Raw genomic sequence first — 57,286 nt, forward strand, 5'->3', positions numbered from 1 at the left:
TCAAGGCATTTACGGGAGAAAAAATCGGCTCAAACATGAAGAAATGAAATGACTGAGTCAGCCGAGAAGAATTTCCCCGCTTATTCGCACCTTCCTTAGCTCTTCGTGAGAAACGAGGTAGATCTGAAATACTTTCTATTGGTGGCTTGCAAGATATGGCTGTTAGGCAGGCAGTATGCGATATCATGGAGGGTGGTAGAGCTGCGCTGCAACAAAGATATCGCAGGATTATGAACTCTTAACTCTGATTAATAGTAATTTAATTGCTTTGTAAGTCTCTGACTCGAAAACCACTAACGTCACTTTTGAGTAGCGTTAGTGTTACCAGAAAATACAAAGGCTCTAAGATATGTTCCTTACTAAGTTTTTCATCAATTCAAAAATGGGTACAATAACGGGTACAAATAAACAGATTTAAATTAAAACACTATAAAAACAATATCATATAGATAGACTCTATTCCTGTAGGGGACACCATAACGTTGCTACCTCCTTATAAATTCCTCCGCTGTCTCAGCGAATAAATCGACTCCCTGTTGATCCTCTCCGTATGTCATTAATTCTCTTATTCCTCACGTCGGAATCGCATATCCGGACACTGGTTAAATATCAGTATTGTCTGTGTGGTTATTAGGCGTACTCTCGTCGCCAACTCAACTGGACAAAAGTACTCATCACAAGGATGCAGTAAGATCATGCGTTTGCCTGGACTTATCTTTTTCGCAGTAACCCTTTTATTCAACACGGCCATTGCCAGTCAGCACTCTCCGTCAGCCTCTCAGGATAATGAGCTCATTGAGCAAGGGGATTACATAAACTCGGACGGGCAGGATGTCCACAGCCCGGCGCATACCCGGTCGGGAAATGCCCCTGACGGCGCATCCGCTAAGTGCAGGGACGGCACGTACAGTTTCAGCCAGCACCGCCGGGGAACCTGTTCAAGACACGGTGGCGTAGCGGAATGGCTTAATTAAACGCTATCTCCACAAATTCCGAATTATGAGACCTCACGCAAACTTTTCTGCAAAAAATTTGTTTTACTTGCACATGTTAAGAAATGTTACGGAAATGAGTTCGTAATGACATCTATGACGTAAGTAAGGAAACTTTTAATGAAGACTTTGACCACTTTTTGCCTCGCCAGCCTTTTCTCTGTCAATGCATTTGCCCTCGCCGGCAACGATGCGACCACCAAACCAGACCTTTATTATCTGAAAAATGATCAGGCGATCAACAGCCTGACGCTGCTCCCGCCGCCGCCGGCGGTTGGCAGTATTGCATTTCTGAACGACCAGGCGATGTATGAGCAGGGCCGCTTGCTGCGCTCGACCGAACGCGGCAAGCAGGCGGCTGAAGATGCGAACCTGAGTGGTGGTGGCGTGGCAAATGCCTTCTCCGGTGCGTTCGGTTCACCGATTACGGCGAAAGATACGCCGGAGCTGCATAAACTTCTGACCAATATGATTGAAGACGCGGGCGATCTGGCGACGCGCTCGGCCAAAGAGAAGTACATGCGCATTCGTCCGTTTGCGTTCTACGGCGTCCCGACCTGCAACACCACCGAGCAAGATAAGCTGTCGAAGAATGGATCTTATCCTTCAGGCCACACCTCTATCGGCTGGGCGACCGCGCTGGTGCTCACCGAAATCAATCCGCAGCGCCAGGATCAGATCCTCCAGCGCGGTTACGATTTAGGGCAGAGCCGCGTGATTTGCGGATACCACTGGCAGAGCGATGTGGATGCCGCTCGTATCGTCGGCTCCGCCGTGGTGGCCACGCTGCATACCAACGATGCTTTCCAGCAGCAATTGAAGAAAGCGAAAGAAGAATTTGCGAAACAGCATAAATAAACCGGCGTTAATGATTTAACGCGGTGGCCTGACAGGCGGCGCAAAGCCCCTGTCAGGCACCTTCATCACCAGCCTGGCACGGCACCGCCGTTGAAGATTTTCTCCGCAGCTTTCGCCACTTCTGGCGACTGATAAGACTTCAAAAAGTCTTTCACATTCTCTGCATCTTTATTGTCTTCCCGCGCGACCAAAATATTCACGTAAGGCGAGTTTTTATCTTCGATAAATACGCTGTCATGCACCGGCGATAATCCGGTTTGCTGAATGTAAGTGGTGCTGATGATCGCCACATCGACTTTCGGATCATCCAGCACACGTGGCAGCTGCGCGCCTTCCAGCTCCATAATGTTCAGATGGTGAGGATTCTCAGTAATATCCAGCGCCGTCGGCAGCAGGCCTTTGCCCTCTTTGAGGGTGATCAGTTTTTCTTTTTGCAGCAGCAAAAGCGCGCGGCCCAGATTGGTCGGGTCATTAGGGATCGCGATGGTTGCGCCATCTTTCAGCTCATCGATGGTTTTGATTTTTTTCGAATATCCGCCCATCGGGAAAACAAACGTATTGCCGACGGCCACCAGATGATAGCCATGCGCTTTATTATCCTGCTCGAGGAACGGGCGATGCTGGAAGACGTTCGCGTCCAGTTCGCCGTGATCGGTCGCGTCATTAGGCAGCAGAGAACCGCTGAACCCGACCAGTTCCACGTCGAGACCGTATTTCTCTTTGGCGACTTTTTTCGCCACTTCCGCAACATCCTGCTCGGCACCGTTAATCACACCCACCTTGATATGCTTCGTATCACTGCTTTTTTGATCACAGCCCGCCAGCAGTAAACCCGCCAGTAAGACCGCAGCGCCGGTCCGGAAATAAGAGGTCGTCAGTTTCACTTTTTATCCTTAAAAAATAAGCGTTAATGAGCAAAGAACTGACTATAGCAGGAAGACTTTGGCGGATTAAAAAACGAAAAAGCATCGGTAAGAAGAAAAAAGTCTATACAAGGAATAATGCGGATTGCCGGGAGCATCCCGCTCTTTGTTTACCCTCAGGAAACGTTATCCATATGTTTTACTTATAACAGCAAGAAACAATTTGCCTTTATGCCCTGTTATCGCAAAAAGTAGTTGTCTCGCGTCGTCCCCCTCCACGGAGCACTAGGAATGGAAATTATTGAAGCGGATGAACAACATGTTCCCGCAATGCAGAAAATTTATGCCTGGCACGTTATTCATGGAACCGCGTCATTCGAGACGCAGCCTCCGGGCGAAGAAGAAATGTCCGCGCGCCTGAAGAAGATTAAAGACGCCGGGCTGCTCTGGCTGGTGGTGCTGGAGGACGGGGAAGTAAAAGGTTACTGCTATCTCGGGCATTACCGCGAGCGCTTTGCTTACCGGCATACGCTGGAGGATTCGATTTATATCGATCCCAATTTTCAGAAACGCGGTGCGGGGAAAGCGTTGATTCGCCGCGCGATAGACTGGGCGGATACCCACGGCTACCGGCAGCTGATCGCCAATGTCGGTGATAGCGAAAATAACGCGTCAATTGGCCTGCATCTGGCCGCCGGATTTCGCGTCACGGGCACACTGCACTCGGTGGGGTTCAAACACGGACGCTGGCTGGATACGGTCTTTATGCAGCGTGCGCTAGGTGAGGGAAATCAGACGCTTCCGGCTAAGGCAGAGGGATAAGCGCTGATTGCTCTTATCCTTCTTTCCCTAAGCCGCTTTGCTGAATCAGCATCAGCATGGCGCTGTTGAGCCAGCGATGGGCCAGACTTTGCCGGGCGCTTTGTACTACTGAGCTGACCGGCGTTTCGCGGGCAATGGACGCCGTTTGCGTTTCACCGTAAAGGGTTACGCGATACCAGACATCTTCCGGCTTCAGCTCTTTCGCCGGCGTACGCGGATTCAGTGGCAGGTCACCACCGTGATTTTTCGCCATGGCGAGAGACGGCAACCGGGTGACCGCACTGTATTCAATCGAGACGACCTTGCCTTCCAGCGGTTGCCAGTTTCCCGGAAGGAATACTTTTGCCTGAGCGCCGGTTTCAAGGCGCTGGAGATCGTCTTCCCCCACCAGTGCGTCAACGCGCCAACCATGTGGATTTATCACCGTCGCGATCCGCGAATTAGGCGAAATCCAACTGCCTGGCTGAAGTGTCATGTCCAGATCCTGCACCACGCCGTTGCTGGTTGCCACCAACCGCAAACGCCGCATCTCAAGGCTGCCAGCCGACTGTTGCAGAGCAAACTGCTGCACCATCCTTTCCGCGATGACCTGCTTCGCCGCACTCTCCTTCTCCAACCCCAGAGCACCCCGTGCACTCACTTCCCACGCATTACGCATGGCAACGGCCCGATGCTCATCGGTTTCTGGCAAAGGTGCATCCAGTTCAAACAGAACCTGCCCGGCTTTCACCTTTTCCCCCTCGTGCACCAGCACGCGTGTCATTTGCGCCCCGAATGGCGTATAGACAGGCTGCGTCACCGCCGCGTCAATCACGCCATTCATCGTCACCGAACGCGACCATGGCACCAGCAAGATAGCGAGTGTTACCAACAGCAGCAAGGTGATGCGCAGTCCCTGCAAGCGACGTATTTCTCGGCGTCGCTGCCACCAGACTTTGACTTCTTTGATCATAGGAAGTACCACAAATGTCATTATCTCGACTAAAAACAGAAGCACGCCCAGTGCCTTGAAAAAAGCGTGATAAACCACCACAGCGATCCCCACAAACAGCAACAGACGATAAATCCACGCAGCGAAAGCGAACAGAGTCAGAAAGCGTGCAAAACCAGGCGAAACGTTATCCGGGGCAGGATCCTCTATGCCCAGCAAATGCCAGCGCATAGCGCGTTTTGCCCAGTTTCCGGCACGCTCATGCATTCCAGGAAAATCCAGCCAGTCGCAAAGAATGTAATAACCGTCAAAACGCATAAACGGACTGGCATTCACCACCACCGTCATTACCCATGCCGACGTGGCAAGGAAGAATAAGGCGTTTTTGGCCGCCCCTTCGGGAGCAAATGACCAAAACAGCGTCGCCCAGGCAGCGAGCACAAGTTCCGCAGCAATCCCGGCACAGGCAATTTTGAAGCGCTGTCGCGAACGGCTCAGCTTCCAGCTTTCCCCCGTGTCGGTGTAGGCCATCGGCAACATGACCAGCAATGCCACGCCCATGTGCCCCACCCTCACACCATAGCGCGTGGCGGTTAGCGCATGTCCCATCTCATGCCAGCATTTTGAAAAAATGAGCGCGATAACAAAACCCACCGCACCGTGCCAGCTGACAAGATTCTGCACCCTGGCTTCCACATCATCCCACTGGCGCGCAGCAAGTATCATTCCTAGAACGCCGATCACAGCAGTAAGTTTTAGAAATGTTCGAGTGAATAAAAAGCTCACCCATGGCAGTAAGCGTTGCAGTAGTTTACCTGGATGAATCAGCGGAATACGGATGAATAAATAGCTGTGCAGCAGCGTTTTCCAGGGACTTTTGACCGGACGATAACGGGCAGTGCGCAACAACTGTTGCTGCTGTAAAAAGGCAGCAAATGCCTCCACGTCACTGCCCTCGACCTGCAGGGTCGTCTGCTGACCGATCTGCTGGGCAATAGCCTGCGGATCACCGAGTGGCCAGTACTTCAGCATTTCGATTTCCAGCCATCCCAGACGAAACCACAAATTGCGCACCGGGTCATTCAGGTGCCAGGCCGGTGAACCGTCCCGGTTATTCCCCGCTGCACACAATTGCAGTTCATCGCGCAGCAACGGCCAGGCAGCCTGAACTTCTCCCACCATTACCAGCCACTCCAGGCACGAACGGTGGCAATAGGGCGACGCAGCAACAGATAACCCAACGCCTTCCAGTCACCGGAGATGCGCGCCGTTCCCTGTAAGCCAATACGTGCCTCAGCCTGATCACCGGTCAGGGTCCCCCGTAAAATATAGCTCGCCACACCATTGGGTGCTTCGACGGTCTGATAACCGGCGTAATCAAGCGTTGCGGTGAGAGGGCTAAGGGGGGCGACTTTCAGGAACACCGTCATCGGCGCACCTGAGTTCAGATTGGTCGATTCGCTGACCGGTGCCCACGCACGCACGCCGGGCTTGGTCGGATCGGCCAGCAGGCCAATGCGTTCGCCGGTTTGCACAGGTCGCCCGGCCCATTCATCAGGGTCGGAATAGACAAAGACGCCGTCACGCGGCGCGCGGATAGTCAGTTTATCCAGTTCACGCCGCAGGGAAGCTACCTCGACCTGCTTTTCACGCCAACGCCCTTCCGCCATCGCCAGATCGCTTTTGGCAAGTTGATCCTCAATGGCTTTTTGCGTGGTCTGGTGCAGCGTTGTGTCAGCTGTTGCGAGCTCAGCGAGAGCGACGGCCAGCCGGCTCTGCAATGTCGTGGCGTCCATCTGCGCCAATACGTCTCCCTTTTTCACCGCTGAATTAGGCAGCGCCACAATACGGTTGATCACGCCCTGTTCAGGGGCGGCGATGACTTCACTTTCAAGCGATACAATTTCCGCTGGCACCAGAGTGTATTCACGCACCGGAATGCAGAAAATTACCAGCAGCAATAACACTGCCCAAAGCAGACGTTTACCCCCGCTGCGCTGCCAGAGGCGAGTCAGGCGGGATGGCCGCGCAGCCAGTGCCCACCAGGCATAGCCGTACAACCCGCACAGCTGCAGTAACGCAAATTCGGCAGAGTCAGGCGTCAGCGTACCGGGCCAGGGCTCATCCCGGCCAATCAACAATATGCTCAGCAGTTCACCTTGCGGTCCGGTCAGCGGAAATATCCACACATGTTCCGGTAACCACTCCTGCCAGGCAGCCCGAAGCGGTTCACTGAGCATCTCGGGGGAAAGCGGGAGCAGCCGCGCCCCTTGCTTCAATTCGCGACATTGTGGCGCAATTTCGGCACTGACTTCCGCCAGCCACAGTGCGTAAGGGGTATTAGGATCGGTATCACTCAGGCCTGAATGGGCGAAAAGGCGCGCCTGTTTCACGCCGGTGATGCGCATCAGCGCCGCCTGACGGTAATTCACCAGCTGAAGGGTATCGTTGCAGATAACGAACCCGAGTTCGTTAATCCCCTGAACCTGTCCGATCCGTGCAGACAGGCGGTAAAAAGCGGTGCTGACACTCATGGCCCGCTAGCCGTTTTCGGGCAGGTGACTTCTTTAGCGTCACATAAGGGCACCGCCTGCCCGCTCATTCCCGGCAATACATCGCTTGTCCCGTCAGGGAAGCGGGCTTCGATTTCAATGGTCTGGCTGACGGCGTCCACACGCGCGCTGATGTGGGTAATAGTCAGAGGATACTGCTTATGTGTCTCACCGACCGTAGCATTAAGTTTAACCCCGGTTTTCAACCAGCCGATCCAGCCCGATGGCACGTTAAGCCGCGCTTTCGGTGTGCCGCTGCCGACCAAATCAATCACCGGCGCACCGGCTGCGACACCCTGTCCCTCTTTCACATAAATGCGCGCCACGCGGCCATTGAAGGGGGCAACAAAGCGACACTGTGCCAGCTGGGCGTCAAAAATAGCCATCTGCCCTTTGGTGCGGTCAACTTCCGCCGCCGCCAGCCCAACCTCCAGTTGCGCTGCCGATTTTAGCCCCTGCAGCTTGGCCTTAGCTTCATAGCGCAGCTGTGCGGCATGATATTCTGCCTGCGCCGCATTTTTACGTGCGGTCAGATCGCTGCAGTCAAGGCTGGCCAGCGCTTTACCGCTGGTCACCAGATCACCAAGCTGGACGTTGACTTTCGCCACCCGCCCGGCCACGACGCTCGACAGCGGGCTCTCCTGGTTTGCCTGCACCAGAAAACGCACCGGACTGGATTGCGTATCAGACTCCTGCGCATGCGCCGGAAAAAACACAGCGCTGGCGATAACGCTCAGCACCAAGATAAAACACTTCATAAAAATCCTTAGCCTGAAATTACGGTAACGTCATCCGTTGTGCACGGCTGCCGCTGATGCGCTGAATATCGTCCGTTGCCGACAGCGCCGCCGCCTGGGCAAGCGCGCTGAGAGCTCGGGTGTCCGGAATCTCAGGTAAATAACTCTGATATTCCCGCGTCATGCGCACATTATCGTCATGGTCAATCAACGTCATCGTCCACTGCCCTTTTCGGGCCGTATTGCTGGCCAGCATGCTGAAACGCATTTCGAGACGTAAACTTTTCGGATCGTCGCTGAGCGTCATCTGGTTGGCGGCAATCACTTGTTTGACCGCGCTCAGTACGGCATTGCGATCAACGCCTTTCGGTACGCGAAGTATCGATACCTGCACGCTTTGCGATTGCGCCACTCCCGCACTATCGCGGGTGTAGACGTTATTTTCCTCACGGGCCAGACTGGATGATATTTCCCGCGAAAGACTGGCAACATCGGTTTGCATGATGTGTTCTGGCAGGAGGTCAATCCCCACCGAGTTCAGTACTCTGCCATACGCGGCTTGCGCTTCGGCGTAAGACCCGGCCGCCTGGAAGCGGGACACTATCGAACGCGCCTGCGTGCGCAGCGTTTCCAGATCGCTGGTCAGCGAGTTATCGGAACCCACCTGAGAAATACTGGCCAGACGCTGATCCACCTGCGCGGACTGATCGGCAATCTGGAAGTCGTACACTGCCAGTTTGTAACGTTCGACCGAGACCCGAACCTGAGTCAATACCGCCATACTCAGTGCCATACGCCGCGCATCATCGGTCTGTTTGCGCGCATCGTTGTTGTTATTGATGGCCGGAATGCTCAGCAGCTTGAACAGGTTCATCGACACGCCGACGCCTCCCTGCACCCAGCTGTCGTTGTACAAATAATCGTTAGAATCATAGTTAACACCGGCGAACAAATTCAGGTTCGGCAGCAGTGAGGCAATCTGACGTTTTGTTTCGTAGCTGTCGATACGCGCTTTGTAATCTTCCTCACGCAGCTCAGGTCGACGCTCCAGGGCCATCTGTTCCAGTTTATTGACGTCCTGCGGCACCGCAATCAACGGTCGCGGTTGATCTTCGAGGACGATCTGGCTGCCCGGCGGGGCATTGATCAGTGCGCGCAACTCACTTTTGGCCATCTCCATCTGCTGACGCTTCTGATTAAGCGTCGTCATGGCGTCCAGCAGAGCACGCTGGTATTCCAGCCCCTCGACCGGTGGCAATATTCCCCCTTGTTCTGCTTCGCGGGTTTTCGTCAGCGCCGAGGCTATCTGGTCAGCCAACGGTTCGGTTTCACCCAGCAAACGCTGTGCCCCCAGCGCACGCCAGTAGGCGTCACGGACTTCCTGCACGATGTTTTGCAAAACTTTGCGGCGGCGTTCTTCGGCAATATTCACTTCGTCCGCCTGCTGGCGGGCGCGGAAATAACTCAGACCGAAGTCCAGCACATCCCAGGAGAAAGTGGCTTCGGCAAGCGAGTGCCGGCGCTCTTCTGAAGTGGAAGGTCGTAAACTGACCACGCGATCGTCGATGCCGACGCTGGTACCGCCGGAATCGTTATTACGCCAGCGATAACCGGCGTCCGTCATCAGTTTTGGCAACATATCCTGCGAGGTAAGATCCAGCTGACTGCGGGCCAGCGTGGTTTCCATCAGCTTCAGACGGTAATCGAGGTTGTATTTAAGGGCCCGGGCCATCGCGTCCGACAACGTCAGAGGCTGACTGATCGATTCCTGACCACGGTACATCGCTGCGCGATCTTCACGGACTCGCGCACTGATTTCATCCTGCGTCATAGGCGTGGGTTTGATGGTGCCACAACCACTTAATACCAGAGCGGCAACCAGCATACTCAGAGGGGCAAAAAGCCCTTTATCCGCAACAACAGCAGTGTTCCGAACAGGGGTTATTCTCATTTATTAATCCCTTTACAATTACTTATCCTGCTTCGCCACAGCGGCAGGTATCAGCACAATAGAGTGGTCAGACGCAGGTCGGTGTAGTGCCGCAAGCTGCGCTGACAATGACCGGGCGCCGTGAACCGATGTCGTTAATCGTTGTAAGTTGATACTGCCTGGCTCATGTCCTGCCGCCAGAGGTTGTAGGTCGTGCGCCTGATTTTCAGGCTGTTGCACCGGTTCCCGAACGGGTGCGGCCTTCTCACCCTCCGGCCCCCGTAATACTTCCCGTTTTTCGACCTGCCGCAGACTGAACGGACTGAACGCATCCCATAGCAGATTCTGCCCCAGACCATTGCCTTGCAGGGTAGCGGCGTCGCGCGTTTGCCGCGTACTGTCAATCCAGCGCGGGGACAAGATCCCCTGCTCCAGTATGGGTGCCTGAAGATACTCCGGACCATATCCCAGCATGCTTAATCTGAAAGTAGTCCGTAGAACGTCTTTCTGCTCAAGATCTTCTATTTCATGGATCATCGGCAAAATGAACAGCCCCGGCGTGAAGCCTGGTCGCGGGGTCTGCAATGTCTCATTTCTGCTCAATAAGGCGTCGTGCCAGGTATCGTCCTTCGCAACATTCGGCATGGCCGTGACACCGTGGATAACGATGGTCAGGGTCGAGCGGCTGGTATTGCCGTCGCCGTCCTCAAGGGTATAAACGAACACATCGCGCAGGCTGGCATTGAAATCAAGTGCCGCCACGCGCGGATCCCCACGGTTGATGTCATAACGCCAGTTGCCTTGCGCATCGAGCTGCAACGTGCCATAGGCACCGGCGCTGACGCCGTTGATACTCCCGATACGACCGGTATTTTGCGACATCACGCCGACGACCGGCCCCTGTGCTGCCGGCCCGTCTGCCCCCATCACATCATCAGCAAACACATTGCCGCTGACGGATGTTTGCCCGCGATCCTGTAAGATCTCCGCCTCATTCGGCTGTGCCTGTGGTACATCGTCGACAATATTCACCGTCAGCCGACCGGCCAGTTCTCCGTTTACCGACACGTTAAAGCTGACCGTTACCACGCTGGCACCGTGATGATCTACCGCAGAATGTTGTATGTAGCGATACGCCAGTGTGCCGGAAGCCCCATCACGAGCGCTGAACCCCAGCAACTGCAGCGCACCTCCCCCGATATCCAGCGTCAGCGGATGCTGGTTATTAAGCTGCTGTAACTGAGCAAGGGTGAATGACTGTCCATTGATGGTCAGTGAGCGGGTCGCATCCAATGAAGAAACGTCGAACGTACCCTCAACGCTGGCATTTCCGCTGGCAGGGTTACGTAATCCTGATTCGTAGACCGTGACCTCCTGCACCGGTTTTACTACCACCAGTACGCTGGCGGTTTCGGTCACGCCGTGGCTGGTGACGGTGTAGGTATAGCGATCCGTTCCGATAAAACCGGCGTCCGGCACGTAACGAATCTGGCCATTGGCCAGGAGCGTCACCTGCCCGTGTTGTCCCTGTGTGACTGACGTTATCTGACGGTCAGGGTTTTCAAAACTGTCATTCTCCAGCACATTACTGGTGAGGCTCCCGCCCGCCAGCAAGGTGCCGCGATCGTCAGCAATATCGACCACCGGATTGATGACGATCGCCAGCTGCCCGGCGGTATTTCCGTTTTCATTACCATCCGTTACCTGCCAAGTAATGACCGGCAGAGTGCCATTCCAGTCAGCCAAGGGACGGAAAATAAACTGACGATCGCTGGTCAGTGTCAGCTCGCCCGCCCCCGGCACGTTAATCGTCCTGCTGCCGAACTGCGGCACCTGATACTGTGTGGCGTCCCCCGCCAGACTGAAGGATGTCAGCCATACCGCGTCGTTGTCACCGTCGCTGACGGTCAGACGCCCGCTTAAGGTGCCACCATCTTCATTCATCGCCGCATGAATATCGCTGGCGACCGGCTGCTGGTTCGTTACCCAGACCACTACCGTGGCGCTTTCCTCAATACCGCCGCTGGTCACCGTATATTCAAAACTGTCGTAGCCGACAAAGCCTGCACGCGGCGTATACACCACCAGACCATTGACGATGGCAACCGTTCCACTGGCCGGTGAGGTGACGCCTGTAAGCGTAGCATCCGGGTTACTGAAGCTGTCATTTGCCAGCACGTCGACGTTCACCGGCTGGCCCGAATGGGTATACACCTGATCCTGATGCGCATCGGTGACCGCACTTACGCCGATGTTAAGCGTCTGAGTGCGCACACCGTTATCATTGCCGTCAGTCAGCGTATAGGTAATTTCCGGTACGTCACCGTTCCAGTCGGGCACAGGGACAAACAACCAGTCACCGTTGGCGTTAATTTGCACAGCACCAATGCCCAAAATTTGTAGCGGTACGCCTGCCAGCGCAGTTTGTCCGCCCACGCTGTAGCCGGTTACGCTCAAAGTATCGCCATCCGGGTCGCTGTCGTTAAGCAACAGGTTGCCGAAGGCGGCCCCATCCTCGGTAATATTACTGATATCCGGCGAGGCGACAGGCGCGATGTTTAATACCTGAATCCGGACAGTGGCCGTCTCAGTGATCCCGCCACTGGTAACGCTGTAGGTATACTGGTCATCCCCCACATATCCTGCTGACGGGGTGTAACGCAGCTGGCCATTGACCAGTAATACGGTGCCATGCGCGGGCTGACTAAAGGCGCTCACCGTTTTATCGCTGTTACTGAAGCTATCGTTGGCCAGGACGTCGGTATCTACCGGCACGTTTGAATGAGTGCTTACCCGATCGTCGCGGGCATCCTGCACCGGCCGCAGCGAGATACGCAGAATATTGCTGCTTTCACCATTGGTGTTGCCGTCAGTGGCAGTGTAGCGAATATCCGGCAGGCTGCCGTTCCAGTCAGCTACCGGACGGAATGTGTAGGTTCCGTTGGTTTGTAAGACAAAGGTGCCCATCCCCGCCAGCGTGACCGCCCCGCCAGCCTGATAGACAGTCAGATCGCTGCCGACGGTAAAACTCACCACTTTCAGCTGATCGCCGTCCAGATCGCTGTCATTAGCCAGCACGTTGCCTGTCACCACATGGTCCTCGTCAGCGCTGACAAAATCCGGCGCAGACTGAGGCGCGGTGTTCCATACCTCAACCGTCACCAACGCCGTTTCCTGTCGTCCACCGCTGATAACGGTGTAGCTAAACGTATCTGTGCCAACAAATCCGGCTGTCGGCACATAGACGACTTTGCCGTTCACAATGGTGACCTGGCCGTGAGTTCCGTTCGCTACCGAAACAATTTGTTTATCGGCATTACTGAAGGTGTCATTTTTCAACACATCAATGATGACTGACGTACCGGAATGCACGCGCACGCTGTCCGGCGCGATGTCATCGACCGGCGTAATGTTCAGTGTCAGCTGGCTGCTGATACTGCCGCCATCATGGCCGTCGCTTACCGAGAAGCTGATGACCGGCACCGCACCATTCCAGTCGGCCGTCGGAGTAAACAGGTAACTGCCATCGGGATTTATAATGAAAGTGCCCTGGCCGGGAATAGGGATGCTGATCCCGGCAGGACGCGGCGCCGTGTCGCCGGGCAGATTCCAGCTCACTACCTTCAGAGTATCCGTGGTATCGGCATCACTGATATGGTCAAACACATTTCCGCTGAGCGGAGCGTCTTCCGGGCCGGAGTTCACGGGCTGCGGTTGCGCCACCGGTATGCTGTTGGTCACCGTGACGAAGACCGTCGCCGTTTCCTGTTTGCCACCGCTGGTCACGGTATAGGTATAGATATCGCTGCCCACATAGTCGCTGGCAGGGGTATAGGTTACGGTGCCGTCGGTATTGATCAATACAGTGCCGTGCTGGCCTTGCGTGACCGCCGTAACCCGCTGATCGCTGTTTGAGAAACTGTCGTTGACTAACAGATTTCGGGTGTCCGATGTGCCGGCCTGCAGGCTGATACTGTCATTGTGCACATCACTCACCGGCGTCACGACGATATAGAGCGATCCGCTAACTTCGCCGCCAGCATTGCCATCGCTCACCGTATAGGCAATTGGCGGCACGACACCGTTCCAGTCGCTGACAGGCGTAAAGGAATAGGTGAGATCACGGTTCATCACCAGTTGGCCGACGCTGGTGATATTCACGGTTTGCGTATTCCCACTGGAAAAATCGTAATTGACGTTATCGACCGTAAAGGTCACCACCTGCAATACATCGCCATTAGGATCAGTCACGTCCAGTTGGCTGAGGATGCTCGTGTCCTCTGCGGTTGAAATCGCGGTATTACCGGCAGACGGCGCAGCGTTGGTCACCAGAATGGTGACGGTAGCGGTTTCCGTCACTCCCGCATAACTGGTCACTGTGTAGGTGAAAGTATCCGTACCGGTAAAGCCAGCCGGAGGCAGATAGCGCACCGTATTGTCACTTAGCACCTGCACACGGCCGCCCTGGTCACTGAGCGAATAAATCGAGTTCACCACCGGAATTCCGGCGCTGATACTGACAATTTGTTTGTCAGTAAAGCTGTCGTTATCCAGCACCGGAATATCGACAAAATTGTCAGAGTGGACGGTGGTCAGGTCATCCAGCACATCCGCTACCGGTACAACGGTGATCAACAGCTGGCTGGTCACCTGTCCACCCGTATTACCGTCAGACAGGGTAAAGGTGGCCTGTGGCACGCTGCCGTTCCAGTCAGCAGAAGGAGTAAAGCGCCAGCTACCGTCACTGCTCATGGTCAGCGATCCCGCCTCAATAGTGGCAGTCTGGCCGGCATTATACTGCGTGCCATTGAGGGTAAATCCGGTCAGTGTGAGAGGATCATTATCGGCATCAAAAGCCAGCTGCACGACGTTTCCGCTCAGGGCCGTGTCTTCCGGCGTCAGCAGCGTCAAATCTGTGGAAACGGGCACAGCATTGGTCACCGTAATATTGACTGTCGCCTGCTCTGTCACCCCACCGCTGGTGACGGTGTAGGTGAAACTGTCCGTACCGACATAGCCCGCGCTGGCGGTGTAAACCAGCTGGTTATTGACGATTTGCACCGTGCCATGCGCCGACGGGCCGGTGCCGGTAATTAGCCGTGCCGGATCCTCAAAGCTATCGTTATTAAGCGCATCAATAGTGACTGATTTTCCCGCATGTACGGTCGCGAAATCACCGGCGATATCGGCAACCGGAGTGACCGTAATATCAAGCGTTGCGTGATTAGTTCCCCCTGGATAACCGTCACTGATGATAAGCCCTACGGTCGGAGCCTGGCCATTCCAGTCACTGACCGGAATGAACCGGTAACTCCCGTCACGGCCCATCGTCAAGGTTCCGCTGCCCGTCAGAAAGACGGACTGACCGGCCTGATAAGTCTGGCCACCGACGGTAAATTCCTGAATGAAAATCGGATCCCCGTCCGGATCGCTGATGCCGCTAAGCAGATTGCCCTGCACCGCGCTGTCTTCCGGCGTGGTCACAAAGAAGTTATTGGTATTGGGTGGCTGATTAAGCATCTGCACATACACCGTCGCGGTTTCGGTCACTCCGCCGCTGGTCACGGTGTACGTATACTCATCAAGCCCTGCAAAACCCGGCTCCGGGGTATAAATCACCTGGTTGTTCGCGGTGATGGTTACCGTACCGTGCGCGCCGTTAGTGACGCCGGTGATTTGTCGATCCGCATTACTGAAAGTGTCGTTTGCCAGCACATCGCCGGTGATTGGGTTACCCGCATGGGCGAAGTACACGTCATCCTGAATATCGCTGACCGCGCTCACCGTCAGCACAAATTCAGCGCTGGCCGTGCCGCCAAGATTGCCATCAGAAACCGTGTAGGTCAGCGAAATACTGCCATTCCAGTCGCTGACCGGCGTATAGCGGTAGGTGCCGTCGCTGTTGATCAGCAGCGTTCCCCGGTGATTGTCGAGGGTGAGGATCTGGCCTGGCGCGTAGCTTTGCCCATTAATACTGAACGTCGTCAGGGTCAGGCGATCGCCATCGGCATCGCTGTCGTTGCTGAGCAAATTACCCGTGATCTCCGGGCTGTCTTCTGCCAGTGTCCGGCTGTCGCTGACGGCTACCGGTTTAATATTGGTGACATCAATCGTGACCGTCGCCGCTTCGGTCACCCCACCGCTGGTGACGGTATAGGTGAAGGTATCTTGTCCGACGTAGCCTGTGGCCGGACGGTACACCATCGCACCATTGGCAAAAGTCAGTGTCCCGTGTGAAGGCTGGCTGACGCTGGTGACCGTGCGCCCGGCATTCTCAAAACTGTCGTTGGCCAGCAGCTGCTCAGCGGTAATGTTCAGCGGGTTACCTGCATGCACCTGCACCTGATCATTCACCGCATCTTTGACTGCCGTGATCGACACCGACAGCTGCGCGGTATCGGACCAGTGGTTGGTAGAGTTGGAGTAATTCGGTGCGTAACTGGTCAGACTGACCCGCGTGTTGACGCCATTTCCGCCTACCAACGACGGGTCACGGGAATCCGATGCCCGCAATTGCAGGCCACCGCTCACGGCACCGTTGTAATCGCTGGTCTGCACAAAACGCATCTGCGTAGTGCTGTCGAGGATCAGGGCACTGTCCTGCGTCAGATCAGCCGGCAGCCTGTTCCACTGGGTGTTATAGAAATATTCCCAGTGCCCCCTGGCTGCATCTGTGGTGTCGCCGTACACCGCAACATAATTCAGTGGCTGGCTGGCATTGCCACCGCCAGCGATCGCGGACTGGTTATCAAGGTTATCGTTATAGGCATTCTGTAACAGTGAGCCCAGCGTTTGCGGCGTATTGCCATCTTCAGCAAAACTCCACTGCGCATTGTTCAGCGTCGGGCTGTCGTTAACATTGTTGACAGAAGTACTCAGCAAAATCACCTGACTGCCAATCAGCGATGAGCCACCGTTGTTGCTGGCGCTGCTCGTCACACCATTGCCAGGTTGTACCGTGGAAGAGGTTTTATCCGTATAGCTGTTATTTTCCACCAGCCGCACACCGAGCGTATTCGGAGTACCGAAAAAGTTCTGCGCAGGAACAAAACGTAACAGTGCCGCACCGTTGAGGAATAGCGCGTTGCTGTCGCTGCGCGAGCCTACCGCTACCCAGTTATTGCCGTTATCCACAGAGTATTGCCACTCACCCTGCCGGGCGTTCGCCGCAGACTGGCTTATTGCTACTCCCCAGAAGGTATCGCTTTGTGAGCCGCCGCTGCCGCCGTTCGTGCTGTTATCAATGCTGTCTTTGCCATCGGTGTATTTATTGCCGAACAGATGAGCGACTGAATCGCCGACAATGCCGGAATTGAGGGCATCTTCGCTAATGGCGGGCAGCTGTGCGGTGGTATCCGTCGCCACCGGCGCATCGTTCACCGGGTTAACCGTGAAGGTAAATTGCCGGGTAGTCATAATGGCCGCCGAGGTCGCATCGGCAAACTCCGCTTTACCCGGATCGCTTTGGGCATTGTTCATATCTGCGGGTAATGTCGCCGGGCGCTCACCGCTATTGGCGTTGTCGTTGACAGTCACCGTGACCGCAAAGTTGCCGTTCCAGTCTGCGGCCGTCGCGACACCGGCAACATCCGGCAATCTCACCTGTAAGTTCGCCAGCCGGTTGTTGATTTGATCCAGCGTACCGGTGAGGGTCATGACAGAAGGATCGTTCGCCGTGCCACCGGAGACAAAGACAAAACCGGCGGGCAATTTCACCGTCGCCGTCAAATTGCCATCTGCCGCATCGACATCGGAAACCGTTATTTTCGGTAAGGTGATGGTAGCGCTGCCTTCATCCCGGGAAATCGAAGGAGTATTCCCCAGCGTGATTTGCGCCGCATCGTTAGCGTTACTTTGGAAGACCAGACGCGATGCTGATGCCACATTTTGAGCCAGGCCCGCCGGAAGCGCGGCATAAGGGTCAATCTCAGTGGCCGGAGCGCTTGAGATATTATCACCCGCAGCGTTCAGGTTATTTCCGCCATTTGCCAGCCCGGTGAGCGCGCCACTGGCGGTACGGTTACGATCGTCAACAATGACTTCGACGCGGTAATATTCATCCGCATCATCAAAGGCGATACCCCGCATGGTCACCTGCAGCTGATCTAAAAAAGCCTGAACCTGCGCCCTGGTGCCATCAATAACAATTGGTGCATTGACGCCGTTTGAAGGCGGATTCACGCCGTCCTGACTGATCTGCTGAACAGTCACGCCGCTGGCAGTATTGCCAGAGGTGATGGTGATCGCCGAGTTTTGCTGGTCGCGGTATAACCCTACGGGCAACGGCGTGCCATCTGCCTGAGTCACACGGACTGTGACACGTAAATGATCGGTTTCGCCGTTGGCAATGCCGCCATCGAGAGTGATATCCAGATCATCTACCACAAAGCCCGGAACGCTGTTGCCTCCTGCTTTGTCGTTATCCAGATTAATGATACCGGTCGCTGCCGTGACCGTCGGCGCATCGTTGACCGGCTGGATCACCAGCGCGATCGACACATTGGCCGGAGACACACCGCTGGCTGCGCCGACATCAGACGCCTGCGTATCGAGATTCACCGTCAGAGTGACATCCCCGGCGGCGGCGCCGTTTTGATCCTGATTAGCGTTGAGTGCGCTGAGGTACGTCAAACCGTTCACGGGATCATTAAGCAATGCCTGAATCGCGCTGGCCTGACCGGTCAGTATCAGGGTTCCGCTATCGTCTCCCTGAACAGTTACGCCGTTAAACTCAGTTTGTACCCCGTCACCGCCGATGCCCAACGTCCCTTGCGCAACGCTCAGTGTGACGGTGACCGGAAGACCAAATGCGTTGGATTCGGTATCGCTTACCACGAAATCTCCGCCGATAAAGGTCGGCAGATCTTCATTTACCACTTTACCGTTTCCAGCACTCAACGTGCCGGGGTCATTGATGCTGGAGGCGCGCAGCAGCGCAACACTGGCGGCAAGGTTCCCGCTGTTCGCTGGCACGACATCGCTGTACCAGTTGTACTCGCGGTTATCTACCGGCGCTGGCAACGTGCCAAACGCCGGTACGGCAGGCTGATTCACCGGGCCACCGTTTGCGCTGCCGGTCAGAACGCCGCTCGCGTCTCGCAGGCGATCGTCAGTGAGAACCTGCAACTGATAAATCGCATTACGGTCACTGGCAAAAGAAATGCTCAGTCCCGCCAGAGCACTGTTGATCTGCGCCGCTGTGCCGGTCAGCATCAAAAGTTCGCCATTTCCGCCCGTCACGCTCAGCCCCGACACATTCGCCACCTGCAGGACTACGTCGCTGTATTCGCTGCGGGAAAAAGCACTGCCGTCACTGTGTAATAAACGCACCGTGGTTTGCAGGAAATCGCTGACGTTGCCTGCTCCGGCGTCGAGATCCGGATCATCAACCGTGAATCCGCCCACGCCAGTCGCACCGGCTCCGGCATTCACTGCCCCGCCGCTGTAGACCACCGCCGGCGCATCATTTGCCGGGCTGATGTTGATTACGAACTGGTTATTGGTTTGTTCTTTATTGCCGTCTGACAGCGTGAAGCTGAAACCGTCGGTGGCCACCGCACGGTCAACGCCGTTATTCAGATAGTAAATATAGCCCGCCGAAATCTCCGCCTGAGTGAAGGAGGATCCGGTGCTGATGACATTAAAATTGACACCATCGGTTGATCGGGCGAGACGGCCATAAGCAGGTGTGCTGTTCAGCGTGTACTGAACCTGTTCAGCACTGCTGTCAGGATCATAAGCCTGCAACATCGCATCGGTTATTTTCGCGTAACTGCCTTCCGTCACCGTCAGCGGATTATTGGCAGGCAACCCGCCCGCCATGTTCGGGGAATCCACAGGAACGGACGGATCAGTCTGAGTGGGATCTGCGGCAATTTGTGGTGCATCATTAACGTTGGTAATGATCAACCCCACGCTGGCCGCCGTGGCTGATTCGGCTCCCCAGCGATCGACTGCTGACACACTGAACGACGCACTCCTGACTTCGCTGCCATCACTGACAAAACGCAGACGGCTGGTGGCATCATTGGTCAGTAGCGAAGCATCCAGCTGCAGCGTATTAATATCCGCAGCAGTAATATCCTGCCAGTCAGCGCCGTCGAAATATTGCAGCGTCCCGCCTGCCGGTAAAGTTTTGAACACCAGTTTAAGGGCGTCTGCACCGGTAGCATCGTTATTCAGGGCATAGTTAGGATTGCCATTTAAGGCCGGACTGGTTTCCCACGGCGAGCCGCTGTTTGCATCATCAGGATCGCGTGCAGAGAGCATATCGAGGGTTATCACCAGCGTATCTCCCTCGGCTAAAACGTTGCTGGAAGAACCGCTGATTGTGGGCAGGTCGTTAACTGGCGTGACGTAGATGTCGACGCTTGGTTCCCAGACAACCGGCACCGGATCACCGTTGGGATCCAGCGTCACCTTCCCGGCCGTCACCTCAAAGAGGCCGGTAAAGCTGAATGATTCGCCCCCGTCGTGGGCAAACCGGATCAATCCGTTATTGATATCAGCCTGCGTAAAAGTCCCCAGCAGACCGAGGGTTTGCCAGACGCCACCGACGTTTTTCTGCAGGCTCAGGCTGGTACTGAGATCTGCCATTCCCTGCCAGGTGTAAACGACTTCATCCGGCGAAACGTTGGGAACCACGTAGCTCAGCCCCGGATTAGCATCGCTAATTTGTCCGGTTCCGGCCAGCACCAGCGTTCCTCCTTCGGTCAGCGTACCGTGCGAAAGAGCGTTGGGATCGTTAACGTCTGTGCCAAAAACAGGTGAAATGACGGAGGTTACCGGCTGATCAAGCGTCGGTACCTGCCCCGGCGCCGCATTGGCGACGTTATCGGTCAAAGATAAAGTGAAACGATAGCGCGACAATATATCCTGCGGCGTATCACCGCTGTACACGCCACCAGGACGCGAATGGATCACTCCATCCTGTGTCCAGTAGACCGACAGCGTGTGGTCGATCACCTGAAAATCGAAACTGTCCTGCTCACCCACGGCACTCGTGTTGCGGTATTGCACATACGCGATCTGCCCGGCTTTCACTGCGGCCACGGTGAAGGTATCACCATTTTGCAACCTCAGGCCGTTGAGGGTCAGATAACCGTGAGTCATGTTGGCGGTGTTTACCACAAAGCTAACCTGACTGTCGGTGGAATCAACATCAGTAGCGTTCAGCATGTCCGGCGTCAGCACGACACTGCCGGTACCGGTATCGACAATGGCTTGCAGGGTGCTGTTGCTGTCGAACAGCGGATCATCATTGATACTGTTAATGTCGAGCGTCACTACACCATCGCTGCTGGCAGGGATCCCCGTTCCGCCCCCCTGGTCCGTTACCCGAATACCAAAGGTATCCTGAGCCACATTTTCCGCACCATCGTTGGCATAGGTCAGTAAACTGCGGTCAGCATAATCAAACCGGGTCCCGACCTGCACCGGCTGGCCGTTAAAATACAAAATGCCGTGTTCGGGCAGACGTGTAATGGTCAGCGTAAGGTCAAGATCCTGCGGATCGCCGCCGCCGTTGGCCTCAATATAGTTGCCGACAATACTGTCGACGATAGAATTTTGTGGCTGCCCTTCCAGCACCGTACCCCTGCCGGACACTGAAGGCAGCTGGTTTTCAGGCTTTATCACCAGACTGTAGGTGAACGACGCCGACAGATTCACCGGCGTTGCGCCATCATTAACTTGCGCAGAGAAACTGTCAGTCTGGTTTTGATCCAGCCCGGTCGCGGTGTGGAAATAACGCAGATTGCCCTGATTCACATCCTGCTGGGTAAATACGGAGCCCGCCCCCAGCCGCTGACCGTTAAGGGTCAGATAGCCATATACCGGCAATGCGGTAAGGCTGTACACCATTTGCGCAGGTGTCTGGGCACCGGCGGTTAAATCCGGATCAATGACGCTTAGGATATTTTTATCAATCACCGTGCCACCGCTGCCACGCTCAGGCACTGTCTGCGAACCGTTATTAATGGTGGCTGGATCGTTAGCGGGAGTAATAATGATGCCCTGACGAACGTATTGCATACCGCCATTGTCGCCAAACACATAAACAGAAGCGTCAGTGGTACGGGTCTGGTTACCGAGTTCAATGTTGCTGGCGGTGAACGTGATCTGGTTAAGCCAGTTTTGCACCTCAGTTGCCGAGCCACCAAAAGTGAGCAGTGTGCCGCTTTGCGCGCCATTGCTAAGCGTCCCGGTATCATGATCATCGAGATACACGTTAACAACAAACACACGGGAAGGATCGTCAGAGGTCAGCGTCCAGCCACTAAACTGCCCTTTTTCGCCTCCGGGATATAACGTCGTCGGTTCACTGACGATCAGGTCACCGTGCGTATTTTCAAGTTCCGGATTATCAAGAATGCCGTCGTAATCGAACGTCAGGGTGCGTGTTTCAATCTCGCCGGTATGAGATTCCAGCACCCAGTTTCCACCGTGGTCAGTGCTGCCGGTTGCATCATCAGAAGCAGCCACATCGGCCTGCGTGAATGTGGCTATTTTGTTCAGCAGCAAGCTGTCACGGCCAGTGACGGAGCAGCCGTAAAGCAAAATATCACCCTCAGGCGAGAGTTTCTCCCCCAACTCAGCCAGCTGTGACTGCCAGTCGGCCACGTTTTTATCCGTGATCTGATCACTGCCGAGGGTAATCTCGTCATTTGCACCATGACTGATAATATGAATAGCGGTAATGCCACGCTCACCCGCAAGGGCGGTGTTTAGTTGCCCGAGGCCGGAGGACACATCATTGATTACCACCACTTTGCTGTTTTCCGGCAACTGCTTTGCCAGCGACTGCCAGTTGCTGATATGGCTATCAATGACATACACCTCTTTAGGTGTGACAGGTTGTGCGGATGCCGCCCGCTCCACCGTAACCGGGCGAATTAACGTCTCGGCGACCCCATGACTACCATCGGGATGCGTGTCGTTATGCTGTGCGGCTTCGGTCACTGCGGCACCGTCAAAAAGCTGACGGCTTTCAAGCGCAAAACGATGGGTACGGGGACGAAAAGGAGAGCGCGGTTTGGGTGAATTCATATTTTATCGCTGGTTATATTAGCAGGAAAAATGACCGAGTTTAGATGATAAACCCCAATACATTTGCCTTAAATATAGATCACAAAGGACATATTCACCACGTGATTTACAGAATTTTCTTACACTCCTTAGCGATTATTTAACTTTTTAACCTCGGGTTCATGACGTTGATTATTTATCGCAGAATATGGCGAAGTCACTATCTGGCCTCCCGACTTCTTATTAGCATTTTCTTAATAAACTGGATGAATTATTTTAACTTTAAAGCGGGCAGCCGAACTGCCCGCTTCGATAACGACTACCCCAGCGCAACGTCTTTGCGTACCGCTTTGCCGGTGGCATTTCCGCCCCACACTTCCTGATACTCATAGCCGGTCAGGTCTTTAATCACCTTCTGACATTCCGGCGTGCAGTCTTGCAGATTCCCCCCTAACTTCAGGCGGGCGACTTCCTGAATCAGCATTTTGTGCGTTTCGCGCGTTAGTTTGAACCTGAAGGTCATGTAAAAGCTGACGGCCAGTAAGGCTGCGGTAGCGAAAACCAGCAGCCCGATAATCGCATCCAGTGCGCTGTCAGGTTGCACCCCCTGCCCTTTAACGAAACCACTTTCCTGCAACACGATACCGATCAGCATAATCGCCAGCGCTACGGTGCTTTTACGGGTCAGTACCATCACACCGGCAAAGATCCCTTCGCGGCGTTTTTTGGTGACGATCTCATCAACATCGGGAATAAAGCTGTAAATATTCCACGGAATATAATAAAGGCCGGCGCGTGCAAAACCGAATACGGCAAATACCGCTGAGAATAACAGAACAGACACCGCCATTTCGGTGATATAGACATAGAATAAAAAAGCCAGCACGCAAAAAATAATGCCATATGCCAGACGCAGCGCCCCGGACGGTGTCATATTCAGTTTTGAAAGCAGCATCATAAAACCAAAAGTCGAAGGCACCGAGGCCAGCGCAGCCACGGTTAAATAACCGGACACCGCCGATGCATCAAGATGTAATCCGTACACCACGTAATAGGTAAATACGGCACCGAAAACATCCAGCGCGGTAAATGAAAAGATATAGATAATAATATGCTGGCGAAACATGCGTATTTTAAAAGAGGAAAGGAGATCGACAACCAGACTTTTCAAATGATGCCAGAGATTACCGCTGCGCGCGCCGGGCACTTCCGGCTCATACTCTTCCCGCACGTCTTTGGCTTCCCAGGTACACATCCAGGTGGTGAATACGGCGATGCAAAAAATGGTGGCAAAAATCATGCCGGTATAAGTGTAGGTCATCGGATTATCTTTCCCGGTGAACTGCATCAGTACACCGGGGATCGACACCGCCAGCAGGCCACCGAGTTGGGAACAAATCATGCGCACGCCCGAAAGACGTGTGCGTTCGCTGAAGCGGTTGGTCATTTCAGAAGAGAGCGTCTCCCACGGCACCAGCACCATGGCGGAGAGCAACTCGATAGAAAGGTAGGTGCCGAGATAATACCAGTAGCTCATGTCGGTCACCCAGACCAGCGCATACAGAAACATCAGTGGCGCGCTTATCAGCAGGAAAAAACGTCGGCGGCCAAACTTTTTTCCGAGCCAGGTATTGGCGAAGTTATCGGTGATATAGCCCATGATCGGACTTAATATGGCGTCGATTACGCGGGCGATAGCGAATATCGATCCCGCTTCTAAAACAGATAATCCGCAATAGGTGGTGTAAAAGAATAACAGCCAGGTTCCGATCACGGCGAATGCACCGCCACCAAATAAATCCGTCACGCCATATCCTATGGCCGTGCCGTAACCGACTCTGCGTTCAGTAGGCTTCATTTTTATTATCCTGTGAATGTAGGGTTATTATTAAAATTATTTATTCGTAAAGCGTTATCCATTGTCTTAATTGTGAGGATCGATAAATCGCCTCCACCATATTCAAAGAAATTTCCGCATCGGCCAGCGAGGTATAGTTTTTATCTTCAGGATATTGCACAGCGTGCGTGAAATTGGTGATGGCCTGGCGATGGCTGTCGCCCCAGTAACGTTTAGTATTCCCCGCCGGACTCAGATCGTTCACCAGCTGCGTTCTGGTTTCTCCTTCGATCAGCCACAGCGTGTTGTGGTGCAGTTGCAGCAGCCCTTTTTCGCAGTGAATTTCCAGCAGCAGCGGTGAATCGGTGCTGTGCCCGTTGCTGGCATAAAACAAACCGCGGGCGCCGTTCGCCAGTTTCATGCTGGCCATCGCGGTGTCTTCGTTTTCGGTCACATCGGTCAGAAAATGACTGTCCACCACGCCTTTGAGCGCGTGAATGCCGCCGCCGAACCACTGCATCAGATCCAACGTGTGGATCGCCTGATTGATCAGCAGGCTGCCGCCCTCCGTGGCGAACCGCCCGCGCCACGGGCTGTCGGTGTAATATGCGCCGCCGCGTGACCATGTCAGCACCGCTTTAATGCTCAGCATTTTTCCCAGTTCCCCACCTGCCAGCAGCGTTCGGATCTTCTGGCTCGACGGATTCAGCCGGTTCTGATAACACACGCCGAGCAACTTTCCGGAACGGCTTTGGGCCTGCCGGATCGCTTTCACTTCGGTGGCATTGAGCGCCACCGGTTTCTCGGTAAAAACGTGCTTTCGTGCTGCCAGCGCGGCGAGGATCGCTTCCTGATGCAGATGATGCGGCAGACAGATATGCACAACGTCGATCTGCGGATCGCGCAGCATCTCGCGATAATCCGTATAAAAATCGCACTGATACTGCTGCGCCAGCGGCAGTCCAATACCTGCATCGCACTCAGCAATAGCCAGCAAACGACTGGCCGGATTTTGCCGGATGGCCTCTGCGTGGCAGGTGTGGATCGCCCCGCAGCCGATGATCGCCGCATTGGTGATTTTCATGGTGCACCTCCCGGATTAAACCGGCTGATTCGCCAGCATCTGCGCCCGCACGCACAGCTCGGCGGCTTTAAACGCGTGTTCCTGCGTCATGGCATTTTCAGTGCGGTGCAGGCAGTCGAGGATCAGTTCGCCGAAGAACGGGAAGCCGACGGTGCCTGACACCGGATAGCGGAACTCGCCGCGCTGATTCACCAGATACACCACGTCCTGTTCCCCGCGCGTAAGATCGACATATTTGCGGATCTCGATATAGCCTTCGGTACCCAGCAGCGTCAGTCGCCCGTCACCCCAGGTGCTCAGCCCTTGTGGCGTGAACCAGTCGCAGCGGAAATACCCGCGCGCGCCGTTGTCGCCTTCGAGCATCGCATCACCGAAATCTTCAAAACGCGGTGACTCAGGATGAGTGAAATTCAACGCCTGCGCTGCCACCACGCGCGCATTGCGGTTACCGGTGTAAAACAGGAATTGCTCTATCTGATGGCTGCCGATATCGCACAAGATCCCACCGAACTTTTCCTTTTCATAGAACCAGTCCGGGCGGCCTTCACCCTCGCGATGTGGTCCGGTGCCGAGCGTCTGCACAACCCGCCCGATCGCCCCTTCCTGCACCAGCTGTCCGGCAAATACCGCGCTCTCAACGTGTAACCGCTCGCTGTAATACACCGCATATTTTCGCCCAGTGGCGGCCACTTTGGCTTTCGCGGCGGCCAGTTGCCCAAGGGTGGTCAGCGGCGCTTTATCGACGAAATAATCTTTTCCGGCGTCCATCACTTTCAGCCCGAGCTCACAACGCTCGGAGGGGATCCCCGCGCCCGCCACCAGCTGCACTTCTTTATCGCCGAGAATAACGTCCAGTGAATCAGCCACCGCCACCTGCGGATACTGGCTGACAAATTTTTGCACCTTTTCAGGGTCCGGATCGTAAACCCATTTCAGGCTGGCACCCGCTTCGATAAGTCCGTTGCACATGCCGTAGATATGCCCGTGATCCAGCGCCGCGGCGGCGATCACAAATTCGCCCGGCTTCACCACCGGCTGCGGTTTCCCGACCGGCGCATAATTCATTCCGTCTTTATTACTCATCTTCAGGCTCCTTTATCCATGTCTTTGCCGAGCGGGATCGCCTCTTCATTGGCGAAGTTTTCTACAGAGGCAGATTTCTCATAAAAGTGCGGGGCCAGCGACACCAGCCCGCCGGTTTGATAGAACGGATCCTCCGGCAGGATCGGCAGCGTCACGATGCTGCGGGTAATGGCTGATTTATAGATGGCGGCGATAAGCTCCAGCGATCGCTTGCCCTGAACGCCGTCGATAAGCGGCGGCGTATGGGTCTCGAGTGCGGTGAGGAAATTGTCTATCTGGCCGGTGTGCAGCGTGTAAGTCAGTTTAGGGATCGACTGATAAATATCGTCGAGACGGTTTTCCCGCGCCGTATCGCGCGCCTCCACCGGGAAGCCGTTGGGTGCAGAAATGCTGGCAAATTTGTCCCATGGTGCAGAAATCCGCGCCTTTTCGCCCTGAATCACCATCTTCTGATCTTCGCCGTGATGCACCACCGAAGCGGTCAGCTGCGTCAGCGCGCCCGAGTCATATTTGAAAATTGCCGCCGAGAGATCTTCCACTTCGGCATTATCGTGAGCGGCATTAGTGATCATCGAAACCACTTCAGACGGAAAACCGAGCATCCACTGGATAGCATCGATATGGTGAACCGCATGGTTGAGCGTGCAGCCCCCCGCCTCTTTCTCCCAGGTACCACGCCACCACAAATCATAATAGGAGTGACCGCGCCACCAGAAGGAATCCACCTGCGCATGACAGACTTTGCCCGCTTCGCCGGAATCGATGACTTTTTTCAGCCGCCAGAAGGCATCGGTAAAGCGGTTCTGTGCGATAATAGACAGCGTTTTTCCGCTCTCTTTTGCCGCTAGAATCATGGCATCGCATTCCTGCAACGACGCCGCCATCGGTTTCTCGCACAATACGTGTTTGCCGGATTTCAGCGCATCAATGGAAATTTCCGCATGTACGTATGGCGGAGTGCAGATATCAAACACGTCGATATCCGGATCGTTGAGGATCTCCTGATGGCTGGCATACACTTTCGCCGTCGCGAGACCGTAATGCCGTTTTTTCTCCTCTGCTTTTTCGGGATAAATATCGACCAGTGCGACTATCTGACAACGGTCAGCAAACTCTAAATATCCCTGAATATGATTGTGTGAAATATTACCAGTACCGATAATTGCTATTCTCAACATTATTTCACTCCTGATTTCAGACTGACGGGCAGCCGTCACCTTGCTGATTTAATGACGATTTTAATTAATCCATTATTAAATCAGGCGCGGATAAATACTTTATTTCTTTTCCGATACGAATTGGATTGAGAATAGTAATGACATTTTTTTCCAACAACCGGTATTTGTGACAGGAATTGCAGCGTGGCGTTTTGGATTTGATATGATGATGAATAGCTGATGATTTACAAACAGTTAACTGTGGTAATAAGTCCATAAGCTAATGAGGCATTGATCACAAAATGACAGGAAAATTAAAAATCAGGCAAATAGCCGAGTTAACGGGGCTTTCTCCCAGCACCGTTTCCAGGGTATTAGCAGGTAAAGCGAATGTCAGCCCGCAGGCAAAAGAGAAGGTATTTAACCATGCACGAAACATGGGTATCTTGCGTGACATTCCGGCCAGCCGGTTGTTAATGAATACCCTGTTAATTTGCGCTCCACCGGCGGCATTCTCTCCGCATGAAGATCTCTACTATTATGAAGCCATTCAGGAAATAACGGCTGAGGTCACCCGTTTCGATATCCACGTTCGTAAATGCGCACTGGAAGTCAACGAACCGGATATCGCCAACTTTATGCAGGCGCTTAATCAGTCAGACGTGGATGGCATTATTATTATCGGCATCGACGACGTGATGCTCTACCGGCTGGCGGCAGAATCGAATAAACCGGTGGTGATGATCAACGCCAGGGACAACGAAATGCGCCTTGATTGTGTGTCGGCAGATCACTATTCCCTTGGCTACAGTGCCGCTAATTATCTGTTTCAGCGCGGCCACCGGCCGGTTTTACTGTTCACCGATCTGCGCAGGGAAACCATGATGCAGCGGCTGGATGGTTTCAAGCGTGCCTGTCTTGAGCATCATGTGGTGTTCGACGAAGCCACACATCTGCTGATTAATCATGGCAATGGCAAAGAACAGGCGCGGGAAAGTGTTGAAAAGTATCTGAAAATGCATCAACGTGAATCACTGCCTTCCGCCATTATCTGCGGCAGCACGCCCATTGCGCATGCGACGCTGGAAGCACTGACGGCACTTGGCATAAAAGTTCCGGAAGACATTTCGCTGTTAAGTATGGATTTTGAACACGAAATGAAAGTGGCGTCGCCGATGAATTTCAGCGCGATGCTTCTGCCCTGCAGGGAACTCGGTACCGAGGCCGTCTACATTCTGCAAAGCCGCCTGATGCGCGCCACGGGAGCGAAATTCAATCTGCTGTTACAGGGGAAAATATACCCCGGCCAGTCGGTGGCCGATGTGAAATGGAAGCGCAAAGGGCTTTATCCGCAGCAGGCCTGACATGTCAGGGAGGAAGGCAGATCGCAGGGCACATTCTCAGCATCGCACATCGGGTTCTCCTGCTAGACTTTTTGTCTTATCCTCAAAAACCGATGTGGAGCTTTCAATGTCAGATAACTACCAGCCACCGAAAGTCTGGACGTGGAATAAAGACGAAGTCAGTAAGTTCTCGAACATCAACCGCCCGGTAGCCGGTCCGACGCATGAGAAGACGCTGCCAGTGGGTAAACATCCGCTTCAGCTCTACTCTCTCGGCACGCCGAACGGCCAGAAAGTAACGATCCTGCTGGAAGAGCTGCTGGCGCTCGGCGTAAGCGGCGCGGAATATGACGCTTTTATCATCCGCATCAATGAAGGCGATCAGTTCTCCAGCGGCTTTGTGGATGTAAACCCAAACTCAAAAATCCCTGCCCTGCTTGATAACTCCGCCACCCCGCCGATCCGCGTGTTTGAATCCGGCAACATCCTGCTGTATCTGGCAGAAAAATTTGGCAAGTTCCTGCCAAAAGATCTCGCTGGCCGCACCGAAACCCTTAACTGGCTGTTCTGGCTGCAAGGCTCCGCACCCTATCTGGGCGGTGGCTTCGGGCATTTCTACCATTACGCGCCGGTGAAAATCGAATACGCCATCAACCGCTTTACGATGGAAGCCAAACGACAGCTAGACGTGCTCGACAGACAACTTGCAGATCATCGCTTTATCGCGGGTGAAGAATATACCATCGCCGATATCGCTATTTTCACCTGGTACGGCAGCCTGGCAAAAGGCGGCCTGTACGAATCGGGCGAGTTCCTCGACATCGCGTCATATAAGCATTTCCAGCGCTGGGCCGATGAAGTCGCCAGCCGTCCGGCAGTGAAGCGCGGGCGGATTGTCAACCGCACCTGGGGCGAGACCTATGAACAACTCGAAGAGCGTCACGACGCGTCCGATTTCGACGACAAACTGAAGTCATAACCGGTTTGCAGAACGGAAAAAGGGCGGGATCGATTCCCGCCCTTTTCATTGAAAACTCGTTTACGCCAGATATTTGTTGAACCACGCCACCGTTCTGTCCCACGCCAGATCCGCTGCCGCTTTGTCATAACGCGGAGTGGAATCGTTATGGAACCCGTGATTGACGCCGGGATACACATACCCTTCGTACACTTTATGATTAGCCTTGAGCGCCGCTTCATACGCAGGCCAGCCTTCCGTAATCGGTTTATCCAGTTCGGCATAATGCAGCAATAACGGCGCTTTAATGCGTGGCACGTCTTCGACTTTCGGCTGACGGCCGTAGAAAGGTGCTGCCGCGGCCAGCTCGGGATAGGCCACCGCCGAGGCATTTGCCACGCCGCCACCGTAGCAGAAACCGGTAATCCCGACTTTGCCGGTCGCCGTTTCATGGTGCATCAGAAATTCAATCGCGGCAAAAAAGTCGTTCATGAGTTTGGTTGGATCGACGCTCTTTTGCAGTTCCCGCCCCTTTTCATCATTGCCGGGATAACCGCCGACGGAACTCAGCCCGTCCGGCGCAAGGGCGATAAATCCGGCCTTCGCCACGCGGCGCGCCACGTCTTCTATATAGGGATTCAGTCCGCGATTTTCATGCACCACCACCACACCCGGCACTTTGCCGGTGGCTTTTGCCGGACGCACCAGATATCCGCGCACGCTGCCGTGCCCCTGCGGCGAGGGATACTGGATATACTCGGCCACAATGTCCGGATCGGTGAATTCCACCTGCTCGGCGTAGGCGTAATTCGGCGTCATCAGCGTAGTGAGCGCCGCCGCCGATAATCCACCGACCACAAATTTGGCCGAAAGATCGAGAAATTCCCGCTTGGTCATTTTGCCGTGCACGTAGAAATCAAAGTATTCGAGGAGTTCAGGAGGAAAGTCTTTGGCTGTCATTCGCGTCATCGTCAGGCTCCACTCAGTGCAAAAGAAGCCTGAATAATGACCTGACTCTGGCGATTTTGTAAACTAATTGTGAAATAACAGACCAGTGACGTAGAGGAACCGCAGACATTTTCGCTGCGGGAGATGCTAAACTGCAGGGAAAAAGGGGGGCATGATGAGCAATAATCTTAGGGAACCGGTGAAAATACACTTTGTTGAATGGAACTCAGAATACGAAAAAATGATGACTTCCGCGCTCAAAAAAGACTTCAACGTCGTTGAGATTTATCGCGTCAAACAGCATTTTAAATCTGTGCATAAATTGCTGCCGGGAAAAACGCTAAAGCGCTGGCATCGAAAACTGCAAATCGCGGTAAAATTCCGGCACATTGCCGATAATGACATTGTCATTTCTAATGCTTACAGCGCCTTCCTGATGCTGGATCTGATTGATCCCCTGCGCTGTAAAAAAATACTCGTACTGCGAGACTCTGTTGACGCCCTGACATCCAAACGACGACGCCTGAAATTGCTTTCTGATAATGAAAATTATCTGGACAGAGTGAGTTCTGTTTTCGACGTCATATACAGTTTCGACCCGCAAGATTGTCTTAAATATAATCTTTCGTACGTGGATCAGTTTTTACCTTTCACTCTCAGTAAAATCCGTGCCCACGCTGAAGAACCGCAGAAAATTTGTTCCCCACCCTCGTGTTTCTACGTGGGGGGATACGACCGTTATCGTGCAGAATTGCTTCGGGAACTGGCCCCCTTGTTGCAAAAAAATCATTGCCATCCCGATTTTTATCTGGTTGACGGCGACGAAAAGAATTCCGACTATCCTTCTGTTTGCGTTAATAAAAAACTGACCTATCAGCAAAATATTGAAAAGCTCCAAAAGTCCTCCATTGTTGTGGAAATTAATAAACCTGGGCAAACCGGATTAACGTTACGCGCGCTGGAAGCAATGGCATTTAATAAAAAACTGATCACAAATAATGTATCGGTAAAGACGCATGATTTTTATCACCCGGACCGGATATTCATTTGGGGGGAAGATAATGTCGAACGGATAACTGATTTCATTGAGGTCATCCCCCCCGGAATTCAGAGGGGGCTGTTAGATAAATATTGCGCAGATGGGATGCTAAAAACACTGGTTGGCTCTGCGCTAAAATAAACCTTATTTACCGTTGCAGTTGAAGAATAAAGGAGACCCTATGAACAACACTCTCGCAGGTCTGAGTAAAGAAGAAATGGATAAAGTGAGTACCGGGCTGGCTGCCGGTACGGTGGTGGTGCGTGAACGCAACAACCTGCCGGTGAACGCCGATCAGGTGGAGATGGAACAACCGGAACATCTGCGCACCTACTTCCGCGAACGTTTGGCGCACTATCGTCAGCAACCGGCAAAAAAGTAAACTTCTCCGCTCACTTCTTCAGGGTGAAAGTAGTCGCGGTAAAAAAGTCGATAATCGCCTCTTTCAGATGCGTTGCGGCCTCACACGGCGGCGTTTCGCTCTGATGGAGGCTGATTCCGATATCCCCTGCCGCAGGCAGTTCCTCCAGGACCTGCAATGATTCAGGCTTTCCGAAATCAGTACGCAACGTCACCCCCAAACCTGCCGACATCGCCGCCCAGATCCCGCTCAGGCTACGGCTGGTAAAAGCAATGCGCCAGGAAATTCCCGCGCGGTCCAGCGCCGCCGTTGCCGCACTGCGCATCAGACATGGCGCCTCAAAGACCAGCAGCGGCAAGGGATCTTTGCTCGCCAGATAGTGGCTCAGCGGGAAGTTCTTCGCGCCTACCCAGCGTAAAGGCACGCGCCCAAGGGGCTGGCTTGACGGGAAAAGCGGCGCGTCGTCTGCCTGCCAGCACACGGCCAGATCGAATTCATTGTGTCGAATGCCGTCGAGCAACTCCCGGTTACGGGTAATGCTGGCAGAAACCTGCACCTGCGGATGCGCGCGGGTAAAGTTGCCGAGGATCGCCGGTAACAGGGTTTCGCCGAAATCCTCCTGCATCCCCACATTCAGGCTTCCGCCCAGCGCGCTCGCCAGCAGTGCGGCGCTGGCCTCATCGTTCAGGCTGAGGATCCGCCGCGCATAGCTCAGCATCACTTCACCGCGTTCAGTGGGTATCAGATGCCGCCCTGATTTTTGTACCAGCTCCGTTCCCGCCTGCTGTTCGAGTTTTTTTAGCTGAGCGCTGACCGCCGAAGTCGAACGCCCCAGGCGGTCAGCGGCCAGGACAAAACTGCCGAGCTCAATCCCGGTGACAAAACTTCGCAACGCTTCAGCATCAAATGTTATCGGTCTTTTCGCCACATTCATCATCCCGTTTTAATGTATCAATGCTGCTGATATTTTCGATTTTACGGATAATCATAATGGCTTATGCTTCTTTTCACATCCATAAAAGGAGCCTGATATGAGCACAATTCCCTTTCCAATGAAGCCACCTGAAAACATGGTGCGGCTGACGCCAAAGCTGGCAGAACTGACCGAACAGGTGCTGTTTGGCGATCTGTGGAACAGACGCGAGCTGTCACCGCGTGACCGCAGTCTGATCACCGTTGCCGCTCTGGTAGCGCTGAACCGCGCTGAACAGTTGCCATTCCATCTGGAACTGGCGGTGAAAAACGGAGTCACGCACAGCGAAATGGGCGAACTGATCACCCATCTGGCGTTTTATGCAGGATGGCCTGCCGCCGCCTCGGCGCTCACCCGCTTTGCTGCGCTAAGTGAAGAATAAACAGAGGTTTTTTTATGCCGTTTACCCGAATTTCACTGCCTGCACATCGTCTGGAAGAGTGGCAGGCTGCGATCTCAGCCGTCCTGCAAAACGCGCTGGTGTATACCTTTTCAGTACCAAAAGACGACTGTTTCCAGCTGTTTGAACCCGCCAGCCCCAGCCAGAGAGTCATTCATCCGGGTTATCTGGCGGGTAACGATTGTTTACGTTCTGAGGATTTTTTGCTGTTTCACATCACCGCAGGCAAACCGCGCAACTCGTATCAGAAGCAGGCGTTGTACCGTCATCTGACCGAAAACCTTCACGTTAGGCTTGGGATCTCGCCGGCCGACGTAATGATTGTCGTGAGCTTTACCCAACCGGAAGACTGGTCATTCAGCCATGGAGAAATGTTTCAGATAACATAGAAACAGGAAAGGCTGCCCGAAGGCAGCCTGAGTCAGGTTTATTATCAGATTACGCGTCCAGAATCACATCAGCCATTGGCGGGATGTACCCGTAATCGTACTCGCCGACCACAAAAGTCTGCTCACCTTTCAGTTTGATTTTAACAGTCGGCGCTTCTGTGCCGCCGATGCGATAATCCATCCCGGTAGTGGCCTTATCAACCGGTACGCTGTCGATAAAAGACGTTACCAGACCGTTGGGCATCACATAGTGAGAATAAGTCTGGTATGGCTGAGATGGCGGGTTACCGAGCACCAGACCGGAACCGTTCAGCGGCACATAAGGTCCGAAAAGTTCATCACTCACGAAACCGTAAACGCCGTCCGGACCGGTCACTCCCTCACCATAAGTGAATTTATGGCTGATGGTGAACAGGTAATATTTACCGTCCTGGAACACAAAATGCGGGCGCTCGGTCTGGTCATTAACACCTACGGCGGTCAGCAAAGGGGGCAGCAGCGTCCAGCTGTCGCCATTCTCATCAGCCGCTTGCGCGATCCCAATGCAGGCGGTCTGATAGCGGGAGTTGCCGACATCTTCATAACCCGGCGGCACATCGCCGATCTCTTCCGGCCCGACCACGTGGGAACCGCGATCCCCCGCCACATTTCCTTCAAACAGCATATACAGCTTGCCGCTTTTCGGGTCACGGAACGGGAACGGGTCGCGAAAGCCCCAGTACGGGTTTTGCGTTTCGGTTTGATAAATTTTACCGTCGGCTTCAAACAACGGTTTTACCGAAATAAAATCTGCGACGTCGACACCCTGATTATGGGTAATCACGCGGCCACGGACTTTAACAATCGTCGCACCCGGTGTGACTGCCGTATAATATAAATCCACTTCGCCCTTATTATTCACTAATACCGGCGAACCAGCCCATTCACGTACGGTTGGAGAAACACCTTCCGTCATAACACGGCCACCAAACACCCAATCCTTACCGGTATTAGAATACCAATAGCAAATTTTTGCGCGCCCGTGTCGGTTATTCCAGTCCAGCGTTATATCGTAATTCCCGTTGGCATCAATATTGGCGGGATCATTAGGCTGACGCTCAGCCGTCAGGGTAAAAATGACTGACCAGCCATCCACGGAAAGCACATTACCGTCAATATCGCGCAGCGGCATGGTATCCCAGATAAAGACCTCATTACTCATCACCGGGAAATCACCGTTCACCAAGGGCTGCGTGGTGGTCGGGTCATTCTCATTCACTTTGAGCGCATCAGCACGCGTCCAGATACTCGGTTTTTTCGCCGCCAGCGTTTTTAAACCACTTTCAATTACGTTATTCATAAACCACCTCATCATTATAAAATGAAAAAAGACTTCAATTAAGTAACTTGCCGGTTTCACTGCGCTCATTTATATTCAAGACCGAAGCGTTGCCGACGAATTCAATACTGAAGCCAGTCAGATATTTGATAAAGTGATTGACGTCCGCTGGTAACTCACAGGACGTACTGATTAATAAATTCCTATTTTTAAAATAAAAAAACCCTGAGCTTATGCCAGGGTTTTACATTATTTTTCAGCTAAGATATTTATTATCGCGCCACTATCCCCAGCTTTTTCATTCGGGAGAGCAGTGTCGTACGCTTAAGCCCGAGACGCTGTGCTGCACCGCGCGGGCCGGCAACGACGCCGTTGGTTTCTTTCAGGATTGCGATAATGCGCTCACGTTCATCCTCTTCACTGAGCGGTGTTTCGGGTTCTGGCCTCACCAGCGGAGCCGCCACTACCGGCAAGGTGATTTGCGGATAGTTCAGCTCAGGGAGTTGAAGATCCAGCACGGTGCCCCGGGTCAGCAGGACGGCACGCTCAATGACGTTTTCCAGTTCGCGCACGTTACCCGGCCACGGCATGCGGCTCAGCAGGCGCAAGGTTTCCGCCGGAATACTGTCGATGGTGCGCTTCATCCGTTTGGCGATTTTATAGGTGAGGAATTTTACCAGCTGCGGGATATCTTCCGGGCGTTCGCGCAGCGGCGGAATGATAATCGGGAACACGTTCAGGCGGTAAAACAGATCGCTGCGGAATTCTTTGTCAGCGACCATCTGCTGCAAATCGCGATTGGTTGCGGCGATCATTCGCACGTTCACTGAAATCAGTTTATTGCCACCCACGCGTTCGAACTCTTGTTCCTGCAGGATCCGCAGCAGTTTGGGTTGCAGCTCAAGCGGAATTTCGCCCACCTCATCAAGAAACAAGGTGCCTTTGTCTGCCAGTTCGAAACGCCCCATTCGTTGCGCAGTCGCGCCGGTAAATGAGCCTTTTTCATGGCCGAAGAGATCACTTTCCATCAGCCCTGCAGGCATCGCGGCGCAGTTCATTTTCACCATGCGCTGATCGCGGCGGTCGCCAAGATTGTGGATAGCCCGGGCGATCAGCTCTTTGCCGGTGCCGGTTTCCCCGAGGATCAGCACCGAGCAATCGCTTTTCGCCACGATCTCCACCTGTTTCAGCACCGCTGACATACTCTGGCTGCGTCCGACAATGTCGCTGAAATCCGGGTTGTTGCTGTTGATCTGCTCGGTCAGGTACAGGTTTTCGTGTTGCAGTTTTTCCTTCAGGCTTTTGATTTCCTGATAAGCCAGCGCGTTATCCACCGCAATGGCTATACGTTCGGCGATTTGCTGCAACACCCGCAGATTGGCGGAATTGAAATTGTCCGGCTGGCACTGTGCCAGCTTAAGCACGCCCAGCGTTTTATGGCCGAAACGTAACGGCAGAATGCACAACGTTTTGGTTTGCTCGCGCCACAGAAGATGGAACAGTGTGCTCTCGTCGTTCTCCCCTTCGCTATCTGGCCGCAGGTTAGTCAGCAGCATCTCACCGCTTTTCATCACCTGCTGTTCCACGGTTCCGGCCAGCGCCATCCGCGACTGTTCGCGTTCTGCAACATGCGTCTGCACGTAATGCGTGGCATAAACGCTCGCCTGTTCACTCTCTTTTTCGCCATCGCACAGCACAATGCTGATGGCGTTGATGTGGAAGAAATGATGAATAGTTTTTGCGATTTCGCCGGTCAGTTCGTCCAGATCTAATTTTGAAAGTACGGCATTGGTGATATCCACCAGGATCCGAAAATCATCGCGTTCGTGGCGCAGCAGGGATTGCTGAAACAGTGCATTTTCGCGCAGCTGGATCTGTTCCACCGCAATCGCGGCCAGCATACAGAGTTCATGCAATCCGGCTTTATCTTCCTCACTGAACGGATGTTCGTGCTGACGGGTAAATTCGCAGCCGCCGAGCAGGCCCGAGGAGGCCAGCAACGGCACCAGACAGTAGTCGGTAAATGCCGGATAAAGATTCAGCGCCGTCAGCTGCGGATAACGCAGATTGAGCGCCTCACTACGCCAGACCTGCATTTTCGGATTATTGAGCAGGGCATGTACCGGCCCGGTTGCCAGCAGAGTTTCATCTTCATAGCTGACCGGCTGATGATGCGGGTCGATCCCATAAAAACTGACGCGGTCGCTGTTGTTATCGAACAACACCAGCGTGACAGCTTCGGCGATACCGGCGCTTTGCACCACCTGCGTCAGGGTTTCCAGCAGCGATGTCATGGTCTGTTGCAGCAGCAACGTACGCGTCAGTTCCAGTAATCCTTTATGTTTTGTGATGCTCATTGTTGCACTCTGCATAGCGTTAGCTCTGGGAACCTGTTTTTTGAAAAAAGAAGATGAGTAACATGATTCTGGGTAACAGGAATTTCATCGAAGGGGCGATAAGCAAAAATTCTACCCCTTTCGTCGCAGACCACTCCCTGATGAGATCAACAAATACGAGGTAATGGCTCCGCATGAGGCAACATCAGTTGCCGGACAACACCCAGCGCCCCGCGTAAACAAACCTGCGGATGTTCAGTCACTTCACCGATAGTGGCTGCATCAATCCCTAAAGGATGGTCGCGCAGGATGTTCAGCACAGCGTCTTCTGCCTGCGGGGCGACCGCCACCACCAGCTTGCCTTCGTTGGCAAAATTCAAGGGCTCCAGCCCGAGCAGTTCGCAAATCCCGCGTACGGCCTCTTTGACCGGTAAGGCATTTTCGTCGATGCAAATCCCGAAACCGCTGGCATCACTGAATTCATGCAGGATGGCGTTCACGCCGCCGCGCGTTGCGTCGCGCAGAGCATGGACACCCGCCAGCATACGCAGTGGCGCAATCATCTGTGCCAGTACGGCGCAATCACTTTGCACACCGAGATCCATCCCCAACTGTTCGCGAAGGTTCAGAATTGCTGCACCGTGATCGCCAAGCGTACCGCTGACGATCACTTTGTCACCGGCCTGAACAGATTTCGCAGCCCACTTCACCGCCGTGGGTATCACGCCGATCCCGGCGGTATTGATGAAGATTTTGTCGGCTGCGCCGCGTTGCACCACTTTGGTATCGCCGGTGACAATCGCGATGCCCGCTTCCCTGGAGGTCTGCGCCATGGTGCTGACAATTTTTTGTAAATCGCCGAGTGGAAAGCCCTCTTCCAGAATAAATCCGCAGGAAAGATAAGCCGGTGTCGCGCCGCTGACCGCCAGATCGTTAGCCGTACCGCAAACCGCCAGTTTGCCGATATTGCCGCCGGGAAAGAAAATCGGATCGATGACGTAGCTGTCGGTGGTAAATGCCAGGCGATCGCCCTGACGGCTGAGATCGGCGAGGCTAATCCGCGCACCGTCTTCCCGTTCATTGAGCCACGGATTATCAAATGCGGCCAAAAACATCCGTTCGATTATCTGTTGCATCGCCCGTCCGCCGCTGCCGTGCGCCATTGTCACCACGTCATTGCTCACGCTCATCCTGCCACCTTCTGATTTTCTTCAAATTGCACGTATTGAGTTTCCTGATGCCGGTACTGATACCAGGCGGCGCAGGCACCTTCTGAGGACACCATCAGCGCGCCGAACGCGTTATGCGGGGTGCAACCGGCGCCAAACAGCGGGCACTGATGCGGTTTACAGCGTCCGGTCAGTACTTCGCCACAACGTGCGCGAGGATCATCACAAACCGACTGCACCTGAGGATTAAAACGCCGTTCGGCATCAAAAGCCTCATAGGCGACGGTCAGTTGTATTCCTGAGTTCTCAATCAGCCCCAGACCGCGCCATTCGCTGCTGCCGGAAAGCACAAATACCTCCCGCATCGCCTCCTGTGCCAGCAGGTTACCCTCTTGCGGCACCACCCGACGGTATTGGTTTTCGGTTTTACACGATGCCTCGCAAACTTGTTCCACCAGCATCAAAACGCTCTGCAATATATCCAGCGGTTCGAAGCCACTTATCACCAGCGGCTTGCCGAACTGTTCATTGATGAAGTGATAGGGCGAAGTGCCGATCACCATGCTGACGTGGCCTGGCGCGAGAAACGCATCGATGCGCACGTCGTCCTGTTGCAGCAGGCTGCGCAACGTCGGGATCAGGCTGATGTGCTGACAGAACACGCTGAAATTTGTCAGTCCTTCGCGGCGCGCCTGTTGTAGCGTGACGGCAGTTACCGGCAGTGTGGTTTCAAAACCGAGGGCGAAAAACACCACGCTGCGCTGCGGATTTTCACGCGCCAGTTTCAGCGCATCGAGCGGCGAATAAACTACGCGCACATCCGCGCCGCGTTCGCGCGCTGTCAGCAGCGAGCCGCGCTTCCCAGGCACGCGCAGCGCATCGCCGAAGGTGCAGAAAATCACCTGCGGATGAGCAGCGATTTCACAACAGGCATCGATCCGTCCCATCGGTAAAACGCATACCGGACAGCCCGGCCCGTGAATAAATTCCAGCTGCGGCGGCAGCAGTTTATCCAACCCGAACTTGAAAATAGCGTGAGTATGACCACCGCAGACTTCCATGATCTGCATCGGTTTTTCGGCGGTGTAAGGCAATTGCGCCGCCCGCTGATGCAAACGTTCGATCAGCGTTTTAGCGAGTTTGGGATCTCTAAATTCATCGACAAACCGCATTATCTTGCCTCTCCTTTGCCAAGAAACAGCGCGACGTCGGCTTCCACTTCTTCCATGTCATGTAACGCTGCCAGCGTATCCCGTGCCTCCTGTTCATCCAGCTTACTGAGCGCAAAACCCACGTGGATTAATACCCAGCAGCCGATCAACGCGTCCCGTTTCTCTTCACATACCAGTGCAATATTCACTTCACGACGCATTCCGCACACTTCTGCCCAGGCATGATCGGGCTGCTGTTCGTGCAGCGCGACAATTTGTCCCGGAATGCCTATGCACATCGCTGCTGCTCCAGCCACGCCAGCCATTGTTCCATGCCCTCGCCGGTGGTGGCCGAAAGCTGAATGACTTCAATTTGCGGATTCACCTGACGCGCATTAGCAATGCAGGTGCCAACGTCAAAAGTGACGTAAGGCAGAAGGTCGATTTTATTGAGAATCATCAGCCGCGACGCGGCGAACATATGCGGATACTTCAGCGGTTTGTCTTCGCCTTCGGTGACGGAAAGCACCGCGACTTTATGACGTTCCCCCAGATCGAAACTGGCAGGACACACCAGATTGCCGACGTTTTCGATAAACAGCAGGCTGTTATTTTTCGGTGCCAGCTGATGAACGGCATCGTGCACCATCTGCGCATCAAGATGGCAGCCTTTACCGGTATTGACCTGGACAGCCGGAACGCCCGTCGCACGGATGCGTTCGGCATCGTTGGTGGTTTGCTGATCACCTTCCACCACCGCGCACTCAAACTGCGCGGCCAGCCGGGTGAGCGTGCTGGTCAGCAACGTCGTTTTACCTGAGCCGGGGCTGGACACCAGATTCAGCGCCAGAATCGACGCCTGCGCAAAATGCTCGCGGTTATGAGCGGCGATATGATTGTTTTTCGCCAGCACGTCCATTTCGATATCAATCAGGCGACGCGGCGCGAACGGCAGCCCATGCGAATGATCGTGAATGTGAGAATGAGAATGCGGGGAAGCGTCGTCAGAAGAGTGATGATGAGAATGTTCGCTGCTGACGCCTTCAATCCGAAGCTCGCCGCTGGCACAACCACAGGTACTGCACATAGTTTTCTCCCCGGGCACATCGTGCCCGTTATTCGATTTCAATACGTTTGATTTTCATGCCATCGTCGGCAATGACCCGAAGATTGCGGCCTCCGCACTGCGGGCAGAGCAGCACGCCGGGGATGAGCAAGCGGATATCCTGCTGGCAATCGTGGCACCAGCTAACGGCGGCGGGCGTCGCAAGATGCAACTCGCAGCCTTGTGCCAGCGTTTCGCGGCAAGCCAGTTCAAAGCAAAATGTCAGCGCCTCTGGTTCAACGCAGGAAAATGCGCCCACTTCAAGCCAGACGGCAGTAATTCTGCGCGCATTATTTTGCCGGCCAAATTCCTGCATGATTTCCACGGTATTCTGGCACAGGGTTATTTCGTGCATGATTTCCGCTCTTTTGGAAAGTGATGAAAAGTGTTTGCAATATTAATGCCAGAGTTTTTAACGCGAATTAAATCCGTGACTGACGTTAAATTCACGTCCCGACATATATGTCGAAATAAGGTGTCATCGACATGTCATTTTTTTGCCTGCAGAAGACATTAAAAAGTTATTAACGCATCAAACTGTTGATTTTAAATCTGTTATATCAAAATTTATGTAACTGGCACGCTTTATGCCAATAGAGCCTTATGCGCCGTATTTTCGTCGTCATCTGACATTTCGAAATGGCACCCATAAAGAACTCAATAACGGGTAAACACCATGAGCACTCTCAGCGAACTGACCAGCAAAGCGGATTACATTGCCAGCAAAAATAATCACCTGAAATCGCAATGGCACACCTATCAGAACAGCCTGATTCAGGCGATCACCACGTCGAATAAGAAAATAAATCATGAGTTTACCTGTAGTGAAGAACAGGACATCCGCTTCACACTGTTTAACCATTTCTCAGTCAGCATTCATCTGAGCGACGATTTTTACAGTCAGGATGTTATCTACAGTCTGAATATGACCCCGGCCAGTGAGGAGCCTGATTTCAAAGCCTTCGCCCACGCCAAACTGAGTGAAGACGGGCGTCTCGACGGCACCGTGGATATCCGCGATAAAAATGCCGTACAGGAACATTACCTGAATAAAATTTCCGCCATTTATCAGTGCCTGTTTGACTCCCTGCATAACAATCAGCCCGTTTTACCGCAATTAGAAAAATTATTAATTCAGGTGTAAGCATTCGCCTGAATACATTTTCACGGCATGGCGAAAATGAAATTAAACATCGCCAAACTGCCGTTGAGTTAATGCAATTCATTCTGACATAAGTGTCGAAATGTCATTTTAAGTGCCGATTTCGTCATCTTTGACGAAATAGAGAGGAGACTTCATGAGCCACACCGCCGTTGCCATGAATCAATATGTGATCGCCGATCCAAAGCTCTGCATCGGCTGCAATACCTGTATGGCCAGCTGTTCGCAGGAACATCAGCGTCACGGCTTACAGTCTGCACCGCGTCTGCAGGTGATGCGTAACCGTCTGGATTCCGCGCCGGTGATGTGCCACCAGTGTGAAGATGCGCCCTGCGCGCAGGTGTGTCCGGTCAATGCCATCACCCGCGAGAATAACGCCATTCATCTCAATGAAAGTCTGTGCGTCAGTTGCAAGCTGTGCGGTATCGCCTGCCCGTTTGGGGCCATCACGTTTTCCGGCAGTACGCCCGTGGATATCCCGAGCAACTGCAATACCTCAAAAGCGCTGCCCGCCCCTCGTGCGCCGCGCGCTGTCAGCCCGTTTCTCGACTGCGTTCCCGGCATCCGCGCCGTGGCGGTGAAATGCGATTTGTGCAGCTTCAGTCCGGACGGTCCGGCGTGCATCACCACCTGCCCGACGCAGGCGATCACTCTGGTCACCGCCGGTCTCTCTGAGCGCGCCAGCCAGCAAAAACGCCTGAACGCCATGAACGTTTTCCCGGCAGAACTTCCTGTTGAACTGACGACCTTCACCGCCCCTGACGCGGAGGCAGAATTATGATTCCTTTATTGGCTCTTACGCCCGCCTCTCTGCTGACGCTGGCGCTGTTGATCTGGCTGCTGAGCGGCATAGTGAGCTGGCTGGTGGCGGCTTTCGCCCGACTGAGCAGCCTGATATCCGGGGCGGGCGGCATGCTGGCCTCGCTGGCGGTCATTATCGCCGCGTTGAAGATTTTGCACAGCGGGCCAGCACAAAGCATCACCTTACCGGCGCTGCACTTTGCTGCCGAATTCAGCCCGCTCAACGGCCTGTTACTGCTGGCGATGGCGGTTCCGGCGCTGTTTTGTAGCCTGTATGCCTGCGCGTGGCTTAACGGCGTGAACAAGCGTAAACGCGCGCGCACCGGGCTGTTGTGTAATCTGCTGCTGGCGGCGTTAACGGCGGCGGCAGTCTCAGCCAATGCCGCTCTGCTGATTTTGATGATGGAGCTGGCGGCGCTGTGCGCCTATTTCCTGATCGTGCAAACCGACGATGTAAAAAGCCGTCGTGCCGGTCTGAATCAGTTTCTCTCCGGTCGTCTCGGCACACTGTGCCTGATTCTGGCCTTCGCCCTGCTGCATCACACCAGTGGTAGCGTGAATTTTGACGTGCTGCGCCATACAGAATTTAATCCTGGCGTGAAATCCCTCGCCTTCCTGCTGGCGCTGATCGGTTTCGGGCTGTACGCCGGGATCATTCCCCTGCACGGCTGGGTACCGCAATCACATTCGAGCGCACCGGCTTACGCCGCCGCGTTGTTCTCTTCCGCCCTGATGAAAATTGGCATCATGGGCGTCATAAAAGTCGGTCTGGATCTGCTCGGTGCACCACCACTCTGGTGGGGCCTGATGGTGTTGCTTCTGGCAATCCTGACCGCGTTTATTGGCGGGTTGTACGCCCTGATGGAGCACGATATCCGCCGTCTGCTGGCCTATCACACGCTGGAAAACGTCGGGATTATCCTGCTCGGCGTCGGCGGCGCGATGGTCGGCGTGACGCTGAATCTGCCGGTGCTGGCATCTCTCGCACTGCTGGCCGGTTTGTTCCATCTCTTCAACCACGGCCTGTTCAAAACCGCGCTGTTCCTCGGTGCCGGTGAAATCGAAATGCAGACCGGCATCAAGGATATGGAAAAGCTTGGCGGGATGGCGCGTCTGATGCCGTGGACGGCCATGGCGATGCTGATTGCGTTGATGTCGATGGCCGCGCTGCCGCCGCTGAACGGCTTCGCCAGTGAATGGCTGCTCTATCAGTCGCTGTTCCAGCTGAGCGGCAGTCATGCGTTTATCGCTCGTCTGCTCGGGCCGCTGTTGGCAGTCGGGTTGGCGCTGACCGGCGCACTGGCGCTGATGTGTATCGCCAAAGTGTTCGGCGTGACCTTTCTCGGCGCACCGCGCAGTCAGGCCGCCGCCGATGCCACACCGGCACCGCTTCCGATGACGCTTGCCAGCGTGTTACTGGCGCTGCTGTGCGTGATTTTTGGCGTCGCGTCGCCGTGGCTTATTCCGCATTTCTCCGCCGTGGCAGCGTCGGTGCTTAACGCGCCATTGATGCCGTTCGCCCGTCAGGGCGCGGCGGCGACCGGCACTTCCGCCGTATCTGCGCCGATGATAGCCCTGCTGCTGCTGGCGATGCCGGTGTTGCCGTGGCTTATCGCCAGTCTGTTGCGCGGCCAACGTCTGCCGAACCGGCTGCGCGGCGATGCCTGGGCCTGCGGCTACGGGCATTCACCTGACATGGTGGTGACTGCGACCGGTTTCGCCCAGCCGCTGCGCGTGATGTTTGCGCCGCTGTACCGTCTGCGTCAGCGCGCTACGCCTGCTGCACTGGTGGCCGCGCTGCATCAGGGCTGGCTCGGTGCTTTCTGCCGCCGTCTGGCTTTCATCGAACTGGCCGTGTTGCTGGTCGTGGCTTTCGCCTGAGGAACTGATGATGAATTTTCCCGTTTTGATGAGTAACACGCTGTGGCCGTTGGCACTGATTCAGGCTATTACGCTGCTGGCGGTTGCACCGCTGTTCGCCGGATTCAGCCGCGTGATGCGCGCCAAAATGCATAACCGGCAAGGGCCGGGCGTGTTACAGGAATATCGCGATATCGCCAAATTGCTGCAACGGCAAAGCGTAGCGCCAGCGGCCTCCGGTGCAGCGTTTCGCAGCATGCCTTATCTGCTGACTGGCGGCCTGCTGGCTATCTCCACCGCCTTGTCGGTGGTGACGCTGGCGTCGCCGATGGGCGCGGCGGGCGATCTGATCACGGTCATTTATCTCTTCGCTATCGTGCGTTTCGTGTTTGCCATCGCCGGTCTGGATACCGGCAGCCCGTTCACTGGCATCGGCGCCAGCCGTGAAGCAGTGCTCGGCGTGCTGGTCGAGCCGATTTTGCTGCTCGGCCTGTGGGTAGCCGCGCTGGTCGCCGGTTCAACGTCCCTCGGCGCGATTGCTGACTGCGTGCGCCACTGGCCGGTCTCTTCTTCCTTAACGCTGATTTTGGCCGGTCTGGCCTGTGCTTTCGCCACTTATATCGAAATGGGCAAACTGCCGTTTGATATGGCGGAAGCCGAGCAGGAGTTACAGGAAGGACCGCTGACCGAATATTCCGGCGCAGCACTGGGCGTGCTGAAAATGGGGATTAGCCTCAAGCAGCTGGTGGTGTTGCAGCTGTTCCTTGGCCTGTTTTTCCCGTTCGGGCTGGCACAACACCTGACGCCGCTGACGCTGCTGGTCGCCGCGATGCTGTGCCTGCTGAAACTGCTGATTGCCGTTTTTGTCGTCGCGCTGCTCGAAAACAGCGTTGCCCGTCTGCGCTTTCTTAAAACTTCCCGCACCACCTGGGCGGGCTTCGGGCTGGCGTTTCTGGCGCTGGTGTCCTGGCTGGTCGCAGGCTGACCTGACATTTTTCTTGTCCCGCTGCGGCGGGAAGAGGCTTAGTAATGAGTGATTTCAATACCGCGTTAAACCAAAATCCGGTCGGTAAGCATTATCTGGCGGCGCTGGCGAAACAGTTTCCGTCGGCGATTTTAGGCAGTGAATGGCAAACCGACACGCAGGCAACCGTGACCATCAAGCTGAACGCCCTGCCGGAAGTGGTTGAGTGGCTTTACTACCAGCAGGGCGGCTGGCTGTCGGTACTGTTCGGCAATGACGAACGCACACTGTGTGGTAATTACACACTGTATTACGTGCTCTCGATGGAGCAAGGCGTGAAGTGCTGGATTACAGTACGCACCGAAGTGGATCCGGTTTCGCTGGAATTCCCGTCTGTGACGCCGCGAGTGCCTGCCGCCGTCTGGGGCGAACGCGAAGTGCGCGATATGTACGGCCTGCGTCCGGTCGGGTTGCCGGATGAACGCCGTCTGGTGCTGCCCGATGACTGGCCTGACGATTTATATCCGCTGCGCAAAGATGCCATGGATTATCGCCAGCGGCCCGCGCCGACCACTGACGAAGAAACCTATCCGTTTATTTCCGAAGCCAAAGAAGGCAGCAAAATCGTGCCGATTGGCCCGCTGCACGTCACCTCTGACGAACCCGGACATTTCCGTCTGTTTGTCGATGGCGAGGACATTATCGACGCCGACTACCGCCTGTTCTACGTTCACCGCGGTATGGAAAAACTGGCCGAAACCCGCATGGGCTACAACGAAGTGACGTTCTTGTCAGATCGCGTCTGCGGCATCTGCGGCTTTACACACAGCGTGGCCTACACCTCATCGGTGGAAAATGCGATGGGGATTGTGGTGCCGGAACGCGCGCAGATGATCCGCTCAATTTTGCTGGAAGTCGAACGTCTGCACAGCCACCTGCTGAACCTCGGGCTGGCCTGCCATTTCGTCGGGTTTGACTCCGGCTTCATGCAATTTTTCCGCGTGCGTGAGCAATCCATGAAAATGGCCGAAATCCTCACCGGCGCGCGCAAAACCTACGGTATGAATCTGATCGGTGGCATGCGTCGCGACATTCTCAAAGACGACATGATAGCCACCATTGCGCTGGCGGGCAGCATGCGCCGTGACCTGCATGAGCTGGTGGACATTCTGCTCAGTACGCCGAATACCGAACAGCGCAGCGTCGGCGTCGGCCTTCTTGATCCGCAGGTTGCGCGCGATTTCAGCAACGTCGGTCCGATGGTACGCGGCAGCGGCCATCGCCGCGATATGCGTCAGGATCATCCTTACGCCGGTTACGCCAAACTGCCGTTTGAAATTTGCAGCGAAACCGGCAACGACGTGTATTCCCGCCTGAAAGTGCGCGTCCATGAAGTGTTCAACTCCCTGAATATGATCGAGTTCGGCCTGCAAAGCCTGCCGGGTGGCCCCCTGGCGGTGGAGGGCTTTAACTATATTCCGCATCGCTTTGCACTGGGCTTTGCCGAAGCGCCACGCGGCGATGACATTCACTGGAGCATGACCGGCGACAACCAGAAACTCTTCCGCTGGCGCTGCCGCGCGGCGACCTACGCCAACTGGCCGACGCTGCGATACATGCTGCGCGGCAACACCGTGTCCGACGCGCCACTGATCATCGGCAGTCTCGATCCTTGTTATTCGTGCACCGACCGCATGACGGTGGTGGATGTGCGTAAGAAAACGACCATCGTCGTGCCTTACAAAGAGATCGAACGTTACGGCATTGAACGTAAAAACTCGCCGCTTTAAGGAGCCGCCCAATCATGCTGAAACTGATTAAAAAAGTTCTGAAGACCGGCAAGGCGACGGTGGGTTACCCGTTCACACCGCTGGATCTGGCCCCGAATTTTCGCGGCAAACCGCAGTACGACGCGCAACAGTGTATCGCCTGCGGTGCCTGTGCTAACGCCTGCCCGTCCAACGCGCTGACCATGACCACCGCCGAAGACGGCAAAAGCATCCGCTGGTCACTGTTTTTAGGACGCTGCATTTTCTGCGCCCGCTGTGAGGAAGTCTGCCCGACGGCGGCCATTAAGCTTTCGCAGGAGTTCGAGCTGGCGGTGTGGCGCAAAGAAGACTTATACGAAACTGCCGATTTCCCGGTTTGCCACTGCCGCGAATGCGGCAAACCTTACGCGGTGCAAAAGGAAATCGACTTCGCGCTCAGCCTGCTACAGGAAAATGGGGCGCTGAGCGACAGACAAATCGCTGACCGCCGGGCGCAGTATGAAACCTGCCCGGCCTGCAAAAAACTGCACTGTCTTTCATCCACCGACCGGATTGATATCGGCCGTCATATGGCCACGGAGGCGCAGCCATGAGCCAGACACTGATCGGCCCGCGTGACGAAAATGGTCTGCCGGTGCCCGTCACACTTGACGAAAGCATCGCCAAACTTAAATCCACCCTGCTCACCCGCATCCGCCGCTCCGCCTATGTGTATCGCGTGGACTGCGGCGGCTGCAACGGTTGTGAAATTGAGATTTTCGCCGCAATTTCACCGCTGTTTGATGCTGAACGCTTCGGGATCAAAGTGGTGCCGTCGCCGCGTCACGCCGATATTTTGCTGTTCACCGGCGCGGTGACACGTGCCATGCGTGTCCCGGCACTGCGCGCCTGGGATTCTGCACCGGATCCAAAAATCTGCATTTCTTACGGTGCCTGTGGCAACAGCGGCGGCATCTTCCATGACCTGTATTGCGTCTGGGGCGGTACCGACAAAATCGTGCCAGTGGACGTTTATATTCCCGGCTGCCCGCCGACGCCCGCCGCCACGATTTATGGTTTTGCGATGGCGCTCGGCCTGCTCGATCAAAAAATAAAAGGCCAGCAGCACGATGAAGAAGCGGCCCTTCCGGCGGCGTTGCTGCACCCGGATTTGCCACAGCCGCTGCGCGTATTACTCGATCGCGAAGCGCGCCGCATGGCTGGTTATCGCTATGGTCGCCAGATTGCCGACCGGTTTATGCAACTGGTCGCCGCCCCCGGCCTGCAACCGGTGGATGAGCGCGTGTCGGCATATCTTGAGGAACAGGGAGATATGCGTCTCAATGAAATCGTCGGCAACCTGCAACAGATTTATCAGCAGGTACTGCGCGGGGAGATTCGCCTGTGATGACCTCAGCCAACGACCAGCGTTACGCCAGGCATCAGACCATAGCGGGCGTACGAGCAGTGAGAAACAAAGTGATTTTCTATTCGCTGAGCAGCAAGTTCGTCGATGAGAAAAGCGCGCAGAAACGCAGCTCGCAAAAAGTACAGGAGGTGATTTATTACAGCCTGGCGATCGGCCATCACCTGGGGGTAATCGACTGCCTGAAGTCACGCCTTGAATGCCCGCTCGACGGCTACAGTCAGTGGATGGAGTGCCTGACGGAAAACAGCGAGGCGCGTCGCAAACTGGCCGGTGTGCAGCGCTTTGGCGAAATCAACATCGACAGTAGCCACACCCATTGTCTGGCGCTGGCGCTGCGCGATGCCCGTGAAAAGATGAACACGCAGCAGCAAGGGTGGAGCGACGCACTGATTGCGCTGCTTCAGCAAATCGAAAACGACCCCGCCATGTACCTGATGGTCAGGAGATACGATGCCTGATACCACTTCGCGCTTCGCCCTGCTGTGCGTCGGCAACAGCATGATGGGTGATGACGGCGCGGGCCCACGGCTGGCAGAAATTTGTGCTGAACAACCGCTGAGCGGCTGGACGGTGGTGGACGGCGGTGCCGCGCCGGAAAACGACATCGGTTTTTTACGTGAACTGCGCCCGGATTATCTGGTGATTGTCGATGCCACTGACATGGGGCTGGCACCCGGTGAGATGCGCATCATCGATGAAAATGACATCGGTGAGATGTTCATGATGACCACCCACAACTTGCCGCTGACGTTCCTTATTCAGCAACTACGCGAAGACATTCCGCAAATCACCTTTGTCGGCATCCAGCCGGACGTTGTGGCGTTTTATTACCCGATGAGCCCGGTGGTGGAACAGGCGGTTAGCCGCTTGCATCGGCTCTTACCCCGACTGGAAAGCGGGCTGGGCATCGCCCCTTACAGAGCGGATATAGCCTGACGCCGGCTTTCGACACAACTGTCGAGGCAGTGACGAAGCGGACAGGACGTCAGCGACACATTTCGTCACTGCCAAAACATCACTCTCTAACTCATTGAATATAATCAGTAAAAATTAACCACCGCAACTGGCACGGTTTATGTATAGCCAGTGCAGCAATGTCGTCAGGCCGGTGTCATCCGGCTTCATAAGAAAATCCGGAATCAGGAGAGTTGAAGATGAACCGGTTTATTATCGCCGACCCTAAAAAATGTATCGGCTGCCGTACCTGTGAAATCGCCTGCGTCATGGCTCACAGTGAATCGCAGGATATCTCCCTGCTCAACGCCGCCACGTTCGCGCCGCGCTTGCACGTGATTAAAGGCGTTAATCTGAGCACCGCCGTGATGTGTCGCCAGTGTGAAGATGCGCCCTGCGCCAATGTCTGTCCGAACGGCGCCATCAGCCGCGTCGGCGACCGCGTTCAGGTGATGCAGGAACGTTGCATCGGCTGCAAAACCTGCGTCGTCGCCTGCCCGTACGGCGCGATGGAAGTCGTCACCAAGCCGATTTTCCGCCAGAACGGCGCGGCCATGACCGCCACCTCTGACAAAGCCGAAGCGCATAAATGCGACCTGTGCCATGCCCGCGCTGGCGGCCCGGCCTGTATGGAGATCTGCCCGACCAAGGCGCTTTATGCCATCGATCGCAATCACTTACAGGAAATGAACGCAGAAAAACGCCGCCGCGCTGCGCTCGATAGCACCTCCCCCCTGCTGTTTTAACCTCGAATAGAGGAAGGAAGAACATGAAAAAAGTCACCACTGTCTGCCCATACTGTGGGGCGGGATGCAAAATGAATCTGATCGTGGATAACGGCAAAATTATCCGCGCAGAAGCCGCCAATGGCGTGACCAATCAGGGCGAACTGTGCCTGAAAGGCTACTACGGCTGGGATTTCCTCAATGACACCAAACTACTGACCCCGCGCCTGACGCAGCCGCTGATCCGCCGTCAGAAAGGCGGAAAATTCGAAGCCGTCAGCTGGGATGAAGCCATCCGTTACACCGCGCAACGCCTGAAAGAGATCAAACAAAAACACGGCCCGCGTTCGATAATGCATACCGGCTCCTCCCGTGGTACCGGCAATGAAACCAACTATGTGATGCAAAAATTCGCCCGTGCGGTGATAGGCACCAACAACGTCGACTGCTGTGCCCGAGTGTGTCACGGCCCATCTGTTGCCGGTTTGCAGGCCACGCTCGGCAACGGCGCGATGAGTAACTCCATCGGCGATATCGAAAACTCCAAATGTCTGCTGGTGATTGGTTATAACTGCGCCGATTCGCACCCGATCGTCGCCCGCCGGGTGATCAAAGCCAAAGAGAAAGGTGCGCAGATCATTGTCTGTGATCCACGCCGTATCGAAACCGCCCGCATCGCCGATCAGCATCTGCAAATCACCAACGGCTGCAACATGGCGCTGGTTAATGCGTTTGCCTATGTGCTGATCGAAGAAAATCTGTATGACCACGATTACGTCGCCAAATACACCGAAGGTTTCGAGGAGTATCGCAAAAACGTGGCGAATTATTCGCCGGAAGCGGTGGCAGAGCAGACCGGTGTGACTGCCCAGCAAATTCGTCAGGCGATGCGGACTTATGCTGCCGCGCCTTCAGCCACCATCATGTGGGGTATGGGCGTGACGCAGTTTGGTCAGGCGGTGGATGTGGTGAAAGGTCTGGCGGGTCTGGCGCTGCTGACCGGTAATCTGGGACGCGCGAACGTCGGCGTTGGGCCAGTGCGCGGGCAGAATAACGTACAGGGTGCCTGTGATATGGGCGTGCTGCCCAACGAATTCCCCGGTTACCAGTCAGTTACCGATCCAAAAGTGCGTGCGAAATTCGCCGATGCCTGGGGGATCGACGTGAACCAGATGGATCCGGAGATTGGTCATCGCATCACGGAGATCCCGCATCTTGCGCTGGAAGGCCACGTCAAAGCCTATTACATCATGGGCGAAGATCCGTTGCAGACCGAAGCGGACTTGAGTCTGGTACGCAAAGGTTTTGAAGCGCTGGAATTTGTGGTGGTGCAGGACATCTTCATGACCAAAACTGCCGAACAGGCCGATGTTATCTTGCCTGCCACCTCATGGGGTGAGCACGGCGGCGTGTTCTCCTGTGCGGATCGTGGTTTCCAGCGTTTCGAGAAAGCCATCGAGCCGAAGTACAACGTGAAGCGCGACTGGGAAATCATCAGTCTGCTGGCGACCGAACTCGGTTATCCGATGCATTACAACGACAACCAGGAAATCTGGGACGAAATGCGTGAGCTGTGCCCGCTGTTTTACGGCGCGACCTACGAAAAAATGGGCACGCTCGGGCATGTACAGTGGCCGTGTACCACGCTGGAAAGTCCGGGAACGCAGTACCTGTATCAGGACAATCATTTCGATACGCCAACCGGCAAGGGCCAGCTGTTTGCTGCACCATGGCGTGCGCCGGCTGAAGTGCCGGACGGTGATTATCCGCTGGTTCTCTGTACCGTGCGCGAAGTTGGTCACTACTCCTGCCGCTCCATGACCGGTAACTGCGCCGCCCTGCAAACGCTGGCCGACGAACCGGGTTTTGTGCAGATGCATCCACAAGATGCGCAGGCGCTGGGCATTCGCGATCAGCAACTGGTGTGGGTTGCCTCACGCCGTGGCAAAGTCATTTCCCGCGCCAACTATAACGAGCGCATCAACATTGGCGCGGTTTATATGACCTATCAGTGGTGGATCGGCGCCTGTAATGAACTGACGCAGGAAAATCTGGATCCGATATCCAAAACGCCCGAAACCAAATACTGCGCGGTCAACGTCGAGCAAATCGCCGATCAACGCTGGGCTGAAGACTATGCTCAGCAAACCTACAGCGATATGAAAGCGCGTCTGCGCAGTGCCGTTGAAGATGTGATCCCGGTGGTTGAAGTGTAGTTTTTTGCTCTTTGTCCTCTGGCGAGTGCGGGTTTGGATGGGGTGACAGCATTAATACGGCATCGTCTGCTATACCCCCTCCCCGCCTGCCCCTTCGCAGGGGGGAGGCGCTAAAAGACAAACCTGAAAGCGCATGGTCGGCACCCTCCCCTGCGAAGGGGAGGGTTGGGGGGAATTAAGGTCAATCACTAAGTTGAAGTGTGTTTTGACCTTCCCGGCATTACTGAAAAACTCAGAGGTTGTATGTCTGATTCTTTACTCATCCGCATCAACGGCAAGGTTCAGGGGGTCGGTTTTCGGCCCTTTATCTGGCAACTGGCTGACCGTTTACGGCTTCGTGGCGAAGTCAGTAACGACAGCGCGGGTGTGGAAATCAGACTGCTTCAACCCGTCAATATCGATATTTTTATCGAACAATTACAACGCGACTGCCCGCCGCTGGCACGAATCGACAGCATGACTCTCGCCCCCTTCAACTGGCAGAGCCCCCCGCAAAACTTCACCATTACCGGCAGTCGAAAAGCGCAGATGGATACTCAGGTAGTGCCCGACGCCGCGACTTGCCCGGAATGCCTGAAGGATATAAATCAGCCCGGCGATCGTCGCTTTGGCTACGCCTTTACTAACTGCACCCATTGCGGCCCGCGCTTTACCCTGATCCGCGCGATGCCCTACGACCGCCCTTCTACCAGCATGGCGGAATTTCCGCTGTGCCCGGCGTGTCAGCAGGAATATCAAAACCCGGCCGACCGGCGCTTTCATGCGCAGCCCGTGGCCTGTGCACACTGCGGTCCGCAAGTCAGCGCCACGTTGCAAAATGGCCAAACCGTGGCACAAGGTCAGGCGGCCATCGAACAGGCAGTGATTGCGCTGCGCGCCGGAAAAATCGTCGCCATCAAAGGGCTCGGCGGCTTTCATCTGGCCTGTGATGCCACAGAGCAGGCCGCCGTGATGCGGCTGCGTGAGCGGAAACATCGCCCGACAAAACCGCTGGCCGTCATGCTGCCGGACATCGTCTGGCTGGCGCGTTGCAGCGACGAAAGCCCACAGTTTGCGCTGCGGGAAGTGTTGCAGTCTCCCACCGCGCCGATTGTACTGACGCCGCAGAGTGCGATCACACCACTTTGCGCGGCCATTGCGCCGGAACTCGATGAAGTCGGCCTGATGCTGCCCTTTACGCCACTGCACCATTTGCTGATGCAGGCCTGCCAGACGCCGCTGGTGATGACTTCTGGGAATTCCGCAGGCTGCGCTCCTGCATTAACCAACGCGGATGCACTGAGCCAGCTCGACGGCATCGCCGATCTGTGGCTGCTGCACAACCGCGATATCGTCCAGCGCGCTGATGATTCGCTGGTGCGCCTGACGCCTCAGGGCATCGAAGTATTACGCCGCGCCAGAGGTTATGTCCCTGATGCTTTGTCGCTCCCACCGGGTTTCATCGCGCCGCCGCCGGTACTCGCGCTGGGTGGCGATCTCAAAAATACCTTTTGCCTGGTACGCAGCGGTCAGGCAGTGCTTAGCGCACACTTTGGCTCGCTGGCGCATCGTGATATTGCCCTGCAACAGCAACAGGGACAGACACACTTTCAGCATCTCTATGCCTGTACGCCGGCTGTCATCGCGCGCGATGCACATCCCGCATACATCAGCCATGTTAACGCCGACACCACCGCAACACGGGTGATTGACGTTCAACATCATCACGCGCATATCGCCGCCTGCCTGGCAGAACACCGCTGGCCGCTGGACGGCGGAAACGTCATCGGCCTGGCGCTTGACGGTCTGGGATACGGTCAGAAAGGTGAACTGTGGGGCGGCGAATGTCTGAACGTGAATTATCTGCGCTGTGAACATCTGGGCGGATTACCGGCGGTAGCGCTGCCCGGCGGCGACCGCGCTGCGCGGGAACCCTGGCGTAATCTGCTGGCACAATGGATGGCGTTCGTGCCCGGCTGGGAACAACTTCCCGAGGCACAGGCGCTGCTGGCGCATCCGTGGCAGCCGCTTGCTAAGGCGATCGCCGCCGGGATTAATTCACCACTGGCCTCATCCTGCGGGCGCTTATTCGATGCCGTTGCGGCCGCCCTCGGCTGCGCGCCGGAAAAACTCAGCTGGGAGGGCGAAGCCGCCTGCCGCCTGGAAGCACTGGCGCGGCGGGCATATGGCGTAAAACATCCGGTCACCCTGCCGCTGCTTCATACAGACAAGGGGACGTTTCTCGATTTGGCGGTCTTCTGGCAGCAGTGGCTCGGCTGGCAGGCGACACCGGCGGAGCGGGCTTTTGCCTTTCATGACGCGCTGGCCCAAGGCTTTGCTGCCCTCGCCCGCTATCACTGTACGAAAACCGGCACCCGCACGGTCGCGCTCGGCGGCGGCGTGCTGCATAACCGCTTGCTGCGCCAGCGTTTATACGAGGCGTTAGCACCGCTGCACGTATTAATGCCGCTCGCCTATCCGGCAGGCGACGGCGGGCTGGCGCTGGGTCAGGCGGTTGTCGCCTGTGCCCGTCTTCAATCTGTTTGCGAATTAACTGAATGATAAATAAGGATCCCCATGATTAACCGCGTGTTTTTTCATACCCATCGCCGTGCCTTTTGGCTTTTTCTAGGGCTCGTAGCTGTCAATCTGCTGGCCTGGGGCTGGGCGCTGGCGGCGTTTCGCCATAATGCAGCACTGATTGCGGCGGCGCTGCTGGCCTACGGTTATGGCCTGCGGCACGCGGTAGATGCCGACCATATTGCAGCGATCGATAACGTCACCCGTAAGCTGATGCAGCAAGGCCAGCGTCCGGTGGCGGTTGGGGCGTTTTTCTCACTCGGCCATTCGAGCATTGTGGTCCTGGCCTGCGTGGCGATCGCCGCCACATCGCTGGTATTCGGCGATAAAATCGGCTGGCTGCACGATTACGGCAGCACCATCGGCACGCTGGTCTCGGCGTTATTTTTATTGATGATGGCGCTACTGAATGCATTGATCCTGCGCGATGTCTGTCGTCGTTTTCAGCAAGTGAAACAGGGTAAAACCTTCACAGACAAAGAAGAATTGCACCAGATTCAGGGCGGCGTGATGAGCAGGCTATTCAGCTTTGCCTTCAATATGGTGAATAAGAGCTGGCAAATGTATCTGGTCGGATTTTTGTTCGGGCTGGGCTTTGATACCGCCACGGAAATCGGTCTGCTGGGGATTTCAGCGGCAGGCGCGTCTTCCGGGATGTCGGTATGGAGCATCATGGTGTTTCCAGCGCTGTTCGCCAGCGGCATGGCGCTGATTGATTCACTCGATAACTTTGTGATGGTCGGCGCCTACGGCTGGGCGTTCGACAAGCCAGTTCGTAAGCTCTATTACAATATGACCATCACTGCTACCAGCGTGGTGATTGCGCTGTTTATTGGCGGACTGGAAGCGCTGGGACTGATGGCCGATAAGCTGGAACTGCACGGCGGAGCGTGGTCGGTGGTTGAGCAACTGAACGACAATATGGGCAGCGTCGGTTACGCCGCGGTGGCCGTGTTTGTGGTGTTCTGGGGGATCTCGGCGCTCAATTATCGCCGCAAAGGCTACGATAATCTGGCGGTCTGATGCCGTTATGCATCACCCGGTAAAGTGATCTGTTTTTCCAGACGCAACGTGCCACCGTCAGTGACGGTAATCATGATTTGCGTTTTGCTGCCTGGCGTTACCGAAAAACGCATACGTCCCAGCGGCTGAGGCTGATTGGCAGAGAGGTTGACGTTGCTGCTCTGGTGGCTGGTACTGTTTCCGGCACCGCCTTCCTGCGAGACCGACACCGCTACCTTACAGGCACAGGCTTTGGTGAGATTGACCATCGGCGTTACGACATATCTTTGTGCATCGCTGTGGGTATCGAACCAAAGCTGATTCGACATGACAGCAGCGATCAGGAGTAAGTGCATATTTTTATCCTCAGACTCGTCGTTAAAACAGTCGAAAAAAAACAGGGCTAGTGCCCTAATGCCGATCGTTTAAGGATCAGTTGACCGATCCAGTGGCTCGTGTAAAAAGGGTTCATGCTCAACATGGACCCTTTTTAAATGGAACTTT

At 55.0% G+C, this 57,286-nt stretch carries 42 protein-coding genes; 22 read left to right on the forward strand and 20 right to left on the reverse strand.

Annotated features, from left to right (window positions below):
• Positions 1-695: 695 nt before the first annotated feature.
• Both AC0Z7K_RS22040 and phoC read left to right on the forward strand, forming a co-directional pair.
• Positions 696-974 carry a DUF3761 domain-containing protein gene (locus tag AC0Z7K_RS22040; RefSeq protein WP_485615951.1) on the forward strand — a complete coding sequence of 93 codons (279 nt, stop codon included), beginning with the start codon at positions 696-698 and terminating at the stop codon, positions 972-974.
• A gap of 138 nt (positions 975-1,112) precedes the next feature.
• Complete coding sequence (gene phoC, locus AC0Z7K_RS22045; RefSeq protein WP_413529244.1) at positions 1,113-1,850, forward strand: acid phosphatase PhoC; 738 nt, start codon at positions 1,113-1,115, stop codon at positions 1,848-1,850.
• A 65-nt stretch (positions 1,851-1,915) separates the two neighbouring features.
• On the opposite strand, the gene nlpA is transcribed toward phoC, so the two are convergent.
• Positions 1,916-2,734, reverse strand: a complete 819-nt coding sequence (nlpA, locus tag AC0Z7K_RS22050; RefSeq protein ID WP_413529243.1) for a lipoprotein NlpA — start codon at positions 2,732-2,734, stop codon at positions 1,916-1,918.
• A gap of 270 nt (positions 2,735-3,004) precedes the next feature.
• On the opposite strand from nlpA, the gene AC0Z7K_RS22055 reads away from it, so the two are divergent.
• Positions 3,005-3,535, forward strand: a complete 531-nt coding sequence (locus AC0Z7K_RS22055; RefSeq protein ID WP_485615952.1) for a GNAT family N-acetyltransferase — start codon at positions 3,005-3,007, stop codon at positions 3,533-3,535.
• 13 nt (positions 3,536-3,548) lie between these two features.
• Here the strand turns inward: AC0Z7K_RS22055 and AC0Z7K_RS22060 are convergent, their stop codons facing one another.
• The 9 genes from AC0Z7K_RS22060 to AC0Z7K_RS22100 form a co-directional block, all read right to left on the reverse strand.
• Entirely contained in the window at positions 3,549-5,648 is a 2,100-nt protein-coding gene (locus tag AC0Z7K_RS22060) for a site-2 protease family protein (protein WP_485615953.1), read from the reverse strand.
• Positions 5,648-7,000 carry an efflux RND transporter periplasmic adaptor subunit gene (locus AC0Z7K_RS22065; RefSeq protein ID WP_485615954.1) on the reverse strand — a complete coding sequence of 451 codons (1,353 nt, stop codon included), beginning with the start codon at positions 6,998-7,000 and terminating at the stop codon, positions 5,648-5,650. The genes AC0Z7K_RS22060 and AC0Z7K_RS22065 overlap by 1 nt, the downstream gene beginning before the upstream one ends.
• The gene (locus AC0Z7K_RS22070) at positions 6,997-7,776 is read right to left on the reverse strand and encodes an efflux RND transporter periplasmic adaptor subunit (RefSeq protein ID WP_485615955.1); all 780 of its coding nucleotides are present in this window, start codon (positions 7,774-7,776) and stop codon (positions 6,997-6,999) included. Before AC0Z7K_RS22070 ends, AC0Z7K_RS22065 begins: the two co-directional genes overlap by 4 nt.
• 19 nt (positions 7,777-7,795) lie before the next feature.
• Positions 7,796-9,706, reverse strand: coding sequence for a TolC family protein (locus AC0Z7K_RS22075; protein WP_485615956.1), 1,911 nt, complete (start codon positions 9,704-9,706; stop codon positions 7,796-7,798).
• An 18-nt stretch (positions 9,707-9,724) separates the two neighbouring features.
• Positions 9,725-22,732 carry an Ig-like domain-containing protein gene (locus AC0Z7K_RS22080; protein ID WP_485615957.1) on the reverse strand — a complete coding sequence of 4,336 codons (13,008 nt, stop codon included), beginning with the start codon at positions 22,730-22,732 and terminating at the stop codon, positions 9,725-9,727.
• A 298-nt stretch (positions 22,733-23,030) separates the two neighbouring features.
• A complete protein-coding gene (locus tag AC0Z7K_RS22085) occupies positions 23,031-24,569 on the reverse strand; it encodes an MFS transporter (protein WP_413529235.1) in 1,539 nt (512 codons plus the stop codon).
• 40 nt (positions 24,570-24,609) lie between these two features.
• Positions 24,610-25,632 (reverse strand): Gfo/Idh/MocA family protein, encoded by a 1,023-nt coding sequence (locus AC0Z7K_RS22090; protein WP_485615958.1) that lies wholly within the window; start codon positions 25,630-25,632, stop codon positions 24,610-24,612.
• Positions 25,633-25,647: 15 nt separating this feature from the next.
• Entirely contained in the window at positions 25,648-26,715 is a 1,068-nt protein-coding gene (locus AC0Z7K_RS22095) for a Gfo/Idh/MocA family protein (RefSeq protein WP_485615959.1), read from the reverse strand.
• Positions 26,716-26,717: 2 nt separating this feature from the next.
• Positions 26,718-27,893, reverse strand: a complete 1,176-nt coding sequence (locus AC0Z7K_RS22100) for a Gfo/Idh/MocA family protein (protein WP_485615961.1) — start codon at positions 27,891-27,893, stop codon at positions 26,718-26,720.
• Between the two features lie 281 nt (positions 27,894-28,174).
• On the opposite strand from AC0Z7K_RS22100, the gene AC0Z7K_RS22105 reads away from it, so the two are divergent.
• Together AC0Z7K_RS22105 and yghU are read left to right on the forward strand one after the other, a co-directional pair.
• On the forward strand, positions 28,175-29,236 hold the full coding sequence (locus AC0Z7K_RS22105; RefSeq protein ID WP_413529231.1) for a LacI family DNA-binding transcriptional regulator: 1,062 nt from the start codon (positions 28,175-28,177) through the stop codon (positions 29,234-29,236).
• A gap of 106 nt (positions 29,237-29,342) precedes the next feature.
• A complete protein-coding gene (yghU, locus tag AC0Z7K_RS22110; protein ID WP_485615962.1) occupies positions 29,343-30,194 on the forward strand; it encodes a glutathione-dependent disulfide-bond oxidoreductase in 852 nt (283 codons plus the stop codon).
• Positions 30,195-30,254: 60 nt separating this feature from the next.
• Here yghU and yghX read toward each other — a convergent pair whose 3' ends face one another.
• Positions 30,255-31,142 carry a YghX family hydrolase gene (gene yghX / locus AC0Z7K_RS22115; RefSeq protein WP_413529229.1) on the reverse strand — a complete coding sequence of 296 codons (888 nt, stop codon included), beginning with the start codon at positions 31,140-31,142 and terminating at the stop codon, positions 30,255-30,257.
• Positions 31,143-31,293: 151 nt separating this feature from the next.
• Here yghX and AC0Z7K_RS22120 point away from each other — a divergent pair, with 151 nt between their 5' ends.
• Both AC0Z7K_RS22120 and AC0Z7K_RS22125 read left to right on the forward strand, forming a co-directional pair.
• The gene (locus AC0Z7K_RS22120; protein ID WP_485615963.1) at positions 31,294-32,301 is read left to right on the forward strand and encodes a WaaS/CpsH family glycosyltransferase; all 1,008 of its coding nucleotides are present in this window, start codon (positions 31,294-31,296) and stop codon (positions 32,299-32,301) included.
• Positions 32,302-32,341: 40 nt separating this feature from the next.
• Positions 32,342-32,542 (forward strand): DNA polymerase III subunit theta, encoded by a 201-nt coding sequence (locus AC0Z7K_RS22125; RefSeq protein WP_485615964.1) that lies wholly within the window; start codon positions 32,342-32,344, stop codon positions 32,540-32,542.
• Between the two features lie 10 nt (positions 32,543-32,552).
• On the opposite strand, the gene AC0Z7K_RS22130 is transcribed toward AC0Z7K_RS22125, so the two are convergent.
• Positions 32,553-33,449 carry a LysR substrate-binding domain-containing protein gene (locus AC0Z7K_RS22130; RefSeq protein WP_485615966.1) on the reverse strand — a complete coding sequence of 299 codons (897 nt, stop codon included), beginning with the start codon at positions 33,447-33,449 and terminating at the stop codon, positions 32,553-32,555.
• Positions 33,450-33,552: 103 nt separating this feature from the next.
• Here AC0Z7K_RS22130 and AC0Z7K_RS22135 point away from each other — a divergent pair, with 103 nt between their 5' ends.
• Together AC0Z7K_RS22135 and AC0Z7K_RS22140 are read left to right on the forward strand one after the other, a co-directional pair.
• Positions 33,553-33,876 (forward strand): carboxymuconolactone decarboxylase family protein, encoded by a 324-nt coding sequence (locus AC0Z7K_RS22135; RefSeq protein WP_413529225.1) that lies wholly within the window; start codon positions 33,553-33,555, stop codon positions 33,874-33,876.
• Between the two features lie 14 nt (positions 33,877-33,890).
• Positions 33,891-34,283, forward strand: coding sequence for a tautomerase family protein (locus AC0Z7K_RS22140; RefSeq protein WP_485615968.1), 393 nt, complete (start codon positions 33,891-33,893; stop codon positions 34,281-34,283).
• A gap of 49 nt (positions 34,284-34,332) precedes the next feature.
• On the opposite strand, the gene AC0Z7K_RS22145 is transcribed toward AC0Z7K_RS22140, so the two are convergent.
• The 7 genes from AC0Z7K_RS22145 to hypA all read right to left on the reverse strand — a co-directional run bounded on the left by AC0Z7K_RS22145 (position 34,333) and on the right by hypA (position 41,717).
• A complete protein-coding gene (locus AC0Z7K_RS22145; protein ID WP_485615970.1) occupies positions 34,333-35,622 on the reverse strand; it encodes a glycoside hydrolase family 68 protein in 1,290 nt (429 codons plus the stop codon).
• A 251-nt stretch (positions 35,623-35,873) separates the two neighbouring features.
• Positions 35,874-37,958, reverse strand: a complete 2,085-nt coding sequence (gene flhA, locus AC0Z7K_RS22150; RefSeq protein WP_485615971.1) for a formate hydrogenlyase transcriptional activator FlhA — start codon at positions 37,956-37,958, stop codon at positions 35,874-35,876.
• Between the two features lie 146 nt (positions 37,959-38,104).
• Complete coding sequence (hypE, locus tag AC0Z7K_RS22155) at positions 38,105-39,127, reverse strand: hydrogenase expression/formation protein HypE (protein ID WP_485615972.1); 1,023 nt, start codon at positions 39,125-39,127, stop codon at positions 38,105-38,107.
• Positions 39,124-40,278, reverse strand: coding sequence for a hydrogenase formation protein HypD (gene hypD / locus AC0Z7K_RS22160; protein ID WP_485615973.1), 1,155 nt, complete (start codon positions 40,276-40,278; stop codon positions 39,124-39,126). The genes hypE and hypD overlap by 4 nt, the downstream gene beginning before the upstream one ends.
• The gene (hypC, locus tag AC0Z7K_RS22165; RefSeq protein ID WP_485615988.1) at positions 40,278-40,556 is read right to left on the reverse strand and encodes a HypC/HybG/HupF family hydrogenase formation chaperone; all 279 of its coding nucleotides are present in this window, start codon (positions 40,554-40,556) and stop codon (positions 40,278-40,280) included. Before hypC ends, hypD begins: the two co-directional genes overlap by 1 nt.
• Positions 40,547-41,344, reverse strand: coding sequence for a hydrogenase nickel incorporation protein HypB (gene hypB / locus AC0Z7K_RS22170; protein ID WP_485615974.1), 798 nt, complete (start codon positions 41,342-41,344; stop codon positions 40,547-40,549). The genes hypC and hypB overlap by 10 nt, the downstream gene beginning before the upstream one ends.
• 28 nt (positions 41,345-41,372) lie before the next feature.
• On the reverse strand, positions 41,373-41,717 hold the full coding sequence (gene hypA, locus AC0Z7K_RS22175) for a hydrogenase maturation nickel metallochaperone HypA (RefSeq protein ID WP_485615975.1): 345 nt from the start codon (positions 41,715-41,717) through the stop codon (positions 41,373-41,375).
• 321 nt (positions 41,718-42,038) lie between these two features.
• Between hypA and hycA the strand changes: the two genes are divergently transcribed.
• From hycA to AC0Z7K_RS22240, 13 genes are all read left to right on the forward strand, one after another.
• Complete coding sequence (gene hycA, locus AC0Z7K_RS22180; protein WP_485615977.1) at positions 42,039-42,506, forward strand: formate hydrogenlyase regulator HycA; 468 nt, start codon at positions 42,039-42,041, stop codon at positions 42,504-42,506.
• Positions 42,507-42,681: 175 nt separating this feature from the next.
• Complete coding sequence (locus AC0Z7K_RS22185; protein ID WP_413529527.1) at positions 42,682-43,305, forward strand: 4Fe-4S dicluster domain-containing protein; 624 nt, start codon at positions 42,682-42,684, stop codon at positions 43,303-43,305.
• The gene (locus AC0Z7K_RS22190) at positions 43,302-45,206 is read left to right on the forward strand and encodes a proton-conducting transporter transmembrane domain-containing protein (RefSeq protein ID WP_485615978.1); all 1,905 of its coding nucleotides are present in this window, start codon (positions 43,302-43,304) and stop codon (positions 45,204-45,206) included. The genes AC0Z7K_RS22185 and AC0Z7K_RS22190 overlap by 4 nt, the downstream gene beginning before the upstream one ends.
• A 10-nt stretch (positions 45,207-45,216) precedes the next feature.
• Positions 45,217-46,170, forward strand: a complete 954-nt coding sequence (locus AC0Z7K_RS22195; RefSeq protein WP_485615989.1) for a respiratory chain complex I subunit 1 family protein — start codon at positions 45,217-45,219, stop codon at positions 46,168-46,170.
• Between the two features lie 44 nt (positions 46,171-46,214).
• Entirely contained in the window at positions 46,215-47,939 is a 1,725-nt protein-coding gene (locus AC0Z7K_RS22200; RefSeq protein ID WP_485615979.1) for a hydrogenase large subunit, read from the forward strand.
• Positions 47,940-47,953: 14 nt separating this feature from the next.
• The gene (locus AC0Z7K_RS22205; protein WP_485615981.1) at positions 47,954-48,511 is read left to right on the forward strand and encodes a formate hydrogenlyase complex iron-sulfur subunit; all 558 of its coding nucleotides are present in this window, start codon (positions 47,954-47,956) and stop codon (positions 48,509-48,511) included.
• Positions 48,508-49,305: an NADH-quinone oxidoreductase subunit B family protein gene (locus tag AC0Z7K_RS22210; protein ID WP_413529214.1), complete on the forward strand. Its 798-nt coding sequence runs from the start codon at positions 48,508-48,510 to the stop codon at positions 49,303-49,305. Before AC0Z7K_RS22205 ends, AC0Z7K_RS22210 begins: the two co-directional genes overlap by 4 nt.
• Entirely contained in the window at positions 49,305-49,784 is a 480-nt protein-coding gene (locus tag AC0Z7K_RS22215) for a formate hydrogenlyase maturation HycH family protein (RefSeq protein WP_485615990.1), read from the forward strand. The genes AC0Z7K_RS22210 and AC0Z7K_RS22215 overlap by 1 nt, the downstream gene beginning before the upstream one ends.
• Complete coding sequence (gene hycI, locus AC0Z7K_RS22220) at positions 49,777-50,262, forward strand: hydrogenase maturation peptidase HycI (RefSeq protein ID WP_485615982.1); 486 nt, start codon at positions 49,777-49,779, stop codon at positions 50,260-50,262. Before AC0Z7K_RS22215 ends, hycI begins: the two co-directional genes overlap by 8 nt.
• A gap of 218 nt (positions 50,263-50,480) precedes the next feature.
• Positions 50,481-51,026 (forward strand): electron transport protein HydN, encoded by a 546-nt coding sequence (hydN, locus tag AC0Z7K_RS22225; RefSeq protein WP_056774212.1) that lies wholly within the window; start codon positions 50,481-50,483, stop codon positions 51,024-51,026.
• Between the two features lie 23 nt (positions 51,027-51,049).
• Positions 51,050-53,221, forward strand: coding sequence for a formate dehydrogenase subunit alpha (gene fdhF / locus AC0Z7K_RS22230; protein ID WP_485615983.1), 2,172 nt, complete (start codon positions 51,050-51,052; stop codon positions 53,219-53,221).
• A gap of 243 nt (positions 53,222-53,464) precedes the next feature.
• Positions 53,465-55,762, forward strand: coding sequence for a carbamoyltransferase HypF (hypF, locus tag AC0Z7K_RS22235; RefSeq protein WP_485615984.1), 2,298 nt, complete (start codon positions 53,465-53,467; stop codon positions 55,760-55,762).
• A gap of 15 nt (positions 55,763-55,777) precedes the next feature.
• Entirely contained in the window at positions 55,778-56,803 is a 1,026-nt protein-coding gene (locus AC0Z7K_RS22240; RefSeq protein ID WP_485615986.1) for a HoxN/HupN/NixA family nickel/cobalt transporter, read from the forward strand.
• A gap of 5 nt (positions 56,804-56,808) precedes the next feature.
• Here the strand turns inward: AC0Z7K_RS22240 and csgC are convergent, their stop codons facing one another.
• Positions 56,809-57,138, reverse strand: a complete 330-nt coding sequence (csgC, locus tag AC0Z7K_RS22245; protein ID WP_485615987.1) for a curli assembly chaperone CsgC — start codon at positions 57,136-57,138, stop codon at positions 56,809-56,811.
• Positions 57,139-57,286: the final 148 nt, after the last annotated feature.

It is taken from the genome of Rahnella sp. 1L-D-7-B-C2 (assembly GCF_057290995.1).

Excerpts from the sequence above, each read along its gene's own strand:
- yghU (WP_485615962.1), top strand. The coding sequence starts at position 29,343 with ATGTCAGATAACTACCAGCCACCGAAAGTCTGGACGTGGAATAAAGAC.
- AC0Z7K_RS22095 (WP_485615959.1), bottom strand. The coding sequence starts at position 26,715 with ATGAGTAATAAAGACGGAATGAATTATGCGCCGGTCGGGAAACCGCAG.
- AC0Z7K_RS22210 (WP_413529214.1), top strand. The coding sequence starts at position 48,508 with ATGAGCCAGACACTGATCGGCCCGCGTGACGAAAATGGTCTGCCGGTG.
- AC0Z7K_RS22135 (WP_413529225.1), top strand. The coding sequence starts at position 33,553 with ATGAGCACAATTCCCTTTCCAATGAAGCCACCTGAAAACATGGTGCGG.
- AC0Z7K_RS22070 (WP_485615955.1), bottom strand. The coding sequence starts at position 7,776 with ATGAAGTGTTTTATCTTGGTGCTGAGCGTTATCGCCAGCGCTGTGTTT.
- hypE (WP_485615972.1), bottom strand. The coding sequence starts at position 39,127 with ATGAGCGTGAGCAATGACGTGGTGACAATGGCGCACGGCAGCGGCGGA.
- hycA (WP_485615977.1), top strand. The coding sequence starts at position 42,039 with ATGAGCACTCTCAGCGAACTGACCAGCAAAGCGGATTACATTGCCAGC.
- AC0Z7K_RS22215 (WP_485615990.1), top strand. The coding sequence starts at position 49,305 with ATGACCTCAGCCAACGACCAGCGTTACGCCAGGCATCAGACCATAGCG.
- AC0Z7K_RS22090 (WP_485615958.1), bottom strand. The coding sequence starts at position 25,632 with ATGAAAATCACCAATGCGGCGATCATCGGCTGCGGGGCGATCCACACC.
- AC0Z7K_RS22040 (WP_485615951.1), top strand. The coding sequence starts at position 696 with ATGCGTTTGCCTGGACTTATCTTTTTCGCAGTAACCCTTTTATTCAAC.
- hypA (WP_485615975.1), bottom strand. The coding sequence starts at position 41,717 with ATGCACGAAATAACCCTGTGCCAGAATACCGTGGAAATCATGCAGGAA.
- hycI (WP_485615982.1), top strand. The coding sequence starts at position 49,777 with ATGCCTGATACCACTTCGCGCTTCGCCCTGCTGTGCGTCGGCAACAGC.
- yghX (WP_413529229.1), bottom strand. The coding sequence starts at position 31,142 with ATGACGCGAATGACAGCCAAAGACTTTCCTCCTGAACTCCTCGAATAC.
- csgC (WP_485615987.1), bottom strand. The coding sequence starts at position 57,138 with ATGCACTTACTCCTGATCGCTGCTGTCATGTCGAATCAGCTTTGGTTC.
- AC0Z7K_RS22205 (WP_485615981.1), top strand. The coding sequence starts at position 47,954 with ATGCTGAAACTGATTAAAAAAGTTCTGAAGACCGGCAAGGCGACGGTG.
- flhA (WP_485615971.1), bottom strand. The coding sequence starts at position 37,958 with ATGAGCATCACAAAACATAAAGGATTACTGGAACTGACGCGTACGTTG.
- hydN (WP_056774212.1), top strand. The coding sequence starts at position 50,481 with ATGAACCGGTTTATTATCGCCGACCCTAAAAAATGTATCGGCTGCCGT.
- AC0Z7K_RS22145 (WP_485615970.1), bottom strand. The coding sequence starts at position 35,622 with ATGAATAACGTAATTGAAAGTGGTTTAAAAACGCTGGCGGCGAAAAAA.
- hypF (WP_485615984.1), top strand. The coding sequence starts at position 53,465 with ATGTCTGATTCTTTACTCATCCGCATCAACGGCAAGGTTCAGGGGGTC.
- AC0Z7K_RS22065 (WP_485615954.1), bottom strand. The coding sequence starts at position 7,000 with ATGAGTGTCAGCACCGCTTTTTACCGCCTGTCTGCACGGATCGGACAG.
- AC0Z7K_RS22190 (WP_485615978.1), top strand. The coding sequence starts at position 43,302 with ATGATTCCTTTATTGGCTCTTACGCCCGCCTCTCTGCTGACGCTGGCG.
- hypC (WP_485615988.1), bottom strand. The coding sequence starts at position 40,556 with ATGTGCATAGGCATTCCGGGACAAATTGTCGCGCTGCACGAACAGCAG.
- AC0Z7K_RS22060 (WP_485615953.1), bottom strand. The coding sequence starts at position 5,648 with ATGGTGGGAGAAGTTCAGGCTGCCTGGCCGTTGCTGCGCGATGAACTG.
- phoC (WP_413529244.1), top strand. The coding sequence starts at position 1,113 with ATGAAGACTTTGACCACTTTTTGCCTCGCCAGCCTTTTCTCTGTCAAT.
- AC0Z7K_RS22140 (WP_485615968.1), top strand. The coding sequence starts at position 33,891 with ATGCCGTTTACCCGAATTTCACTGCCTGCACATCGTCTGGAAGAGTGG.
- hypD (WP_485615973.1), bottom strand. The coding sequence starts at position 40,278 with ATGCGGTTTGTCGATGAATTTAGAGATCCCAAACTCGCTAAAACGCTG.
- hypB (WP_485615974.1), bottom strand. The coding sequence starts at position 41,344 with ATGTGCAGTACCTGTGGTTGTGCCAGCGGCGAGCTTCGGATTGAAGGC.
- AC0Z7K_RS22105 (WP_413529231.1), top strand. The coding sequence starts at position 28,175 with ATGACAGGAAAATTAAAAATCAGGCAAATAGCCGAGTTAACGGGGCTT.
- AC0Z7K_RS22080 (WP_485615957.1), bottom strand. The coding sequence starts at position 22,732 with ATGAATTCACCCAAACCGCGCTCTCCTTTTCGTCCCCGTACCCATCGT.
- AC0Z7K_RS22195 (WP_485615989.1), top strand. The coding sequence starts at position 45,217 with ATGAATTTTCCCGTTTTGATGAGTAACACGCTGTGGCCGTTGGCACTG.
- AC0Z7K_RS22185 (WP_413529527.1), top strand. The coding sequence starts at position 42,682 with ATGAATCAATATGTGATCGCCGATCCAAAGCTCTGCATCGGCTGCAAT.
- AC0Z7K_RS22240 (WP_485615986.1), top strand. The coding sequence starts at position 55,778 with ATGATTAACCGCGTGTTTTTTCATACCCATCGCCGTGCCTTTTGGCTT.
- AC0Z7K_RS22075 (WP_485615956.1), bottom strand. The coding sequence starts at position 9,706 with ATGAGAATAACCCCTGTTCGGAACACTGCTGTTGTTGCGGATAAAGGG.
- AC0Z7K_RS22120 (WP_485615963.1), top strand. The coding sequence starts at position 31,294 with ATGATGAGCAATAATCTTAGGGAACCGGTGAAAATACACTTTGTTGAA.
- fdhF (WP_485615983.1), top strand. The coding sequence starts at position 51,050 with ATGAAAAAAGTCACCACTGTCTGCCCATACTGTGGGGCGGGATGCAAA.
- AC0Z7K_RS22085 (WP_413529235.1), bottom strand. The coding sequence starts at position 24,569 with ATGAAGCCTACTGAACGCAGAGTCGGTTACGGCACGGCCATAGGATAT.
- AC0Z7K_RS22200 (WP_485615979.1), top strand. The coding sequence starts at position 46,215 with ATGAGTGATTTCAATACCGCGTTAAACCAAAATCCGGTCGGTAAGCAT.
- AC0Z7K_RS22100 (WP_485615961.1), bottom strand. The coding sequence starts at position 27,893 with ATGTTGAGAATAGCAATTATCGGTACTGGTAATATTTCACACAATCAT.
- AC0Z7K_RS22055 (WP_485615952.1), top strand. The coding sequence starts at position 3,005 with ATGGAAATTATTGAAGCGGATGAACAACATGTTCCCGCAATGCAGAAA.
- AC0Z7K_RS22125 (WP_485615964.1), top strand. The coding sequence starts at position 32,342 with ATGAACAACACTCTCGCAGGTCTGAGTAAAGAAGAAATGGATAAAGTG.